The organism is Moorena sp. SIO3I8 (genome assembly GCF_010692325.1).
Lineage (GTDB): Bacteria > Cyanobacteriota > Cyanobacteriia > Cyanobacteriales > Coleofasciculaceae > Moorena.
In genome coordinates, this window is the sequence record NZ_JAAHHW010000040.1 from 1 (window position 1) to 56070 (window position 56070).

The 56070-nt window shown below is 43.3% G+C and carries 42 protein-coding genes and 2 pseudogenes; 23 read left to right on the forward strand and 21 right to left on the reverse strand.

Features of this window, described 5'->3' with window-relative positions; all coding sequences use genetic code 11:
- Positions 1-493 precede the first annotated feature (493 nt).
- On the reverse strand, positions 494-1024 hold the full coding sequence (locus tag F6K51_RS16890) for a hypothetical protein (protein WP_293021991.1): 531 nt from the start codon (positions 1022-1024) through the stop codon (positions 494-496).
- A 416-nt stretch (positions 1025-1440) separates the two neighbouring features.
- On the opposite strand from F6K51_RS16890, the gene rfbF reads away from it, so the two are divergent.
- The 3 genes from rfbF (at position 1441) to F6K51_RS16905 (ending at position 4737) form a co-directional block, all read left to right on the forward strand.
- Positions 1441-2292 (forward strand): glucose-1-phosphate cytidylyltransferase, encoded by an 852-nt coding sequence (gene rfbF, locus F6K51_RS16895; RefSeq protein ID WP_293021992.1) that lies wholly within the window; start codon positions 1441-1443, stop codon positions 2290-2292.
- A complete protein-coding gene (locus F6K51_RS16900) occupies positions 2216-3280 on the forward strand; it encodes an SDR family oxidoreductase (RefSeq protein WP_293021993.1) in 1065 nt (354 codons plus the stop codon). Before rfbF ends, F6K51_RS16900 begins: the two co-directional genes overlap by 77 nt.
- A gap of 227 nt (positions 3281-3507) precedes the next feature.
- Positions 3508-4737 carry a class I SAM-dependent methyltransferase gene (locus F6K51_RS16905; RefSeq protein WP_293021994.1) on the forward strand — a complete coding sequence of 410 codons (1230 nt, stop codon included), beginning with the start codon at positions 3508-3510 and terminating at the stop codon, positions 4735-4737.
- Between the two features lie 123 nt (positions 4738-4860).
- On the opposite strand, the gene F6K51_RS16910 is transcribed toward F6K51_RS16905, so the two are convergent.
- Entirely contained in the window at positions 4861-6360 is a 1500-nt protein-coding gene (locus F6K51_RS16910) for a HEAT repeat domain-containing protein (RefSeq protein WP_293021995.1), read from the reverse strand.
- A gap of 323 nt (positions 6361-6683) precedes the next feature.
- Entirely contained in the window at positions 6684-6989 is a 306-nt protein-coding gene (locus F6K51_RS16915; RefSeq protein WP_365939973.1) for a DUF2358 domain-containing protein, read from the reverse strand.
- Between the two features lie 174 nt (positions 6990-7163).
- On the opposite strand from F6K51_RS16915, the gene F6K51_RS16920 reads away from it, so the two are divergent.
- The 3 genes from F6K51_RS16920 to F6K51_RS16930 all read left to right on the forward strand — a co-directional run bounded on the left by F6K51_RS16920 (position 7164) and on the right by F6K51_RS16930 (position 11587).
- On the forward strand, positions 7164-8393 hold the full coding sequence (locus F6K51_RS16920; RefSeq protein WP_293021996.1) for a class I SAM-dependent methyltransferase: 1230 nt from the start codon (positions 7164-7166) through the stop codon (positions 8391-8393).
- Positions 8394-9087: 694 nt separating this feature from the next.
- A complete protein-coding gene (gene lhgO / locus F6K51_RS16925; protein WP_293021997.1) occupies positions 9088-10296 on the forward strand; it encodes an L-2-hydroxyglutarate oxidase in 1209 nt (402 codons plus the stop codon).
- A 103-nt stretch (positions 10297-10399) separates the two neighbouring features.
- Positions 10400-11587, forward strand: a complete 1188-nt coding sequence (locus tag F6K51_RS16930; RefSeq protein WP_293021998.1) for a class I SAM-dependent methyltransferase — start codon at positions 10400-10402, stop codon at positions 11585-11587.
- A 95-nt stretch (positions 11588-11682) separates the two neighbouring features.
- Here F6K51_RS16930 and thiS read toward each other — a convergent pair whose 3' ends face one another.
- Positions 11683-11904: a sulfur carrier protein ThiS gene (gene thiS, locus F6K51_RS16935; protein WP_044492807.1), complete on the reverse strand. Its 222-nt coding sequence runs from the start codon at positions 11902-11904 to the stop codon at positions 11683-11685.
- A gap of 89 nt (positions 11905-11993) precedes the next feature.
- Positions 11994-13076: a thiamine phosphate synthase gene (locus F6K51_RS16940; protein ID WP_293021999.1), complete on the reverse strand. Its 1083-nt coding sequence runs from the start codon at positions 13074-13076 to the stop codon at positions 11994-11996.
- A gap of 205 nt (positions 13077-13281) precedes the next feature.
- Here F6K51_RS16940 and F6K51_RS16945 point away from each other — a divergent pair, with 205 nt between their 5' ends.
- Positions 13282-15510, forward strand: coding sequence for a DUF1565 domain-containing protein (locus F6K51_RS16945; RefSeq protein ID WP_293022000.1), 2229 nt, complete (start codon positions 13282-13284; stop codon positions 15508-15510).
- Between the two features lie 78 nt (positions 15511-15588).
- Here the strand turns inward: F6K51_RS16945 and F6K51_RS16950 are convergent, their stop codons facing one another.
- Positions 15589-16200, reverse strand: coding sequence for an alpha/beta hydrolase (locus F6K51_RS16950; protein ID WP_293022029.1), 612 nt, complete (start codon positions 16198-16200; stop codon positions 15589-15591).
- A 194-nt stretch (positions 16201-16394) separates the two neighbouring features.
- Positions 16395-17024, reverse strand: coding sequence for a Crp/Fnr family transcriptional regulator (locus tag F6K51_RS16955; RefSeq protein WP_293022001.1), 630 nt, complete (start codon positions 17022-17024; stop codon positions 16395-16397).
- A 338-nt stretch (positions 17025-17362) separates the two neighbouring features.
- Between F6K51_RS16955 and F6K51_RS16960 the strand changes: the two genes are divergently transcribed.
- From F6K51_RS16960 to F6K51_RS16995, 8 genes are all read left to right on the forward strand, one after another.
- The gene (locus F6K51_RS16960; RefSeq protein WP_293022002.1) at positions 17363-18598 is read left to right on the forward strand and encodes a transposase; all 1236 of its coding nucleotides are present in this window, start codon (positions 17363-17365) and stop codon (positions 18596-18598) included.
- 168 nt (positions 18599-18766) lie between these two features.
- Entirely contained in the window at positions 18767-19825 is a 1059-nt protein-coding gene (locus tag F6K51_RS16965) for a sirohydrochlorin chelatase (protein ID WP_293022003.1), read from the forward strand.
- Positions 19826-20083: 258 nt separating this feature from the next.
- The gene (locus F6K51_RS16970) at positions 20084-20251 is read left to right on the forward strand and encodes a hypothetical protein (RefSeq protein WP_293022004.1); all 168 of its coding nucleotides are present in this window, start codon (positions 20084-20086) and stop codon (positions 20249-20251) included.
- Between the two features lie 7 nt (positions 20252-20258).
- Complete coding sequence (gene sipA, locus F6K51_RS16975) at positions 20259-20495, forward strand: regulatory protein SipA (RefSeq protein ID WP_008182949.1); 237 nt, start codon at positions 20259-20261, stop codon at positions 20493-20495.
- Between the two features lie 241 nt (positions 20496-20736).
- Positions 20737-21705: an MraY family glycosyltransferase gene (locus F6K51_RS16980; RefSeq protein WP_293022005.1), complete on the forward strand. Its 969-nt coding sequence runs from the start codon at positions 20737-20739 to the stop codon at positions 21703-21705.
- 496 nt (positions 21706-22201) lie between these two features.
- Entirely contained in the window at positions 22202-23170 is a 969-nt protein-coding gene (locus F6K51_RS16985) for a TetR family transcriptional regulator (protein WP_293022006.1), read from the forward strand.
- A gap of 38 nt (positions 23171-23208) precedes the next feature.
- Positions 23209-25053 carry a pentapeptide repeat-containing protein gene (locus F6K51_RS16990; RefSeq protein WP_293022007.1) on the forward strand — a complete coding sequence of 615 codons (1845 nt, stop codon included), beginning with the start codon at positions 23209-23211 and terminating at the stop codon, positions 25051-25053.
- Positions 25034-25213, forward strand: coding sequence for a hypothetical protein (locus tag F6K51_RS16995; protein ID WP_293022008.1), 180 nt, complete (start codon positions 25034-25036; stop codon positions 25211-25213). The genes F6K51_RS16990 and F6K51_RS16995 overlap by 20 nt, the downstream gene beginning before the upstream one ends.
- A gap of 289 nt (positions 25214-25502) precedes the next feature.
- Here F6K51_RS16995 and F6K51_RS17000 read toward each other — a convergent pair whose 3' ends face one another.
- The 8 genes from F6K51_RS17000 to F6K51_RS17035 all read right to left on the reverse strand — a co-directional run bounded on the left by F6K51_RS17000 (position 25503) and on the right by F6K51_RS17035 (position 34647).
- The gene (locus F6K51_RS17000) at positions 25503-26216 is read right to left on the reverse strand and encodes a DUF2259 domain-containing protein (protein WP_293022009.1); all 714 of its coding nucleotides are present in this window, start codon (positions 26214-26216) and stop codon (positions 25503-25505) included.
- A 151-nt stretch (positions 26217-26367) separates the two neighbouring features.
- A complete protein-coding gene (gene iscB / locus F6K51_RS17005) occupies positions 26368-27657 on the reverse strand; it encodes an RNA-guided endonuclease IscB (RefSeq protein ID WP_293022010.1) in 1290 nt (429 codons plus the stop codon).
- Positions 27658-27745: 88 nt separating this feature from the next.
- Entirely contained in the window at positions 27746-28099 is a 354-nt protein-coding gene (locus F6K51_RS17010) for a helix-turn-helix domain-containing protein (RefSeq protein WP_293022011.1), read from the reverse strand.
- Between the two features lie 876 nt (positions 28100-28975).
- Positions 28976-30427 (reverse strand): MFS transporter, encoded by a 1452-nt coding sequence (locus F6K51_RS17015; protein ID WP_293022012.1) that lies wholly within the window; start codon positions 30425-30427, stop codon positions 28976-28978.
- A 42-nt stretch (positions 30428-30469) separates the two neighbouring features.
- Positions 30470-31291 (reverse strand): FkbM family methyltransferase, encoded by an 822-nt coding sequence (locus tag F6K51_RS17020; protein ID WP_293022013.1) that lies wholly within the window; start codon positions 31289-31291, stop codon positions 30470-30472.
- Between the two features lie 104 nt (positions 31292-31395).
- Positions 31396-32586, reverse strand: coding sequence for a citrate/2-methylcitrate synthase (locus F6K51_RS17025; protein WP_293022014.1), 1191 nt, complete (start codon positions 32584-32586; stop codon positions 31396-31398).
- Positions 32587-32649: 63 nt separating this feature from the next.
- Positions 32650-33525: a TauD/TfdA family dioxygenase gene (locus tag F6K51_RS17030; RefSeq protein ID WP_293022016.1), complete on the reverse strand. Its 876-nt coding sequence runs from the start codon at positions 33523-33525 to the stop codon at positions 32650-32652.
- 717 nt (positions 33526-34242) lie between these two features.
- A complete protein-coding gene (locus tag F6K51_RS17035; protein WP_293022017.1) occupies positions 34243-34647 on the reverse strand; it encodes a Spy/CpxP family protein refolding chaperone in 405 nt (134 codons plus the stop codon).
- A 222-nt stretch (positions 34648-34869) separates the two neighbouring features.
- Between F6K51_RS17035 and F6K51_RS17040 the strand changes: the two genes are divergently transcribed.
- The 7 genes and pseudogenes from F6K51_RS17040 (at position 34870) to F6K51_RS17070 (ending at position 45623) form a co-directional block, all read left to right on the forward strand.
- Positions 34870-36108, forward strand: a complete 1239-nt coding sequence (locus F6K51_RS17040) for a sensor histidine kinase (RefSeq protein ID WP_293022018.1) — start codon at positions 34870-34872, stop codon at positions 36106-36108.
- A gap of 267 nt (positions 36109-36375) precedes the next feature.
- Entirely contained in the window at positions 36376-37023 is a 648-nt protein-coding gene (locus F6K51_RS17045; RefSeq protein WP_293022019.1) for a response regulator transcription factor, read from the forward strand.
- 1144 nt (positions 37024-38167) lie between these two features.
- Positions 38168-39019, forward strand: a complete 852-nt coding sequence (locus F6K51_RS17050; RefSeq protein WP_293022020.1) for a hypothetical protein — start codon at positions 38168-38170, stop codon at positions 39017-39019.
- 108 nt (positions 39020-39127) lie between these two features.
- Complete coding sequence (locus tag F6K51_RS17055; protein ID WP_293022021.1) at positions 39128-41143, forward strand: AAA family ATPase; 2016 nt, start codon at positions 39128-39130, stop codon at positions 41141-41143.
- Positions 41144-41465: 322 nt separating this feature from the next.
- A complete protein-coding gene (locus F6K51_RS17060) occupies positions 41466-43223 on the forward strand; it encodes a PD-(D/E)XK nuclease family protein (RefSeq protein ID WP_293022022.1) in 1758 nt (585 codons plus the stop codon).
- Between the two features lie 121 nt (positions 43224-43344).
- Positions 43345-44585: pseudogene (locus F6K51_RS17065) on the forward strand (RNA-guided endonuclease TnpB family protein).
- Positions 44586-44627: 42 nt separating this feature from the next.
- Positions 44628-45623, forward strand: coding sequence for an FtsK/SpoIIIE domain-containing protein (locus F6K51_RS17070; protein WP_293022030.1), 996 nt, complete (start codon positions 44628-44630; stop codon positions 45621-45623).
- A 274-nt stretch (positions 45624-45897) separates the two neighbouring features.
- Here F6K51_RS17070 and F6K51_RS17075 read toward each other — a convergent pair whose 3' ends face one another.
- From F6K51_RS17075 to priA, 5 genes are all read right to left on the reverse strand, one after another.
- Positions 45898-47397 carry an SUMF1/EgtB/PvdO family nonheme iron enzyme gene (locus tag F6K51_RS17075; RefSeq protein WP_293022023.1) on the reverse strand — a complete coding sequence of 500 codons (1500 nt, stop codon included), beginning with the start codon at positions 47395-47397 and terminating at the stop codon, positions 45898-45900.
- Between the two features lie 241 nt (positions 47398-47638).
- The gene (locus F6K51_RS17080; RefSeq protein WP_293022024.1) at positions 47639-48682 is read right to left on the reverse strand and encodes a nucleotidyl transferase AbiEii/AbiGii toxin family protein; all 1044 of its coding nucleotides are present in this window, start codon (positions 48680-48682) and stop codon (positions 47639-47641) included.
- A complete protein-coding gene (locus F6K51_RS17085) occupies positions 48682-49302 on the reverse strand; it encodes a DUF6088 family protein (RefSeq protein ID WP_293022025.1) in 621 nt (206 codons plus the stop codon). The genes F6K51_RS17080 and F6K51_RS17085 overlap by 1 nt, the downstream gene beginning before the upstream one ends.
- A 237-nt stretch (positions 49303-49539) precedes the next feature.
- Positions 49540-50112, reverse strand: coding sequence for a hypothetical protein (locus F6K51_RS17090; protein ID WP_293022026.1), 573 nt, complete (start codon positions 50110-50112; stop codon positions 49540-49542).
- A 405-nt stretch (positions 50113-50517) separates the two neighbouring features.
- Positions 50518-53103: a primosomal protein N' gene (gene priA / locus F6K51_RS17095; protein ID WP_293022027.1), complete on the reverse strand. Its 2586-nt coding sequence runs from the start codon at positions 53101-53103 to the stop codon at positions 50518-50520.
- 469 nt (positions 53104-53572) lie between these two features.
- Here priA and F6K51_RS17100 point away from each other — a divergent pair, with 469 nt between their 5' ends.
- Complete coding sequence (locus F6K51_RS17100) at positions 53573-54694, forward strand: RNA polymerase sigma factor, RpoD/SigA family (RefSeq protein WP_293022028.1); 1122 nt, start codon at positions 53573-53575, stop codon at positions 54692-54694.
- Between the two features lie 767 nt (positions 54695-55461).
- Here the strand turns inward: F6K51_RS17100 and F6K51_RS17105 are convergent.
- Positions 55462-55674: pseudogene (locus tag F6K51_RS17105) on the reverse strand (RNA-guided endonuclease TnpB family protein); the annotation flags it as partial.
- Between the last annotated feature and the right edge of the window lie 396 nt (positions 55675-56070).

A 56070-nucleotide genomic window follows, 5' to 3' on the forward strand; every position in this document is an offset into this window, starting at 1 on the left:
GGGTCGGCGTATCAAGATTTCGGGGGCTCAGTGGGATGAGAGTAACGTCCCACAAGTCTTGAAGCATCGGTGTGCCTACCTCAACGGGCAATTTTCAACTTGAGTCTTACAAAACTGAGATGCACTCGTTACCCTTAGCCCTAGATAAAAACTATAGCATTGCTGCATCAAGGAATGAATATGAGCGGTTTGGGATACTGCCCGCCTGAAAATATCCGGTGCGCTTGACCCATTAAGAATTCAATTCACGTGGCGGCGAGCTTTCCAATGCTCGGGGAACCCAGTCTTGGATCGCGCCTTGGCCAAAAGGCCACGCTACGCGAACGGGTCGCACCCCTAGGAACAGGCAAGATACCCATTCCAAAAAACTATTAAAATCATTTCATTATTAAGCAACACCGAGTGCCCAACTAATACAGGCTGTGAGGCATAATTTTCCAGTCTTCGACCCTAGACGTTAAATCTTTCGAGGATGACTGGGTCATTCTAATTCTCAACATGAAACAATACTTGTGCTGAGCGAACTTTTGAAGTCTACACCAACAGCACCATAATTACCTTTACCCGTGTCGAAGGTCATGTCGAAGATGTAGTTATGATGGGCGCGATTGCCTTTGCGAGTGTTGCCAGTTTCCAGGGAGCCAGGGCGCGTGATCGGTCTGGGCTGCTCAGGATTACCAAAACCTTTGGCTTTGTCATCGGTAATACCATCACCTTTGGCACCGTAATCCCGCACATTCACCATGTTCGCATCCAAAGGATAGAGGGGATTCGCTGCGACTGAAGAACTGACCAAGCTGGAAAAGCTAGCAGGTAAGCCGATCACCAATAGTAGGCTGCACAGGCTTAGGGAGAAGAGCATGAGCTTGGCTAGGTGCAGAGGAATGCCTACTAGATTTTTAAGTCTTTGGCCTTGATATTTATACTTTAGATGTATAAAAAATAAGGTTTTGTGAATCATTATTGCCAAACCTTTACTGATCATCCAGTGGTAGCAGTTCTTAGTTAATCGTGTTTTGAGCATTGTTCGAATACCACTTTATGTCAAAAAAATCACAATATTTAATATTTAATTAATTAATTTTTGTGAAATTTAATTCAAGCCAATCTGGCAACAGATCTAAGTACAACTTGGGTTTAATTGAAAATACTGAATGATATCAAGTCCGGTTAATTACTTTCCAAATAATCCCTGAATTTTTGGTAATGAGTAATGGGTGATGGGTCATCATCAACTAGCAATTAGTAATTACTAACTACCAACTAATAATTACTAATTACCAATTACCAATTACCCTCAGGAATTATGATCATTATTTAACCGAATTTTATAGGATACATCGATAGGTTTATTGATGACTGAATTCATAAATATATGATTGAGTTTAAGTAAAACCTGTTAGTAATTTTGTTGTTAGTGATTTTGGTCTCAACAGTCATATGAAAGTAGCAATTATTGCCGGGGGGCTCGGTACTCGTCTAGCGGAAGAAACCGACACAAAACCAAAGCCAATGGTAGCAATCGGAGGGCGACCAATCCTCTGGCATATCATGATGCATTATTACCATTATGGCTTCCAAGATTTTGTGATTGCCCTAGGTTATAAGGCAGAAGTTATTAAAAAATACATGGTGGACTATTGTTCACTTAATAGTAACTTAACGGTCAACCTTAACAATGGCAAAGTCATCCAGCACGGTGCTGCAGCACCGGATTGGACAGTTGATTTAATTGATACTGGTATTTACACCAATACAGGGGGTCGGATTAAACGGCTCGCTCCCTACGTAGGCAATCAGACATTTATGCTCACTTGGGGAGATGGAGTTTCTGATGTCAATTTAAATGCGCTCCTGGAATTCCATCGCTCTCATGGCAAATTAGCTACCTTAACTGCAGTACGTCCACCTGCACGTTTTGGTTACTTAGACCTAGATGGAAACCAGATTACGGAATTCTCTGAAAAGCCTCAAACCAGAGAAGGCTGGATCAACGGTGCTTTCTTTGTTTTAGAACCCGGAGTTTTTGATTATATCGATGGCGATGACACCCAGTGGGAAAAAGCACCACTGGAGCGACTCGCCAAAGATGGGCAACTGATGGCCTATCACCACACTTCATTCTGGCAATGCATGGATACCTTGCGCGACAAGCGCAGGTTAGAAAGTCTGTGGAACAGTGGCAATGCACCTTGGAAAATTTGGGAGGAAAATAATGCGAGTATTAGTAACTGGTCACAAGGGCTACATCGGCACAGTCATGGTGCCAATGCTATTAGCTCAAGGGTATGATGTATTTGGTCTTGATAGCGACTTATTTGAAAAGAGTACTTTTGGTGAAGGAATTCGAAAAATTCCAGAGCTAAAAAAGGATATCCGTGACGTTACGGCAACAGAACTAGAAGGATTTGATGCTCTAATCCACTTAGCAGGGCTTTCCAACGATCCTCTGGGGAATCTAAATCCTGACTTAACGTATCAGATTAATCATGCTGCTTCAGTTCATTTGGCTAAGTTAGCCAAAGCGGCAGGCATCGAGCGCTTCGTATTCTCATCGTCCTGTAGTAACTATGGTGCTGGTGGTGATGACTGGTTGACTGAGGAATCATCCTTCAACCCTGTCACTCCTTACGGCATTTCTAAAGTTCGTGTCGAGCAAGATGTTACTCAGTTAGCGGACGATAACTTTAGTCCTACCTTTCTTCGGAATGCTACAGCTTATGGTGTTTCGCCGCGTTTGCGCTTTGATCTAGTACTCAATAACTTGGTCGCTTGGGCATTTACCACGGGTCAAGTGTATATCAAGAGTGATGGTACCCCTTGGCGTCCCATTGTCCATATTGAAGATATTTCCCAAGCCTTTATTGCGGTGTTGGAGGCACCTCGTGAGGTGGTACACAATCAAGCGTTTAATGTGGGACGCAATGAGGACAACTATCGTATTCGAGAGTTAGCCGAAATTGTCAAAGAAACAGTTCCAGGCTGTGAAATTGAATACGCTAAAGATGCTGGACCCGATAAGCGCTGTTATCGCGTTGATTGTAGTAAGATTATTCACACATTACCCGAATTCAAACCCCAATGGAATGCCCGTCGGGGAGCTCAAGAACTCTACCAAGCTTATCAAACCGTAGGCTTAACCTTGGAAGAGTTTGAGGGACCGAGGTATCAGCGTATTGCTCACATCAAACAATTACTTAGCACTGGAAGATTAGATCAAACCCTGCGTTGGCGTACCCAGCTACCTACATCTCCTAAAATACAACCCATTAGTGTTTAGGAGCTGTTGGGTCATTGGTAATCGGTAATCGGTAATCCTACTCTAATTACCAATTACCAATTACCAAAAGGGCGGAAAAATTTGTTGCAGTCACCCTGGAGAATTAGTTGACTTTAATAAAAAGTTTACTTTGCTATTGTTATGAATATTTTTTTGTTGCTGATTAACCGTTAATTGCCAACAGTTTACAGTTAACAATTAACAGTCATATTTTTTTTAAAATAATAATGTCTAATTCAATGCCTATTTGCCGTGCTAACAGCACTGATGACTTAGAGTTAATTATTTCCTTCGGTTACACCCCATTAGCTGATGGATTACTTACTAAAAACCAGTTAGATAAACCTGAATATACTGCTCCATTGGATCTGGCGTTTTCTCCTAGCAGTGGTTTAGTCCAAATCACCGAAAGTGTCCCCCCGGAAATACTATTTTGTCGAGACTACCCCTATTTTTATTCTGTATCAAAATCGTTAATAAAACACTTTGTAGATAGTGCCAAAGCCATCATTGAGTCAAGACAACTCAACAGCAACAGTCTAGTGATTGAAGCAGCTATTAATGATGGCTATATGCTCAAAAACTTTGTTGAAAAAGGAATTCCAGTGCTGGGAATTGACCCAGCCTCTGGACCTGCGGAAGCTGCCCAAAAAGCAGGTATTCCTACTCTTTGTACATTCTTTACCAAAGATTTGGCAATAGAGCTACACTCTGAAGGACGGAAAGCTGATGTTTTTCTTGCTAACAATGTCTTGGCTCATGTGCCAGATCTGAATGGCTTTGTAGCAGGAATTGGGGTTCTGCTGAAAGAGACTGGTGTAGCAGTGATTGAAGTCCCCTATGTGGTTGACTTGGTAGATCACTGTGAATTTGACACTATCTACCATCAGCACTTATGTTATTTTTCAGTAACTGCTTTGGATCGGTTGTTTAGGAAACATGGTTTATTCCTAAATGACATCCAACGTACTCCAATCCATGGAGGTTCGTTACGGCTCTTTGTGGAGCCTAAGGAACAGGTTAAGGAATCCGTAAAATCTCTATTAGCAGAAGAAGTAGCGCGGGGAGTTGACCGCATTGATTACTATCGTGATTTTGCTAACCGTGTTCAGGAAATTAAGCTTTCTTTACTGGATATCCTCTGGGATTTGAAGAAACCGGGTAAAAAGGTTGCAGCCTATGGAGCAGCAGCTAAAGCAACTACTCTGCTCAGTTATTTTGGGATTAATAAAACCCTGGTGGATTATGTAGTGGATTTAAATCCATTCAAACATGGTCGCTACATGGGCATTAATCATTTACCGATTTTCCCACCATCAAAACTGTTAGAGGATAAACCAGATTATGTGTTGCTGCTAGCTTGGAATTTTGCTGATGAGATTTTGCAGCAACAGGAAGAGTATCGACAACAAGGAGGTAAATTTATTATTCCGATTCCACAACCAAAGATTGTTTAGAGTTGACGGTTGACGATCAAGTAAGGGAGTAGGGAGTAGGGAGTAGGGAGTAGGGAGCCATCACTATTCCATAAAATCCCAAATTGGTATACCTCACCTATTTTATAAATGCTATAATTTAAGTCAACTTTGGTAGTTTGGGAGGGTACGGATACTTGCCAATTTTTCTTTAGCGAACTTCTGCACTTTCTGATCTGAGTCATGCTTTGCTCTATCTCGCAATAGTAGTAGAGTTTGGGGATGGTTTGGATAGTCATCAATGATTGCTGTCAGGGCAATTTGCCGAGGGTTTTCTTCCCGGCGCTGCTTGCGATAAAAGGGATCATTGACAGCGCGAACGCACAAAAATTCAAACATCCCAGGTTGATTTTTCCAACCACAGATTAATTCTGTCATAACTGCTGCTCGCACACGCCAATGCGGATCTGATTCAGCTCGTTCTTGGAGAAAATGTAAAGTGTCTGGGTGATATTTCCAACCACGGACTAATTCTTCCAGCACTGCTATTCGCACATCCAAATTCCGATCTGATTTAGCCCGTTGTTTGAGAAAAAGTAGGATATCCGGTTCATCTTTCCAGCCACGGGCTAATACTTGCACTGCTATTTGCCGCACATATCCATTCCGATCCGATTGAGCCAATTGTTTGAGAAAGGGTAACGTATCCGGGTGATTTTTACAACTACGAGGTAATGCTTCGGCTGCTGTTTGTCGCACAGCCAAATCCTGATCCGATTGAGCCAATTGTTTGAGAATAGGTAACGTATCATGATGATCTTGCCAACTAGAAGCTAATGCTTCGGCTACTGCTTGTCGAACAGCGGCATCCTGATCCGATTCAGCCAATTGTTTGAGGATGGGTAAGGTATCTGGATCATCTTTCCAACCACGAGCTAATGCTTCAGCTACTGCTTGTCGAACAGCGGCATCCTGATCCGATTCAGCCAATTGTTTGAGGATGGGTAAGGTATCTGGATCATCTTTCCAACCACGGACTAATTCTGCTACTGCTGCTTGTCGCACACGCCAAGACTGATCTGATTGAGCCAGTTGTTTGAGAATAGCTAAGGTATCGTGGTGATTTTTCCAACCATGGACTAATTTTGCCATTGCTACTCGTCGCACATCGGAATTGTGGTCAGATTGAGCCAGTTGTTTGAGAATGGGTAAGGTATCCGGATGATCTTGCCAACCATCGACTAATCCTGAAACTGCTGCTATTCGCACATCGGCATCCTGATCGGATTGAGCTCGTTGTTTAAGAATAAGTAAGATATCACGTTCACCCTTCCAACCACGAGCTAATTCTTGCACTGCTACCTGTCGCACATACCCATTCTGAACCGATTGAGCCAATTGTTTGAGTAAAGGTAAGGTAACCGGATGATCTTTCCAACCATGGGCTAATGCTTCGGCTGCTGCTTGTCGTACATCCCAATACTGATCCGATTGAGCTAATTGTTTGAGGATGAGTGGGGTATCTGGGTTATCCTGCCCACCACAGACTAATTCTGCCACTGTTACTGCTGGCACATACCCATTCTGATCTAATTGAACCAGTTGTTTGTTGTGAAGGTTAAAATCTGTAATAATATCCTGATTTTTTCTAGGATTTTTATCCATTTTATCGAAATTTTTAAATTAACAAACGGCATTAAAATCTGGAAATTTATGGTGAAATATTAATCTAGCTTTACCCCATTAACCTAGTATAACAAAACCTAGTATTCCCAAGCCTGTTTGCCTAATAACAACCAAATATACTTAAATCTCAAAGTCGCATAAGGTTCCACTATCCGGCAATTACTCAATTCAGTCAGCTCATGCCAATTTTATGTACAAGTACCTTTAATCATTATTTACTAATTAGTAGGTATGGTGATAATGTTGCATCATTCGCAGTAGGGGAATCGTTAACTTCAATGCCAAATAAATCCATCAATAAGCTATGGTAATTCACAGGGTAAAAACTGCTTCAAAATCTCGCTGGGTTTGCGATACCAGGTATCGAGGTGATTGCTGATCAGACCATCTTTGGTCAGGAGGTAGCTAGAAGAGCTATTGAAAAACACATCAGCTTTCCAAGGGACCCGCAATGTGCCACTAACTCTCCAATTTGCCGTGATCACCTTTTCATCGGTTTGAGAGATATCATGCATAACGAAATAAATTGTGCTCAAAAATAGCCGAGCGTTAAATCTCAGTATATAAACTATAATTCGATAGTTTAATTTTACTTTAAATCGACTAATTTGGTCTTGAAATTAACTATTTTTTGTATAAAAATTATAGGCAATATCTTGCTAAGACAGGGTTGGTATATCGTGCTTAATGGTCTGAATTACCCGCTCAATCTGGGATTGATATTGATTGGCACTCAAATCCTATGAAGTCATCACATTTAAATTCTAAAAGAGTCACTCAAAATGATACAACAAGCATTGTCCAAAAATTTTGCTCACACACAACCGATTTCATTATCAGAACATATTTGTCCCAACTGTGGAAACCAAGGATTGTCCCTATTTTATGAAGTACATAACGTACCAGTTCACAGTTGCTTAATGATGTCAACCCAGGAAGCAGCTCTAGACTTCCCTTGCGGTGATGTGGTTTTGGGGTTTTGTCAAGACTGCGGCTTCATCACTAATGTTTCCTTTGATCCCAGGTGGTCAGCTTACGCTCCCAATTATGAAGACCAACAGAGTTTTTCCCCAACCTTCAATCAGTTTGCCCTTGATCTAGCCAATCATCTGATCGACAAATACGACCTTCATAACAAAGACATTATAGAGATTGGTTGTAGCAAAGGAGATTTCCTCTTGCTGCTGTGCGAATTAGGTAACAATCGTGGTGTTGGTATTGACCCGTCTGCTGTAGTAGGACGAGTCCAGAGTGAAGCCGCTGACCGGGTCACCTTTATTCAAGACTATTACTCAGAGCGCTATGCTGAGTATGTAGGTGATTTTATCTGTTGTCGCCACACCCTGGAGCATATTTATCCTACCGCTGAGTTTATTAGTACCGTGCGCCGCTCCATTGGCGATCGCCTCAATACCGTTGTGGTGTTTGAGATACCAGATACCATACGAGTACTCAAAGACTTAGCTTTTGAAGACATTTACTACGAACACTGCTCCTATTTCACCCCTGGATCCCTAGCGCGATTATTCCGTAACTGTGGCTTTGAAGTGACTGACCTGTATCGAGCTTATGGTGAACAATATCTGTTAATTGAAACCCGACCTGTCACCATCCCATCTGACAAAGTACATCCTCTGGAAGAGAGTCTTGAGGAAGTTACTCAGCATGTCAAAAACTTCACCAACGAGATTACCAAGAAGCTGGAGAATTGGAGGCAGCACTTAGAGCAGATCCATGCTCAAGGCAAGCGTGTTGTAGTTTGGGGTTCGGGTTCCAAATGTGTGGCTTTTTTAACCACTCTTGATACCACAGACAAAATTGAATACGTGGTAGATATTAATCCCCATCGTCATGGGAAATTTATCCCTGGTGTTGGTAAAAAAATTATGGCACCAGAGTTTTTGAAGGAATACAAACCTGATCAGGTGATTGTCATGAATTCCATATATTGTGATGAAATTCAGCAAATGTTGAATAAGATGGGAGTAACTACAGAGGTTATATCTCTATAAATATCAGTCATTAGTCATGAGTGATCAGTTATGAGTCATAAGTCAAAAATTAAAGACTTATGACTCATAAAGTGTTTACTGGAGTTGTTTAGGTGTACTTGGGAACTATGTTTTTTCTGCACACACTTGGAAAAAAATTTTCCATCAGAAAGCACCCAGCAAAGTTGAGCAATAACCGAAGGCTTGGATGCTTGCGGGAAAAAGAGTCTTTGTCATTTTTTATTTTTTTGTCGTCATTTTAGGCCAAAATGGCAAATACTCCAATAGGTTTTCTGGTACAAAAAAGTATGGGAAGTGAGTAGGCTTCCCCAAACTTTTTGAGTATTAATTAATTGTTTATAGCGGTTTCTACTCCAATGAGGTAGACCATAAGTCTCAATTAACAAGCTTTTCAGCTTCAAGGTGTACCTCACCATACAAAAAAAACACTATATTCTCCATTATTATACCTTTCTCAGGGATACGGTTAACTTTTGATATTCAACATTCAACATTCAACATTCAACATTCAACATTCAACATTCAACATTCAACATTCAACATTCAACATTCAACATTCAACATTCAACATTCAACATTCAAGACTCAACATTCAACATTCAACATTCAAGACTCAACATTCAACATTCAACTTTGAACATTCAACATTCAACATTTAAAGTTAAAATTAATAGTTTCAGTAATAAAAATAACCATGTACGACTTGGCGATTATTGGAGGAGGAATCATTGGCTTATCCACAGCCATGGCATTGGGTCAACGTTATCCAGATGCCAAAATTATGGTACTGGAAAAAGAGAGCAGTTGGGCGGCTCACCAAACTGGCAATAACAGTGGTGTGATTCATTCTGGAATATACTACAAACCAGGGAGTTTCAAGGCTAGATTTTGTTACGAAGGAAATCGCTCGATGGTGGCATTCTGCCAAAAGCATGGCATTGATTATGACATCTGTGGCAAAGTAATTGTAGCAACTGAACCAGAAGAACTACCATTACTGGATACTCTTTACCAAAGGGGTTTGGAAAATGGTATAGAGATTGCCAAGATTACTGGTGAAGAGGTTAAGGAAATTGAACCCCATGTTCATTGTTTAGCTGGAATTCGAGTTTATTCGACTGGGATTGTAAACTACAAGCAGGTCTGTGAAAAATACGTTGAACTGGTTCGTGTCCAGGGAGGGGATTTACGTCTCAATAGTAAGGTTGAACAAATCCTGGAAACTGGGGATGGTTTAGTGCTGGAAACCAACAATGGTAACTATCCCACTCGCTTTGTGATCAACTGTGCTGGACTACATAGCGATCGCATTGCTAAGTTGGGTGATGCTGAGCCTCCAGCTAAAATCGTTCCTTTCCGGGGTGAGTACTATGAACTCAAGCCAGAGAAACGCTATCTAGTCAAGGACCTAATTTATCCAGTTCCTAATCCAAATTTTCCTTTCCTAGGGGTTCATTTCACCCGCATGATTGATGGCAGTGTCCATGCTGGACCCAATGCTGTACTCAGTTTCAAGCGCGAAGGTTATCGAAAGACTGATTTTGACCTGCGAGATTTTGTGGAGGTCATGAGCTATCCCGGTTTCTGGAAACTAGCTGTCAAACATGGAGACGCAGGGATTCAGGAAATCATCCGCTCCTTCAGTAAAGCTGCGTTTGTTAAGAGTTTGCAACGGCTGATTCCTGAAATCCAAGCAGATGACTTAGTTCCCACCCATGCTGGGGTCAGAGCTCAAGCCTTAAAAAATGATGGCAAGTTGGTGGATGATTTTTTAATTGTCAATAGTCCTAAAGCCATGCATGTTTGTAACGCTCCCTCTCCTGGTGCTACGGCTTCTTTGGAGATTGGTAATGCGATCGCTAGTGAGATCCCGACACTGAAAACTCTCGAAAGGGTGATCTGACCCAAGTTTCCTTAAAAGCTATCAGCCGTCAGCTATCAGCCGTCAGCTGATAGCTGATTATTTGTACTTTCCCTGTATTAGTCTCATGGAGTGAAAACTTGAAATGAACACGTTATCTAACCACAACTGTCCTGTATGTGCCTCTGCCGATTTAGAGGTGTTTTTTGAGATGTTGGCGGTGCCAGTGTACTGTAATCTCCTGTGGCGATCGCGTCAAACTGCTCAAAACTGTTCCAAGGGAGATATCAAACTAGGGTTCTGTCCTAGCTGTGGTTTTATTAGCAACCTAGCTTTTGACCCTACTAAATTAGGTTATTCCCAGGACTATGAAAACTCCTTACATTACTCTCCTCGATTTCAGGAGTATGCCCAATCCCTTGCCGCTGGATTAGTGAAGCGCCACCATCTCTACAATAAAGACATTATTGAAATTGGTTGTGGCAAAGGGGATTTTCTTATAAGTCTGTGTGAACTAGGTAATAACCGAGGAGTAGGTTTTGACCCCAGCTATGTTCCTAGGTCAGAGCATCAACAACTCCAGACTCAAGTCAAGTTTGTTCAAGATTTCTATTCACAGCTTTACCAAGAGTATCAAGCCGATCTAATTTGTTGTCGGCACACCCTAGAGCACATTTCCAATCCCGCAGATTTGCTCAAGCCACTACGACAGGCGATCGGTTCTCGCCTTAATACCATTGTTTTGTTTGAAGTCCCCAACGCCTTAGATACCTTTCGCCATTTAGCAGTGTGGGACATTATCTATGAACACTGCTGCTATTTCGCCCCCACTTCTCTAGGGCAAGCTTTTGTCAATGCTGGGTTTCAAGTTAGTGAAATCAAGGAGGCGTTTGGTGGTCAGTTCCTGTGCCTGGAAGCAAAGCCAGTGCATGGGGAAATCCCGAACAGCTATGGAAAACCGGATGAAATCGAGGTATTGACTCGCGATATTGCCAGCTTTACCGCTAGGTTTCAGGAGAAGTTAGAAAGCTGGCAGCACAAACTGACAACCATCGCTCAAACTGGAAAAAAAGCCGTAGCATGGGGTGCTGGCTCAAAAGGGGTTACTTTTTTGAATCTGCTCAAGTGCCAAGATGTGATTGATTACATCGTAGATCTCAATCCCCGCAAACAGGGGAAGTACGTTGCTGGAACGGGACAGGAAATTGTTCCACCAGAATTTCTCCAGGATTACCAACCTGATCTGGTTATTGTGATGAACCCGATCTATGAAGAAGAGATTCGACAGTTATGCACAAATCTAGGTTTAACTCCTGAGTTAATATGTGTTTGATTGTGTTTTACCGTTAGCTTTGGTGATATCAAGTCCGGTTGAAAACCTATGATCAAGAAGATTGATAGGCGGATGGTCAGATGGATCCGATCAAGTCAACCGCCGCCGACAATAGTGACAATTTCGAGCTGGTCTCCCTCCTGCATTTGAGTCTGGTTCCAAAACTGCCGATGGAGAATTTCACCATTGTATTCTACCGCCACCAGGCGCGGATTTAAGCCTAGCTGTTCTAATAGCTGGGGTAGTTTAGTGTCACAAGAGCAGGTCCGGGATTCACCATTAACTTCAAGGGTAATTTGAGTTGTGTTGTTAGACATCATCAGCTAATATTTACCAGCAAGCTATTAAAAATTAGTAACCATTACTTATTACCTAACACGTCCAACTATTATCTAGTTTTCTGACATTAGGGTTTAGAAACCCCAGCTTCAAGAGATCGAAGAGTGTGTTCTCGTTTTAGCTGGGACAGAAAATATTGAGTAACTAGAGTCGGTTGTTCTGCCTCCATGATCCCCCGGACAACTGCCACTCGTTGAGCTCCTGCATCCAAGACATAGTTTAAATTGTTTGGATCAATTCCCCCAATTGCAAACCATGGAATTGTAGCATGCTCTTTCGCATATTTGACATAATCCAAACCAGCTGCTGTTTTATTGGGTTTAGTAGGGGTTTCATAAACCGGTCCAACACCGATATAATCTGCGCCTTCAGCAATTGCCCGGTGTAGTTCATCAGGGTTAGTAGTCGAGCAACCAATAATACGCTGGGAGCCCAGTAGCTGCCGTGCTAAGGAAATTGGTACATCTTGTTGTCCGATATGAACCCCATCAGCCTCCACTGCCAGAGCTAAATCCACCCGGTCATTCATAATAAACAAAGCACCATAGTGATGGCACAGCTGGCACAATTTCTGAGCATCAGCCAGTTTGTCCCCATCATCTGCTTGTTTTTCCCGGTACTGTACCAAGGTTAGTCCACCTTGGAGGGCAGCCTCTACTTTGGCAAACCACTGGTCTGACAAGGATGTAATCAAGTAGAGATGCGATCGCTCTAGCAACTGATGACGCTGATATCCCAGTAAATTGCTTTCTAGGGTGTAAACCCGATAGCGCATCTGCTTAAAGGCGATCCCCATCTGAGCATCGTATAGCTTACCATATTCTTCCAACACCCGTAGTGCTTCTTGCACCCGACACAAATTAGCCTGTAAAAGCTGCTGAATGCTGGAACGTCGTTCTTCCTGGGGATGAGTTAGTCCAGTCCCTGGATCCCCTGAGGTATCTCGGAAGATCCTGATTTCCGAGCTGTGCCAACGGGCTAATTCCTGGCGCATTTCCTTGCACTCCCCAGCCATCTGGGCGCTGTTGAGACCAAAGCGGCACCACTCCTCAATAATTCGCAAGCCTTCTCTAGCTCGGTCTAAATTTGCATCCAAAATTCGGCAAATCGCCGCTTTTTGAACCATAATGCCGCTGTCTTGCTCTTCCATTACTAACTACTCCATTATTATCTATCCTAACAGTGGATGGAAAGCTTGTTTCTGTGGTCAGTAACCTTTAGCAACGGACACATTTCAAGTGATAAATGATTACAAATAGATTACAACTATCCTAGTTTATGGATACGATCAAGCTTGACATTCAACTCAACTGTTATGTCAAATTCCATGAACATTGGACTAAAGGAGAACAGCCATGAGTTTGATCATAATTAACACTATAGAATTAACTATTTACCTTCGCTTAGCGTGGCCCAAGGCCAATCCCGTAGCGTGGCCCAAGGCCAATCATTCCCACTGCCATCACCAACATCACCAACATCAGCCTAGACCCTTTGATCTTGGGTTACCAGTAACAACGATTTTGCTGGGATTAACCTTTAGCATCTTCAGCCAAGTTATCCCTTCAAAAATGGTGCCACTAGGATTAGGAGGAACCACAGCTTTAGCCCAATCAACTCAGGATGATCGGGGAATCAAAATGGATTATACCATAGAAAGCAAATTTTTGTTTGTAAACCCAGTTACCGGAAACGACAGTAGTGGTGATGGCACCCAGGATTCACCGTTGAAAACTATCACTCAGGCGCTACAAGCTGCCCAGACCAATACTGTGATTGTACTCTCTAGGGGTATCTACAGCAGTGAAATGGGTGAAACCTTCCCCCTACTTCTGAAACCCGGTATCAAGCTACAGGGCAACCCCCGCACTAGAGGTCACGATGTGGTGATTCGCGGCGGTGGTACCTTTGTTAGTGCCACGGCTGCTAGTCACGATGTCCTAATCGTAGGTGCTGACCAAACAATTATTTCTGGCGTAACCCTTAACAATACTAATCCAGAAGGTTATGGTTTGTGGCTGGAAGTCGGTTCGGTTTTAGTGGAAGACAATACCTTAACTGGGAATAGCAAAAGCGGGATTGCTGTGGAGGGAAATAGTACACCAACAATTCGCAGTAACTACTTCTACAAGAATAAAGGAAATGGGCTCAGCATTTACGGAACCTCAAACACTCAAGTGGATGACAATGTATTTGAAAATAATGACTTAGGAATTCTGATTGCCGAAAACGTTGCACCCCATATCGTTAATAATCGCATCACTGGCAATAAAAATGGGGTAGTGGTTGAAACCAATGCTCAACCATTTTTCCAGAATAACGTCATTGAAAATTCCCAACTGGATGGATTAGTCCTCAAGGTCGGAGCTAATCCGGATTGGGGAAATTCACCAGAATCAACAAACAATACATTAAACAATAAATCAAACAATATATTTCGAGGTAATAGGCGGTTTGACATTAACAATCAGGAGTCTGAGCCTACTCTGATTGCTTTTGGTAATCAGCTAGAAGAGGAAACTAACAGTGAGGTTAATTCAGGGGAGACTGAAAAGGATATCATTCAAGAGTCGAAGCTTGAAACACCAGCTGTTAGTAAACCAGCTGTTAGTAAACCAGCTGTTAGTAAACCAGCTACTACTCCTGATGCTTCTGACAACCAAGCCGTTGTCATGGCAGAAAACTCTAATCACTCACAGAAGACTACGCCTAATTCTCAGGAGAATCCCACCACCCCCAGCCAAGTCGTCCCATCCCAACCGCCTGCCGAGAAGGAACCGACAAAGGAATCGACATCTGCTGAGGTCTCAGCAGCTTCATTTCCTGTTCCATCAAGTTTGGAGCCTCAGCCATCTACCTCGACTGATAACATCGGCAAAGACGCAGGACTAAATAATTCTGCAAGTACTGAATCTTCTAGACCAGCAGCAAGGTCTCAAACTGAAAGTCAGGAAACCTCTCAAACTCAACAGCCTTCTGATGCTAGCACTCAACGTTCACATTCTGAACCCCTGACACCCCTGACTCTGAAAGTTATTCAAAATCAGGAGCAGTCCTCTTTTGAGGAACCAACATCACCACCCAAACCAGGAGAGGATTCTAGCAGTTTTACTCCAGCTTCACCGTCACAGGATGTGATTGATGGGTCAAGTGACAGTTCAAAACCGACATTAGAAGCAGCCTCGACTGAGGAGGTTAACGTTATGATGTCAATGTCTAGTCAGATCAGTACACCGGTTAATCAAAATACTAGTAATCAAAATACTAGTGCTAGCTCCAATTCAGGTAGCTCAATTCCAGTGTTTTCTACAAGTACCCAATCAAACTCGGAACAAAGGGGACCTCAAGGGAATAATCCTACTTCAGCTCTACCCAGTCAGGGTTACCGGATTTTGGTAAATGCTGAGAGTGAGCAGCAACAAAATTTAATGCGATCGCTAATTCCCGATTCTTTCCTGACCTCCTTTGAAGGAAGAACTGTGATGCAAGCGGGATTGTTCACAACCCTCGAAAATATTGATCGGGTTCTTAAATTACTCAGTAGTTATGGTTTGAGCACCACTATTGTGCCTCTGAATTACTGATCAGACCAAGGAGGGAATAATTTTATTTCTATTTTAAAGGGATTCCAGAGAAGTTAGGATATTGACCATCTCTTTTGACTATCTATTGAATAAAATAAATTCCCGGAGCAATTCTAAAAGCTCTGATGAAATCTCATGACCCATATCTAATTCTCTGTACTGCACTGCTGCTCCCAAGTTGAGCAAATAATCTCGTAACCGGTGAGCAGCACTTAAAGGAACAACCGTATCTTGTCTACCATGCACAATTAAAATGGACTGCAACGATGAATCAACCTTTTGAGGGGTTCGATGCATATAGCCACTCAAGGAGGCTAAACCTGCCAGGGGTAAGGTTAACCCTACATCTAGAGCCATTGCCCCACCTTGAGAAAAGCCACACAAAATTGTGGAGGACAGGGGAATACCTGTAAAACCTTGGAGAGAATTGAGCCAGTAGCTCAAGCGCTCTTCGCTTTCTTCTAATCCCCGATAGTCGTCTCTTGCCAAGTCGTACCACATTCTGCCACCAGTTACCTGAGGGTGACTAAAAGGAGCATCGGGAATTAAAAATTGGGTGTTGGGCAAGTTTAACGATGGCACTAGAGATGCCACAGCTTGAGCATTAGCACCCCAACCGTGTAACGCTACGACCAATCGTGCTGGTCGTTGACCGTTTGCTGGTGGAATTGAAATCGCTTCGAGAGACAGGCCTCTTACTCCTGAAGAACACAACGGATCAGCATTCCAGATAGATGGGCTGAACTAGCGCACATTGACCCTCTCCCCTAGGGAGTAGGTTTGGGGAATTAATCGGGGCTGCAACTAAAGATAAGCCGAATAGCGAACTTTATGGCGCGCTTTTCTGGTTTCAGCCCAAGATATCTGTTAGTCTGAGAATCCTATCACCAATCCGCTACATTTGTAAAGCTGTCGTGCTTTAGGATAATGTGGCGAACACTATCAACAGTAATGGCTCCCTCATGCTTGAACTTGCTGAGCAGTCGGGTAATTGTAACCCGCGTCGTTCCAATTGCATTGGCTAAATCCTGATGAGTAAGACGCATTCCGATCCGAATACCTTCTGGTACTGGCTCACCAACTTCCCGTTTTAATAGCAATAGTAAATGTTGTAGGCGTACCTCAACCCGGCGCTGACCCGAGATTGCTAACAGGATCTCTGTCTGTCGCATCCGACGCACTAGTTGGGGTAAAATGGTCTGGGCTATATAGGGAGAATTGTTGATTTCAGCTAAAGAATACCATTTGAGACGGACATCAGATAAGGCCATTGCCTGATAACTTGACAGCACAGAAAACCAATTGCCAAAGAATGCAGAAGACTCTGCCCAACCCAACCATATCTCCTCCCCTTCTGGGGAAAGGGTACTCAGCTGGACTCGGCCCTCGTCTACCTCCCAAACACCCTGTGCTACTAGAGGGATCTGCTCACCCCTAGCGTAGAAATGCAATCGGCGTTTAACCTTTGGCTCTTGCTGCTTTCTCTCTAGAATTGCTCTCGAAAATTGGTGCATAGGGGCAACAAGGCGTGAATACTTTCCCTACCTTAAGGCAATAAGGTAAAGGGTCGGTAATCAAGAGATTAAGCCATTACTAGAAAACAAAACACTGAAAGCCCCGCACCTTTAGGTCGGGTCAGAAGTTACCGCAAAAACAAGGCAGCCTTTATGGTTGGTCGGCTATGGGTAAAAGGGTTAAAACTTTATGATTAAGGCTGCCTTGTTTTAAGGTTTCGTCTCCGGGATGAAAGTGTAAGCGCGACTTTAGTCGCCGTGAAAAAGATTGAATTATGGTTTGACAGTTTTCGCTAAGCGTGTTAGCGTAATAATAGAACAGAAGAGGTCGAGTTCTGATGATCATAATTGAGCTGAAAGCCTACGGTAAACCGTATCAATACCAAGCTATTGATGAAGGGATTCGGACGGTCAAGTTTATCCGCAATAGTTGCATCCGTTTATGGATGGATAATAAGGGAACAGGGAAATACGACCTTAGTAAATATTGCAAGATACTAGCCAATAATTTCCCGTTTGCTAATGAACTAAATTCTACCGCCCGACAAGCTGCGGCTGAAAGAGCATGGTCATCAATTTCTCGCTTCTTTGAAAACTGCAAGAAAAAAGTATCTGGGAAGAAAGGCTATCCCCGTTTTCAGAAACACTGTAGGTCGGTTGAGTATAAGCAATCAGGATGGAAACTTTCCCCTGACAAAAAATCAATCACTTTCAGTGATAAAAAAGGAATTGGGAAGCTAAAACTCAAAGGGACCTGGGACTTGTGGCGCTTTGACAAAAAGCAAATCAAACGAGTTCGTATAGTCAAAAGGGCAGATGGTTACTACGTTCAGTTTTGCATCTCTGTCGATGTAAGTGAACAGTTGGAGCCAGCAGATGCCACCGTAGGATTGGACGTAGGGCTAAAAGAATTCTATACCGATTCTAGGGGTAATACTGAACCTAACCCCCGTTTTTACAGGACGGGGGAAAAGCGATTAAAGTTTTATCAACGCCGGGTTTATCGGAAAAAGAAAGGCTCTACTAACCGTAAGAAAGCAATTAATAGACTAGGTAAACAGCACCTCAAAATAAGTAGGCAGCGTGAAGAACATGCCAAGAGACTGGCACGTTGCGTAATCCGGTCTAACGACCTGGTCGCCTATGAAGATTTGAGGGTAAAAAATCTAGTTAAAAACCACTGTTTGGCTAAGTCTATTAACGATGCTGGTTGGTATCAGTTTAGGAAATGGTTAGAGCATTTTGGGAATAAATTTGGTAGGGCTACTGTCGCAGTTAATCCTGCCTACACAAGCCAGAACTGCTCAGAATGCGGCGAAGTAGTCAGGAAGTCACTATCTACTAGGACTCACGTCTGTAAGTGTGGTTGTAAATTAGACCGAGACCACAACGCCGCAGTCAATATCCTGAAAAGAGCCTTGGGTACGGTGGGGCACACCGGAACCTGGATCATCGATCCGAACACTTCGGGAGACCTGACCTCTACTGTTCTTGGTTCCGGCCAGGTTCAGCAAGTCGGGTCGTTGAGCGAAGAATCCCCGCGTATGCGCGACCGGGGAGTGTCAAAGAAATGAGGTATTAATAATAGAAGTATTCAGGAGCAAGATCGATGCTACCCCTGAGTTATTGTCCTTACCTTCCCTACCAGTAAAATGCCCTTGAGGAAATTAAGTATTTAATAAGTTAGTTAACTATGTAAGTATTACCTAGAAGTATGACCTATGAATGATCAAGGATGAAGTATGAAGATCGATGTCACAGATGAGTCATTGTCCCTATCTCCCCTACCGCTAAAACGCCCGTTATTAATGGTTGGTCACGGCACTAGAGACCCCGATGGGCGTCAGACTTTCCTAGATTTTGCCCACAGCTATCAAACCTTGAACCATTCTCGACCAGTAGTACCTTGTTTTTTAGAACTGACTGGTCCAACTATTCAAGAGGGAGTAGAGAGTTGTGTTCAGCAGGGTTATACGGAACTAACTGTATTACCGATTTTACTGTTTGCAGCTCGCCACAATAAATTTGATGTTACTAACGAGTTAGACCGGGCCAGGGCAAAATATCCCCAAGTCAAGTTTCACTACGGGCGTCATTTTGGAATTACTACTGGAATTCTGGATTTATGGCGGCAACGGCTTGCCAAACTTGACCAACCCCAACCAGAGTTAGCCGTTAGCCAGTTGAAGGGGGAAGCGTCCAATCTAGAACCTTCAACAAAACAACCTCTAGCCTTAAGAAAGGACACAGTACTTCTATTTGTTGGTCGTGGGTCTAGTGACCCTGATGCTAATGGTGATGTCTACAAAATGGCTCGCATGCTCTGGGAAGGCAGTGGCTATAAAACTGTGGAAACCTGCTTTATTGGCATTACCCATCCTCGGTTAGAAGAAGGCTTCCGTCGCGCCCGACTATACCAACCTAAGCATATTATAGTACTTCCTTACTTCCTATTTACCGGGGCTTTAGTAAAAAAGATTTTTGAGATCACAGCTCAGCAGCAGAAACTTTATCCAGAGATTCCCTTGACCTGTTTACCAGAAATGGGAATTCAGCCTCAGCTGCTATCTGTGCTCAGGGACCGAGAAATCGAGGCACAGTTGGGGCAAGTGCAGATGAATTGTGAGATGTGTAAGTTCCGGTTAGCAGCCATTGATAATGGTGCTCACAACGGACACTCCCACCACCATCACCACGGGCATAACCACCACCACCACCACTCTCACCAGCCTAATCACAATACCCCAGATCCCTATCAAGATTTGGAAAAATACCACCAGCGTATTTGGCAAGCACCCTAGGGTTGGCCGGTTGAAGGTGAACAGGTTGAAGGTTAAAGGTTTAAGGTTGAAGGTTTAAGGTTAAAGGTTTAAGGTTGAAGGTTTAAGGTTGAAGGTTTAAGGTTAATCCAGACAACTTCCAACCTATACTACAAGGGACCCCTGGGCAAGAACAACATTCAACCCAAGAACCTACCCTACACTGAACGCCAAAGGCGAACAACCCCATAACCTTGGCCTATTGGCCACGCTTCGCGAACAACCTTAAACCCCATAACCTTGGCCTATTGGCCACGCTTCGCGAACAACCTTAAACCCCATAACCTTAAACCCCATAACCTTCAACCTGTTAACCTTGGCCTATTGGCCACGCTTCGCGAACAACCTTCAACCTTGGCCTATTGGCCACGCTTCGCGAACAACCTTCAACCCCATAACCTTTTTTGACTGACCAATGTCTCAAGACTTTAACGTTGGCGATCGCGTAAGAGTAATTACATTACCACGCTACGTCAAAACTGCTGAACCAATGCCAATGCTGCGACCTCCTGATGTGATTAAAGTTGGGGAAGAGGGAGTAATCCTCGACCGACGTCCAGGAGGATACTGGGGCGTTCGCTTTTCTAGAGGAGCATTTCTGATCGATAGTCAGTACATTGAGTTAGTTCAGGAGGAAAATCCAAACCCCTAAAGCCTCCTAACCCCTAAGTGCTAATCGCTTTTTCCTGCTGATGTGCTTCTACCCATGTACCTTATTTACAAGATGAGCTTAATATTATCCATAGCGATTACAATTTTGCAGTGTGGACGTGACTTGGGAGATAGATGTGTACAGCTTCCTACAGTCCCTCGGAATTGCCAACCCTAGGGGAAGTGGCTGGCTGGCAGTCATATTAACTTTCGGATTGGCATGGGCAGTGACTAGATGCTTGATGCCAACTTTACGCTCATTTGCCCTGGAGGTTGGTTGGGCTGACCAACCCAATGCGCGACGGCTTAACCAAGAACCCTTACCCAATGCAGGAGGCTTAGCTATCTATACCGGAGTGGTAGCTGCACTGGTACTAGCTACCCTCCTGAGACCGATTGTCATCGAAGGGGTGTTAGCTCAAGTGCTGACTATTCTCCTGGGGGGCTCGGTTCTGGTACTGGTAGGCTTTATTGATGATCAATTTGGTTTGCCTGCCTATGTACGCTTGTCGGTTCAAATTATTGCTGCCCTGTTGTTAGTGGCTAGTGGTGCCGGGATTAAAGCTACCTTCGGGACTCCGATTGATGTCCAACTCTCCATGTTACTTACGGTTCTATGGGTTGTGGGTATTACTAATGCCATTAACCTTATGGATGGGATGGATGGTTTAGCAGCAGGCGTCAGCTTTATTACTGCTATGAGCCTGTTAGCGGTTTCAGCTCAGTTTCCCAGTCGTGCGGCAGCAACGTTGCTGCTGGCAGCTCTAGGGGGGTCAGCTCTGGGATTTTTGCGCCATAACTTCCATCCTTCCCACATTATTATGGGAGATGCAGGTGCGTACTTTTTCGGCTATGTACTAGCTGCCAGCAGCATTTTAGGGTCTTTAAAAGTGACTACGGTATTTGCCCTAGTCCCCCCAGTAGTATTTTTGCTATTGCCAGTCCTAGATACTACTCAGGTATTTGTGCGGCGGTTGATCAATGGTAAAAACCCTTTAACTACCCCAGGTAAGGACCACCTACATCACCGCTTGCTAGCCTTTGGTTTCTCCCAGCGCTATGTCGCCCTTATCCTTTGGGGCATTACCTTAGTGTCTAACTGGCTAGCCATGAAACTGCAAGAGATGACTCCTCGGGTGATTTATGCCACGACAGGGGGTATCATTTTGCTGTTAGGCATTACTGTTTTGCAAAGAATTAGAGCAAAATAAAGCGTTCCCCAATTGTGGAATGATTAAGGGTAATAGGTAATTGGTCATGGGTCATGGGTAATTGGTAACTGACCCAACTCTACTTGATATCCCAAACGATAGTCAGCAATGCCCTGGTCAGTGCTGGCAAGAGCAGTGTGTGTAGGGCGTAAGCTGAGTACTCTTGCTCTGGACTTAAAATATTAAGATATATTAAATTGTCAATTAAATTGACATATTATAAGAGACCGCTGCTAAAATTAATGGTGGGTCTGACCCCATATACCAGAATTTGTATTAAATGATATAATAACCAACTTATTATTATATCCCGATTTAATCACCTGCTTTGAGGCGATTTGCTAGCAACATAGCCGCCCTCTTCAGTAAGCAGCAAGACTAGCGCAATTTAACAGATCACTTCTTGATGCAGTCGCTCATGGGGTGGCCTCCTTTGACCGCGCTGCATCGCCATCGTAAAACTTGAGTCAAGCTCCATCTCAAGATGCAATAGCGAGTGGGGGTTTCCCCCAATGGCTATGCTGCATCGCTTTACCAAATTTCTTGCTTGCAGCGGTTAAAGATGACCAATTACCCCTTAATCAAAATCTTACTACCAGCTGTAGTTATCTCCAGCACTATATTTTCCAGTTTGACCTTACCGTTTGTTTTCAACAAATCAAAACCAATCGTTGTTGAAGTTAAACCGTTTTTCAATGTCGAACTTAAACCCATCTTCCATGAAGACCATAAGGATTTAGCAATTCCTTATCTTGGCGTTGCCATCCTAGTGAGTGTGTTAGCTGGTCTTGGCACTGTTGAAGTGGGAAGGCAATGGCAAAAATACCAAGCATCAGTCAGAGAAAAAAAGAGACAACTCCTCCAACAGATCGAATCCCTCAACCAAGCCGAATCCGAACCAGAGGAGCAACCAGATGTTCCAGAATACCAACCAGATGTTTCAGCAATAGCTCTTACCCAGAGCGATGATTCGGTCAAGTATCGAGGACTAACTCCTCCTAACACTCAATCCTTTGCTGTTGAACAACCCTATGGTGTTGTTGCAACCAATAAAGTTATTCAGTTTAAACGGAATAGAGTAGCTCAAACTACAGGGATGGCTGTAAATGCCAACCAACTCAAGTTTTACCCTGAATCCCAAAACAATAATTCAGGTCAACTGAGGTCTTCCCCTGTTCCTGCTCTTGCTCTCCTTCAGGATTTGGAATTATCCTCCAGTCATATTATTAAATCCCGTCAGGATTACCAAATCTGCTGGATTAACGTCCCTCATTTAAGCAGACGCTTATTAGCAATTAACGTTGATGGTCAATACTACAGTTTTTTACGATTAGAAAAAACTCAAGAACAACTTATCGCTATTTTGTCTAAGGTAGCTGATCAGCTCGATAAAATAGTAATTACTCATATCGATAAAGGTTATGTAATTTGGAATTGGGAACCGGAGGTATTATCTAATAATTAATACCTGATTATTTTTAAATTCAAACTGTTGGACAACATATGAATACTGAGGAAATTCAGTCACAATATTCCCTTGGGGAAAGAGATTTTAGTGGAGCTGACTTAAGTCAAGTCAACCTCAGCCAGGTAAACCTGGAACGGGTAATTTTATGGCGAGCCGACCTCAGTCAGGCAATTCTTACTGGGACTAATCTCAGTAGCGCTGATCTCTGGGGAGCTAATTTGAGAGAAGCCAACTTAAGTCAAGCTGTTTTATGTGGTGCTAATCTGGGTGAGGCAGACTTGAGCGATGCTATTCTACACTTAACTAACTTCGATACTACACTATACAATTTTTCCACTAAGTTTCCCCCCAATTTCGACCCTGCCAAGGCAGGAGCTTATTTAATTGCGCCCGAGGCTTTACTAACGGAAGCTAACTTGAGTGGGGTAGATCTCAGTGATACCAATTTAAAGGGTGCGAATTTGACCAGAGCTGACCTCTGGAAAACTAACCTCAAAGGTGCTGATCTCAAACAAGCTAATCTTAATCAAGCTTGCTTAATTAGGACTGAGTTGCAGGATGTTGACCTAACAGGAGCTAATTTGAGCCGCTCCAATCTGATGGGGGCAAACCTGAAGGATGCTAAGCTTCTAAATGCAACCCTGAGCGCTATACTCTACGACGAAAGCACTCGGTTTCCTGAAGATTTTGACCCAGTGAAGGCAGGAGGACATTTAATTGCTCCTGGTGTATCTCTAGCAAAGGCTAACCTGAGTCAGTCAAACCTCAGTGGCGTGGATTTAAGTGAAGCAGACTTATCCCAAGTTGACCTAAGTCAGGGTCACTTTTTCGGTATATCTTTGCTCAGAGCTAATTTAAGGAAAGCCAATTTAAGAGGAGTTCAATTCTGGGAAGCGGATCTACGAGAAGCCGATCTACAGGAAGCGGATTTGCGGGGAGCGGACTTATGGTTAAGCTTAGTTAGTGGCGCGGATTTCAGGGGAGCAGATTTAAGCAGAGTTCACTTGTTTGGAGTAGATCTGTCCGCCACTAATCTCGAAGGGGTTAACCTCAAAGGAGCAATTTATAACCAAGAGACTAAATTTCCTGAAGATTTTGACCCCACAGCCCATGGCGCATATCTAATTGCTCCCGATGTGTCTCTGTGTGGGCTAAATCTTCAGGGAGCTGACCTCAGAGGAGCTGACTTGAGTATGGCAGATTTGAGTAAAGTTAGCCTGTTCGGGGCAGATCTTTTCTCGGTTAACCTGGAGGGGGTCAATTTCCTTGGAGCACTCTACGACGAAGCCACTCGATTTCCGGAAGGGTTTGACCCCAGCCAACACGGAGCGTACTTAATTGCCCCCGGTGTATCATTTTCAGATCAAGAGTTCAGTGGGACTGATCTGGGGGGAGCTAACTTTAGTAAGGTCAATTTGCTTGGTGCCGATCTGCGCAGTGCTAATCTCGAAGATGCTAAATTTGAGCGATCGCTTTATAACAACACTACTCAATTTCCGGAAGGGTTTGACCCTAGTAAGTTAGGAGCATATTGCATTGTGCCCGTTGCTTCCCTGTCAGGGCGAGATTTGAGTGGAGCCAATTTAGGAGGAGTTGACCTAAGTCAAGCTGATCTAAGTGGGGCTAATCTCAGTCAAGCTGACCTTTGGGGGGCAAACCTCAGTCAGGCAAACTTGGCAGGGGCTAATTTGACAGGTGCTTATCTGTTAGGGGCAAATTTAACTGGTGCTGACTTAACCAAGGCAACCCTAAGTGGTGCTAATCTCCATGGGGCACAACTTAAGGATGCTAAACTGACTGACGTAGACCTGAGTGATGTTGATTTGAGCAATAGCTTTATCAGTGGGGCAATTATGCCTGATGGCACGCTTCACAACTAATACCGAGTTGCATTCAAAGATAGTAGATTGGTTGGATGGGGAGATGGGGAGATGGGGAGATTGGGAGATGGGGAGATGGGGAAATTGGGAGATTGGGAGATGGGGAAATTGGGAGATTGGGGGAAGAGAAAGTTGTACGTTTGAGCGCAACTTGGTATAAGCTGTTGTCCATTAAAAATGCATCATAGCAAGGCAAGCATTCAGCCGTCAGCCGTGAGCTTTTAGCTCACGCTACTTGAGGTGCCGTCAGCCGACTTAACTCAGCATTATTCTAATGCTTACCTGTTTTATTCAAAATGCTTTCCTCATCAATAAGCATGTGCATAGCCCATAAGCTGAACGCGCACGCGTGCGCGTAGCGCATTAGCTGATAGCTGATAGCTGATAGCTGATAGCTGAATGCTTACACAGCAAGGCAAAAGGCATGCATGGCTATTGGCAAAAGTAGTTTAGATCGGAAAACTCTGAACGAAGGTTGTCTGAAAGTCAGCGTTATAGGTGGCTTGGTGGAGATTGATCAGTACAACTATGTGCTGTCTATTGGGGGATAAGCGAACTTCTCTGATCGAATATTTCCTTATAGCTTCACGGTAATTGTTTAGTTTACCTAGGGTGAGTTGGCGATAATTGTAATTAATGACTAGCTGCATTGAAGCCCGGTCTATATTAGACATTCCTCCAGACAAAACTGAGGGAATATAAATTTGTTCTAAACGAATCTCTAGTGGGTCTTTTTCTTTATCCACCAAAACCTTAACGGTTTCAGTGCCATTGGGTTGAATGGAACGCTCAATAATTGGCAGTTTTAGTCCTACTTTTAGTTGATTGAGTCCTAAGCTCTGTCTTATTCTTTGGGTTTTCCTTAGTAAGCTATCTTCAGCGTCTTTAGGAGTGAGATTGGAATCCGAGTAGTTATAGTTAGTTTCTAGACAACCCTTCTTGACACAAGCGTTAGTGGCTACATCGACAATTTGGATTTTGGCAGTAGGAACCTTTGTGACATGGTTTCTAGCACTTTCGAGATAAATATAGTTGCGGCTATCTACGGAAAAACCTGACAATCGACGATTGGTTTTGACAATAAGTGCTAATCCCTCCTCCCCAAGCAATAGTAGAAAGAAGCTAGCAACCAACAAACTTGAATATAAATAAAAGCGTTTCATACGATCACCTATACTCTTTCGACTTCCCTGGTCTTTCCATTAGTCTTTAGAATAGCAGTGATGATGTTTGTATAGATCAAATTACTTTAAAATCAGAGATAGTCTCAATCCACACCCTTGCTCCTACAAAAAAGCTCATCAAAGTTACTTATCATTTAGCAAAACTATAATAATACCCATCCTGGCGATGGACACATTGAATGTAGTTGCGAGATGCGCTCAAGACCTTGTTGGACGAATCCTGATCAGCCCCGATCAGATCAAAATTTCCTTTGGCTCTGACGGTCTTGATGCGAACCCCTTTTAATCCAGCATTCTTCCCAGCTACCACATTAACGATATCCCCGGTTTTCCATCCCTTGACAGGATGCTTGGGTTTATACCCTTTGCGAGGAAAGCCTATCCCATCCATCTGGATTACCTGACGACAACCGTGACCCATCGCTTTGATTAAAAGAGGTTGTCTGGTGACAATCTCCAATGTGGCCACTTCCCCGACACAGGCGGCATCAATCCAGTGACTCTTGGGTAATCCCAGCTTGATACGGTTGTACTTGGTTCTGCCCCCAGTTCCTACCTCTACGGACAATCCAGTTTTTTTCAAGCTTTGGTAAAGTTTCCAACGGGTGGAGTTGACCGCCGCTGCATCTAATAGTGGTTGCTTTGCTCTAGCTAAAATTCGCTTTAGGACATCGGGTTTCCCCAATAAAAAATCCTGAGCATTAAGATTTCCTTTGGCCTGATTACACCGATGGCAGGCTAGGGTTAAATTACTGACACGATTGGTTCCTCCCTTTGATTTGGGAACTATGTGTTCGATCTCTAGCTTGACCGAGTGTGCCCCACAGTAAACACATTGACGATCCCATTTCTGATACAAGTACTCCCGCACTTCATAGCCCATCAGCTCCCCCTGTTGGTACTCTATGCCAGAGATTTCAGGATTTTGCAGCTTTTGGGTATCAAACCGAACTAGCTCCTGGGATATCGAACCAATGGGGGTGAGTTTAATTAATCTCAGCACCCAGGTCATAGTGGTTGCCACTCTGTGCTGTAGGCTCGGAGCCAACCAACCTTCTGGGCGTTTCCGGTTGTTGAAACGTGGCTTTCGATAGCGGCATTTCCTGTTTCTACGGGAACGACGCACTGCCCGACGAGAGTCAAGAGCTGATTTGATTTTGGAGCCACGATGTTCGATTTCAGCTGACCATACCACCTGATTCCCGTACACAATAGCTAGACCAGTCATCTTGGAGCCAGGATCGATCTTGAGAGACATCGGTTTGGGTTCGGCCTCTACCTGCTTTTTCAAGATGATCGTAAAAGGGTAACGGCGATATACAGCCGCCTTACCAGCCGTTAACAGCTTCCTGGCGGTAACGGGACGGCAGGGGTTGAGGGGTTTATGGTTTGCATCTAAAACAAAGACGTAATTACACATGGTTTTGTGTTTACTCCCGTTGAGGGTAAAGTGTGCCTCGCTCGGCTATCAAAGCTTGTGCATGCTCCTGACACTGGCTTCACTAAAATTAACTCATCACCTGTTTAATCAGAAGCGATAGAGCCTGGAGCTGGCTCGCACCCCAGGGTATCTTGACATTGATAGCGTTTACCATTTGGTGAGCTTGACCAATCTGAAGACTCAGGTAAAACCCGATTTGAGCAGGTTTGCTAAGGTTTAGTAATTGGTCTCTGCGCTTTGACCAGTTCCGCTTGGGACCGCGAGTGCCAGGAGTGACTACTGGCATGCCATCAAACAGAGGAATCACCCAAGTTCTACCGACTTTATAGGCTCCTTTAACTCTGCCTTTGCTGAGAAGGTAACGGACGCGAGTGGGGGAAACACCTAGTAAATCAGCGGCTTGTGCGGTAGAAATCATCATGGCTAGTTAACCATTGCGTTAACGAGACTGTTAATTTAACAGAATTTTGGGGAAGATGCAAGGGATAAGATTTTAGGTATTAATTACTAGGTGTAGTCAGGGAGCAGGGAACAGGGAACAGGGAAAAAATCCTGTATAGTGCGTTCGCGTAGCGTGACCTATGGTCAATCGCATTCAGCGCCTCGGTTCCAAGTTTCCAAAAAACTATTGCATTGGCGCACTTATAAGTCCATCGGGTGGCGAGATCAAAGTTAATTACTAGCTACAGTAAATGCGTACGCATTCGATCCAAAGCGCCTCAGTTGGGGGTTTCTCAAAAACTATTGCATTCGCGCACCGATAAGTCCATCGGGTGGCGAGATCAAAGTTAATTACTAGTTACAGTAAATGCGTACGCATGATCAGCGCCTTAGTTTCAAGCTTCCAAAAAACTATTGCATTCGCGCACCCATAAGTCGAGTGGGTGGCGACATATGTGGCTAATAGTATTGATGAATAGCTACAGTAAATGCGTACGCATTATTTGAACTCACCTCAGTTGCGGGTTTCTAAAAAACTATTGCATTCGCACATCAATAAGTCGAGTGAGTGGCGAGATCATTGTTAATTACTAGCTACATTAAATGCGTACGCATTATCAGCCATTTGCCTCAGTTGCGGGTTTCCAAAAAACTATTGCATTTGCGCACCGATAAATGCCTAGGGGAGATAGTTAGTTATTTTGATAAAAGAATAATATCATGTCCGGATAATTAGTGATAAAAACACCATTCGCAGATTAAACCATACTCCTTTTTTTCTGCCTTCTGCTTTCTGCCTTCTGCCTTCGATTTGCGCCTCGTGTAAGTATTCAAGCGGACATGATATTAAAACTAATTAAGTGCCATTTATTCTTAGCCTTTGATTTTGCCGCTGCCATAGGAATCCAGATATCACTACCGCAATCACAAGAATGGCAGAGACAATGCGAAAACTTACTTGTTCTCCAAACACTAACGCTTCAACTGGCGCTGTTGTAACTGAAAATGGGGTATCTACGGGGAGTTGGCTAGCAGATAAGCGCGAAAACAGAATGCCAATCAGTGTTATACCCATAACCTGACCTAAGGCTCGTGAAAAGAACCAGAGTCCAGAGGCAACACTGAGATATTGTGGAGGTACGCTGCCCATAATCACACTTTGGTTAGGGGGTTGGAACAAACCGATACCAATTCCAAAGGGAATTATCCGCAATAAATAGCCCTTAACCGTCAATTCTTCGCTAAAGGTGCTGATTGTCAAACAGCTGATAAATAATAATACCAATCCGATCGTACTAATGCTTCTTTCGCCAAAGCGATCAGCCAGGGAGCCTGCTACAGGGCCTACACAGATTCCTAATATAGGCAGCACCGCTATCAATAACCCCACTTGTTGTTCGGAATAATGCTTAACGAGTTCCAGAAAAAAGGGCAAAAGGAAAATTACACAACTGTTAAGAATATAGCCAATTGAACTTAGCATTAGACTGAAACTTAATTCCAGAGATCGAAATAAACTAAGGTTAAGCAATGGTTGAGTAGATTGCTTCTGAGAAAACAAAAAACTAACGCAAGCCATCATCGCGATCGCCAATAAAAGCAAGGTTAAATTGCCACCTAAATTCTCTTCTTGTATGCGTGTTATCCCCAGCAAAAAACAAGTCAACGTTATCCCCAAAAGCAACGCTCCGCCAAAATCAAAATACTTTTGATCCGTAGAGTTACTGCCCCTGGGAAGTGTCAGTATCACTAACACTATACTGATCAAACAAATTGGCACATTAACCAAGAAAACTGAACGCCAACCCAAGTGCTCTAGAAGCACTCCTCCTACCGTGGGTCCCAATGACACGCCCGCCCAACCCGTGCTAGTAATGATCCCCAGGGCTAGCCCTCGCTTTGCATCAGGGAACACCTCAGTTACGATCGCGGGCGCGAGTACTGCAATCAACACAGCCCCAAGGCCCTGAAATATCCGTGCTGCAATCAATAAGTAAATTGTGGTGGCGATTCCACACACCAATGAACTTGTGGTAAATGCTGTGAGTCCGATTAAATATAGCGATTTCTTGCTCCACATATCTCCCAATCGAGCCACACAAAGCACCAGGATCGCCAGCACCAGGGAATAACTCAGAGGAACCCATTCAACAGTGGCAAAGTCGCTATGCAAATCTTCTACCAGTGTTGGCAAAGCCAAATTGACAATATGAACATCTAGCGAGAACACGAAGGTTACTAAACTCACAGCAAATAGGATCCACCATTGTTTAGATATTGCTATTTCACTGTCTTGCGTACTCGTCATATACTGTCAGTAAGTTTCACGTATAAAGCTGCTATTTGCCGATTAATTATGATTGACGTACAGATCAAAACTGACTCCATAGTTTTGCGGAAAGTATGCCCATACTTTGGCAAAATTACGATCTACTAGGTACTTGTCAATTTCTTCCGGTTGCGGACAATTTTCATAGCGAGATACCAGACTTTTTTCCAGATATATTGCCTTTAGGTGAGGGAGTGTTTCTTTAGCCCCTTCCAAAGCTTTCAATTCGCTTCCTTGAATGTTCATGTATATAAAATCAAACTCCGATATCTCTCCTGAAGACTCTTCTATTATCCTGTCAACTGTTTTGAGCGGGACGATGATTTTGTTACTTACTTCTACCTCTGAATAAACCGTTTCCTCATTGAACACTTCTGCTTTTGGTTTGAAGAGCGAAGTTAGCTGCGATTTTGATGTCACATACAGCTCGGCTTCGCCATCTATCGCACCAATGGCACTCTGGAAAACCTCGATCGAGGTAAATGGCTCGCCGTCAATCAACTTGTCGTAACTACTGAACAATTGATTGACTACAGTAATCCGCTCTTGGAGCTGCTTAAATAATTCCGGTTGTGGTTCTACTACTATAATTTTCTTGAATCCTAATAAAACTAATGCTAACAGCATTTCCCCCTTATGTCCGCCCAGATATATCGCTCCGCGACGCTGACATCCGTACTTGCGTAACAATCTCTCATAAAGCAGAACGTCATAGCAGATTGCTTCATAAAGCCTTGTCTTTATTCTTGGTTCTGCAAAGTATCCTGGCAATACCTTCTTTTTTAAATCCAGTATTTCACTAATCAGTTCTGCTTGAGATTCGAGATCTTGTAGCATTTCCATATTTCCTTTAGAGTCACAAACCTTGCTAGCTATGGCAAATAAAGTGTTTCTACCTGATTCAAAACACTATGTTCTTGAGTATACTATCTTTTATGGATAGATTGTCACTCAAATCCAACAGCAAACGGACCAAACCATTTCCGAATCTCCTCACTGGTGGCACCAAAAGGAGGTTTATCTTTTTGCTCCAGAAGATGAGCAACCATTGCAGAGCTGCGTGAACAGAGGAATAGCCCTGTTCCATAGGGGGGTCTCATGCCCAGAGACAAAAATACAGCAGCGCTAATGCCATCAATGTTTGGATAAATTCCCAGTTTCTCTTTCAAAAACTTGGCCGTAATATCATAAAGTTGAATAAAATCTGATTGCAGACCGATCTCAGATATAATTGAGTGTAGACGAGGGTTTCTTGAATCTACCTTAAACATTGGGTGCCCAAAACCGGGTATTTTTTCCTTTTTGGCAAGCCGCTCTTCAAGGAGCTTAATAACCACTGCTTCTCGATCTCCTGAACTGTATTGATCGATGATAGTTTGATGAATAGCAGTGAAGAACTCCATTGCTTTTTCGCAGGCTCCCACGTGGGCAGGTCCTGCAGCTGTAAAACCGGCAGCGATCGCTTGGGGGATAGGAACTCTCGTACTGATGGCAACCCGGGGCAACATGACTGAGGGAGCAAGAAAGCCCCAGCCTGCATGCAAGCTCACCATTATATCATTAAAAATTTTTCTTTCAGCTGAGTTACTAAAATTCCTGTTAGTACAGAGGGTAAATAAAGCTTCGATATAGTCTTGCTCTCCCGAAGTCAATTTAGGGCTTTTCCCATCACTATTTTTTCTGTCAAAACTTTTTTCCTGAATACACTGGATACTTTCAATCGCAATAGCCATTAACGCAGGAATTAGGCCGACATAATAGAGTCCAATTTGACTGTCTCGATCTAGCCCTATTGCATCCAGGTCAAACCCAGGGATCATCTGTTCAAAGGACTTGGTTTTGTCAACCATCAACCCGGCAATAATGGCTTGAGAAAACGATGCACCTGAGGCGACTACAGTCCGAATCACTTCTAGGACTGGATCATCCTCTGTTAAAGAAGACAGGGCACTGGCAAGATAGCGATCAATAAGTTTTTCTTGGGATGGAGTCGCCTCTTTGCCGGTAAGTAAATGATAGATAGTCCCTGAAAATGAAAAATTACCAATCAGATCGTTCAGGTTTCTATTCCGAACATACAGTTGCTCTGGATTGAGACTGGGTCCGTCAATATCTGTACCATGATATCGATATCCCATGTTATATTAGTTTCTCCTTGTATATAACTAAGCTGAGGTTTATGTTCCAATACTGACCAGCCCTCAGTATGGCTTGTCGCCAGACAAGGTGACGCGATGCATTATGCGTTTGAACCCGTGATAGTCATTCACCGGGTTGTGCTGGGTGCATCGATTATCCCAGAAGGCGAGGGAGCCGTGCTCCCAGCGAAAGCGACAGGTGAACTCTGGCCTGACTTGGTGCTGGAAGAGATAGTCGAGTAGAGGTTTACTTTCTTGCTCCGTCCAGCCCTCGAAGTACTTTGTGTGGTTAATGTTGAGGTAAAGTGCCTTGCGCCCAGTCTCAGGGTGGGTGCGCACGGCTGGATGGGCTGCAACTATCACCTCCTGACTTGAGCCTGCGTTCCGTAGGCGATCCAGCTCCATTTTGAAGGTATGAGCATTTGTCGAGGTGTTGATGCCAACTAGACCATCTAGGGTCTTTTTAAGACCCTCCGACAGGTTCTCGTAGGCCATGTACTGGTTTGCGAAAAGCGTGTCACCGCCGTAGGGTGGGATATCGACGGCGTAAAGTATGCTTCCCATCGGCGGACATTCCAGATATGTGGTGTCAGAATGCCACACACCACCAAAGTTCTTCCGCTCGTGCTCCAGCTTGACTACCGGTGTAATCAAGGGACATTCGGGCAATCCACGCACTACTGGGTATTCCATTGGTTGGCCGAATAGCTTGGCAAAGGCAAGCTGTTGCTGGGGGGTGAGTTCTTGGTTACTGAAAAAGATCACCAAGTGGTCGAGTAAGGCAAGGCGTATCTCCGAAACGACTTCAGCTTCCAAGGGTCGTGAGAGGTCTACCCCTTGGATCTCAGCACCGAGGGCACCAGCAATCGGATGCACCTTGATGTAGCGATAGTTAGGGCGTACTGCGTTATCGATTGTTTTCCCTTTCGTCATTTCCATTCGTCATTTCCATTTGATGGCGATCTACGGCTATAGAGCCAGGGCTGTTTTATTGTCAATGTTTGATTTTGGAACAATAAGTTCCAAAAGTCAGCTCTACAACTCAGCGTCGAGGGAAAACTTGAAACCCAGATTCAGTTGGCTTGAATACTTCTAGGTGTGGATCAATAATATGATCCACCACAGGAACCAAATTAGTACCACTATATTCACCCAACACCGAAATCAGCTGTGATCAGCTTCATTGGGAAAGCATTTTTCCTCACAGATCTTAAAATACGTTGGTGGCGATCGCCTATTTCCTTTATTTTTATTTTATAAATGATCTGTTTGAGCAAATATATAGTTTTTAACCTCGCTAGCTTGAATCTACATCTGCTTACTCTAGAATGATTGGCTCTGCACAATTTAGGGTATGGTCCGGGGGATACATTACTCTACGCGGAACTTGCTATGTCCGCCAGAATAGGATCAGTAAGGGTTGCCCAACATGGGGATGATTTAAGAAAACGCTAACAGAACCAGAACTTATATCATGTTGGGATAATTTGTGATCAAAAAAAAATTGTTAAGTGTTAATGGTTTGTCAATTAACACTTAACAATTAGGTGCGACCCGTGGCGAATTTCATTATTAATGAGTTAAGCGCACCTTTAACAAGTTAGATCGAGAGAGTTGGTAATTTGTATTCCAAGAGATAATCTAGTCCTAGAAAAATCACCTTCCAAATCCGCGCTTACCTCGACGTGAGCGCATTTCTTGACGAATTTGTTGGCGCTGTTCCTCGGTGAGAATACCCCTCATCTCTTCTCGTGCTGACTTGCGAATCTCGCGCATTTGGTCTCGCTGCTCTTGAGAGAGATTCATACCCTCCCTTGCTTCTCGGAGTTGACGGCGCAGTGTTTTTATAGTTTGGAACCGCCGTTGTTGCTCCGGAGTGAGAATATCCTCAATTTTAGCTTCAGTATTGTTACGGATGTTTTCAAACTGCTCTTTTTGCTGGTCAGTGATGTTAAGTTTGGAGAAAAATGGAGGCATTTCTTCGGCGTTAACTGCCATGGGAAAACTAGTGAGGGTAATTGCTGCGATACCTGCAAGTAGAGAAAAGGGCTTGATGTTCATGATGTTCACTTGTTTTTATTTTTAACTGTTTTGACGTGAGCTGATTTCTGTTTGATGTCTCTATCCTAAAAAGGGCTAGGGTGAAACCACATGAGGCAAAAGACCTGAATTTCTCTAGGACTTTAGTCCTGGGCTAGATATGACCAATGGGTCTTGCTTTACCTTTGACACATGGATTAAGGTTGTTGGTTGTTTGTTATTGGTTGTTTACAACAATTGTGAATGCGCCATCCTATTCAAATTACTAACCACCCAATTCGATTTTTGCTCTACCTGGAGTGGATACTGCTGATCATTACCGCTTTGGTGGAATTACTAAAACTTCCTTTTCCCCCGCTACCTAGGTCGCCACTACTCAATTTAGTTTGCCTGGGAGTATTTGGGTTAATGGGATTGAGATTACCAACAAATCAGCCTATTTATAAGATACTTTACACTGCCGCCGAAATTGGGGTAATTCTCTTAGCGTCCATGGTGGGACACATTCGGCTGTTGCAACTGATGTTAATTATATTAGTTGTTCGCAACTGTTTTATCTTTGAGTTCCAAGGTCGCTTAGTGATGACTGGATTTGCGGTTATATTATTCCTAATGAGGCAAATGGTTCGATTTCAGCATCATGCTATGAGGCATCGTCCTCCCTTTAGACCACCTCCTGTGTTCAGAGAACCACCGACAGGGTTGATTCCGGAGCGATTACTATTTATCTTGTTGAGTTCTGTCTTGATATTTGTCTTGGTCTTAATCGTTTTGCAGCTATTAGTGGATACTGTACTTTCAGAACGAAAAAGTCGGCAAGACCTGGCACAGGCTAATGCTCAACTGCGTGACTATGCCCTTCGGATTGAAGATATTGCTACGCTGCAAGAACGTAACCGTATTGCTCGGGAAATTCATGACTCCTTAGGACATTCTTTAACTGTATTCAATTTACACTTGGAAGCGGCTTTAATACTATTACAATCTGACCCTGCTGAAGCCAAAGAATTTATCTTAGAAGCGAAACAACTCGGGAAAACTGCTCTGAAGGATGTACGTCAATCCGTTGCTTCCTTGCGTTTAAATCCGTTACAAGAGCAATCTCTAGAAAATGCGATCGCATCCCTAATCGACGATTTCCAAAAGTCCACAGCTATCTCACCTACATACCATCTTAACCTAAAGCGTTCAATCCCTGGCGACATCAAAATCGCAGTTTACCGTATTGTCCAAGAAGGGTTGACAAATATCTTTAAATATGCTAAACCTACTGAAGTAGACATCCAAATTAAGACAGCAACAGATTTACAATTAATTATTAAAGACAATGGCATTGGATTTTCCCTAAACCAGAACACAAGCGGTTTTGGTTTACAAGGAATGCGAGAACGCACCCAAGCCTTAGGAGGAACCTTTAAAATTGAAACAGCACCAGGAGCTGGCTGCAAAATTATCGCTCATTTTCCTTTACCAAAGGTTTAAGCTATAGCGTTTTCAGTTGAGATGTAACCATATCGCAAAGGGAACAGGGAACAGGGAACAGGGAACAGGGTAAAGAGTCCTGATTTTTCTTTAAAAATCAAAAAATATCATACAGGTTTACATCTCAAATACAAACGCTATATCTAGCAATTATAGATGAATTTTGCTAATTTTTTTCCTAATCCCTACTCCCTAATCCCTACTCCCTAATCCCTAAAAATAAGTACCTCACAGAATTGACAACTACTATATAATTATTCATCCTTGATGATTCGTATTTTACTAGTAGATGACCAGAGTCTAATTCGGCGTGGATTAAAAGCCTTGCTGAAGTTAGAAGAAGACTTACAGGTAGTCGGTGAAGCCGAGAATGGACAAACGGCAATTAGTTTGGTAAAAACTTTACAGCCAGATGTTATACTAATGGATATTCGGATGCCTGTGATGGATGGCGTGGCTGCAACTCGGGAAATTTGTCAGCAATTCCCAGATACAAAGGTATTAGTACTAACTACTTTTGATGATGACCAGTACGTTACCCAAGCCATACAGTGCGGAGCAGCCGGATATTTGCTGAAGGATACCCCTCCCGAAGAATTAGCCCAGTCAATTCGAGCTGTCCAAAAAGGTTATACTCAGTTAGGCCCTGGTATAGGCAAAAAAGTCGCTACTCAAATGCGAGACCCAACTCCGAGTCCACCTCCGGGTTGGGAGGAACTAACTCCCAGAGAGCAGGAAATTTTACGACTAATTGCTACCGGTGCTAGCAACCGAGAGATTGCTCAGACGTTGTATATTTCTGAAAAGACAGTGAAAAACCACGTTACTCATATTTTGAGTCGGTTGAATGTACGCGATCGCACTCAAGCAGCCATTTTAGCAAACTCTATGTTGGGGTATTTTAGTGATAATTGATTATTGAGCTAGCATTTGTAAGCAGTCAGCCGTCAGCTGTCAGCTGTCAGCTTTATGAATTCCTGACAGCAGACCTAACAGAGATTAAACGAATGCTTACCTGTTTTATTCAAAAGCTCGCACCTAAAGTAGCACTTATAAATATCTCATGAACAATCTTGCTGATTTCTGATAACATCAAAAATAGGAGATATTTATTATTACTGCTCCCCACTCCCTACTCCCTAATCCCTACTCCCTTTGCTATATATGAGTTCCTATTCTCAATCTGAAACTTTGATAATTGCCTACTTTTTTGGCGCTCTTCTCGCTATCACCGTTATGGTTTACTTGCTCAGAGGTTTTGGTATTCTTACCTTTATTCCTGGTGGTATCCTGTGGCTACTGATCTTGTTATCGATTGGTACAGGACTAGTTTACGGGGTTCAGAAAACTCGACGTTATTAGGGGAATAGGGAGTAGGGAGTAGGGAGTAGGGAGTAGGGGTAATAAAATTGACTGTAGCTTAGCTATCAGCATTTCGGGTATCAGCGTTTTGAGAGTTTTCCGTGAATACTCATGTACTAGCGACTTTCAGTTGATATGATCTCACGATAATTACCCTTAATAAAAATTTCCCCATCTCCCCATCTCCCTATCTCCCCACACCTCCCAGCCTCCCTACCCTCCCCGCGCCTCCTTAATTATGGGTATTCAACCAGACTTGAGATAAGTCTAAATATCGGTAAGGATTGACCCTAGTACGGCACGACGGAAATAAAGATACTGTAAGCATTCAGCGGTCAGCCGTCAGCCGTCAGCTTTCTGTGGTCAGCCGTCAGCTTATTTTATTCAAAAACTGTTCCCCTAGCGTGGCCAAGAGCTTACCGTGGCCATAGGCCAAGGCCAAGCGTGTGCGTAGCGCATAACCTGAGAGCTAAGAGCTGATAGCTGAATGCTGATAGCTGAATGCTTACAAGATACTATTGAAAAAAGCGAAAGGCTTATATAATAAGAATTCTGCTCAGGGCTGATAGTTGAGGGTCCAGGGCCCGTCCGCTGAGGGCTGAAAGTAGAATTTATTGCGAAAATCCTTGACTACTAAGTGGTTATAGGGAATAGATTTAGGTTAATCTTGAACAAAAGTGAGGTAAAGACAATCAACATGGAAGCTATTGAACTGGAAGTCAGCCAACTAAAATTTTTACTGAAGCTACTGAGCAAACCGGATTATCGGGCATTGATTACCGAAGCGAAACCCAATTCTAAAACCTCAGCGGGGGAACGAGATCGAATTTGTCGGGAGTTATGCGATCGCAATTTGATTGACTCTAATCAAGAAATCACCAAAATTCAGATCACTGATGCAGGCAAGGAACTCCTCAACCAAGATCAGGCTGAAGTACCAATGAGCACGAAAGAACGCAAAATTATCAAAGCCTGTGAAACAGAACCGACTACTCCCGCCAAAACAAACGTTAAGCCTGCTAAGACCCGCAAGGAAATCATGGAAGGTTTGATAGAACGGGGTTATATCACAGTAGCAGAAACTAAATTCAAAGATGTCTGGATTACTGAAACCGGTATTGAGTACCTATTAAATAATTATAAACCCGTTGGTCGTGGCAATATCAATCTGTCTAAAACCATGTTAGCGGATTACATCGATTTCCTGCGGAAACAGCTGCCAAACTCAACCAGTACAATCTCAGAATCAGATGGAAATTCGACTGCCGCTCTAGTCAATCCCCCTAATCATGAAGAAATATTACAAATTATCAAGAATTTAGACCAGGAACTGGGTACGGAAAACTATTTGCCACTGTTTCATTTGCGCCAAAAGTTACAACCGCCTTTGTCTCGGGAACAATTAGATAAAGCACTGTATAGCTTGCAAGCAGAGGATAAAATTGATATGAGTGCTTTGCAAGAAGCTAACATGTATACAGAGGAACAAATTGAAGCTGGTATTCCTCAAAATACCGGGGCTAGGCTATTTTTCATTATGGTGCAATAAATTCTGATACTAAAGATAGGATAATTGATAGTATCATACAATAACCTGAGGCTGCCTTTTTGTTAATCCTCTATCCTTGTCCACTCTATAGAAGATGGAATTAAAGAGATGGCAACGATCCAGGAAATAATTAAACAAGCCCTAAATCCCTTTGACCCCGTGACCTTTGCTACGGGGAATTTTTGGGAAGATCCAGAAAATTCAGCCCTTAAGGATGTCGAATCGATTCATCAACATGAAATTAATCAGATAACCAGCACCCTCAGTGCGGTGACTCAAGACCATCGACCCCGCACTATCTTACTGGCTGGTGATTCGGGTTCGGGGAAAAGTTATCTATTAAAACGGCTCAAAAAGCAGCTCAATCAACAAGCATTCTTTGCTTATATCGGTCCTTGGGCAAATAGCGATCGCATCTGGCGCTATATCCTTAGGCAAACTGTTGACAGTCTGCTAAAAGTCCCAGAAGGAGAACAAGAGTCTCAGTTGCTGCTGTGGCTAAAGAGTCTCCCAGCCTTTAAAAAAACCGGTTGGCTGCTGAATGAGCGAAAACGGTTTATTGCTGACCTCAGAGCTAGCTATCCAGGGGGAATTCATCGCAGTAAAGAGTTTTTTGGAGTCCTCTATGACCTTACTAATCCAGAACTGTATCACCTGGCTTATCAATGGTTAAGGGGAGAAGATTTAGATGAAGAAGACCTGAAAACCCTTGGGGTCAGAGGGTCTATAGATAACGAAGACGATGCTCAGAATATCTTAATCAACTTCGGGAGAATTTCGTCATCCACCAAGCCGATTGTGCTGTGTTTTGACCAATTGGATAATATTCCTCGTTTGCCCGATGGTTCTCTGGATCTACAAGCGCTGTTTAATGTCAACTCTACCCTTAATACTCGCTTTCCCAATAACTTGTTGATAATTATCAGTATAGTCACTAATACCTGGAGAAGGAATTTAAAAAAACTTCAAGGGGCTGATCTCGCTAGACTTAGTCCTAAAATTCTGCTCAAAAACATTACCCTAGAGCAAGCGGAATCCCTCTGGGCAAGCATACTCTATCCGTTACATCAGCAAGCTGAACCAAAATCCACCTCACCGATTTACCCTTTAACTCGGCAAGACTTAGAACAAGAATTTCCTGGTGGCAAAACCACTCCCCGCCAGACCTTGAAACTAGGAAATCAGCTAATTCAAAGGTATAAAACTCAGGGAGTTAACTCAGAGTTATCAACCACTGACTCAACTCCCGAAAATGATACCGCTGGCGAATCAATACCAATAGAAGAAAAAATCCTAGCCTCATTGAAATTGAAATGGCAGAAGGAATTTAAAAAAACTGACCAGACGACAATTATCCGCATCCAAGATATTGATGAATCGGAATTGATTGGGATGTTACGAGAGGCATTAGAAGCTCTGGAGGTTAGGGGGATTAAACCAAAATTTTTGTCCAGTAGCAAAACCTTTGCCAGTTATTCCCTAAGTTACCAGCTGCCATCACCTCAAGGACGGATCGGAGTAGTCTGGGGAGAAACTAGTAATGGTCGCAGTTTCTATCATCTGATGAATGCCTGTGATAACGCTATAAAAAGCAATCGCTGCCAAACCTTATACCTAATTCGCCATACAAAAATTAGCATAAAACGTGATACTAAAGGGTACAAGCTCTACAGCCAACTATTTAATGGTTATGACCATCATCACCTCAAATTAGACGATATCTCCTCTGTCCATTACTTAGCCACTTATCATACCTTAGTTAATGGGGCTTGTTCCCAAGACTTAGTTCTTGCTGATAAAACAATAACACTGGAAGAGTTAAAGGATCTAATCCGAAAATCGGGAATTTTGCAGGATTGTCCTTTACTAAAGGATTTGAATATTTTTTCGATAGAAGAGACTAAAGTACCCCTCAATCCGGTTAAAGAATTTGTGTTAAATGTGCTCAAACAAGACCAATTAATTGGTCTTAAGGTTTTAATTGAAACTACTCACCGTCAATTTAATCGGCTCAAAGAAATAGAAATTAAACAACAGATTAAGGAACTTTGTCAGGAAAATGAACTAAAACTTATCCCTGTGGATGGTTCCCCAGAAACACAATCAGTATATTTGGTACCTTGAGTTTAAGCATAAGCGCTACGCGCACGCTACGCGAACAGCAATCAGCATAAGCGCTACGCGCACGCTACGCGAACAGCTCTCAGCTATCAGTTATCAGTTATAAGCTATCAGCTATCAGTTATAAGCTATCAGTTATAAGCTATCAGTTATAAGCTATCAGCTATCAGCTCTCAGCTATCAGTTATAAGCTATCAGCTATCACAGGCTAGAAGCCTGTTCCACACTACTTGAGGTGCCAAAGGCTGACGGCTGACCGCTGATGGCTGACCGCTGACTGCTAAGGATTATTATGCCATAAAAAAAATTAAGATAACAAGCGCCAATGTACCTGAATCAACCAGCCCAGATCCGAGAGTTAATCCTTAATTTATCAGCCGCCAAAATTCTGTGGTTAGATACAGAAGTGGCTGACTGGAATACCCCTAATCCCAGATTATCTCTGATTCAGGTATTGGCTGATTCGACAGATATAAATGGTGACAAAGCTTACATCTTAGATGTATTAGACAAACCGGAAGTAGTGCAATACTTTGTCAACCATATTATAGTCAATCCTAACATTGAAAAAGTCTTTCACAACGCTAGCTTTGATTTACGCTATCTAGGGGGGAAAGAGCAAGCTAAGAATATCACCTGTACCTATCAAATAGCTAGAAAGCTGACCAACAAGAAACTACCCAATCCATTACAGGTATCAAACCATAAACTAAAAACCCTAGCGATAGAACTATGCAATTTCGCTAATGTCGATACAGAAGAGCAAAGCAGTGATTGGGGCAAACGTCCGCTCAGCCAAAAACAGCTAAAGTATGCAAAAATGGACACAGTCTATCTAGCCCATGTCCATCGCCGTTTACTAGAAATTAGTGATAAAAATAGCTGGAATCCAGAGCAGATGGTCAAAAGACAATCACGGACGCAAAAATCGGAATCCCCTTGCTTCAGTGTTACCCAAGTTAGGGTAGCCATTGAATGTCCTCGTTTATTTTATTTGAGTCATCACTTTGGTGGAAAAACCCTATTTATACCACCATCCAACTCACCAGGTATTGGGAAAGTATTCCATAAGCTATGTCAACAGTGTACTGACAAACTCCAGCAAGATTACCGATTTCAAGCCTTATTTTACCCCACAGCAAGTCAGCTAGACCAAAGCCAAATTAGCTCTAAGATGCAAGCGCTACTGTATGAGCTAGTGGTTTTCCCCAACATCAATACCAATCCAGAGATAGCCTCGATCCTACTTCAACTCTGGCAAGCATTAAAATCACTAATTCCCCATTGGACTCAACTTCTAGTTACTAATCGAGGCTATTGTCAGCCAGAGGAAGTAATTAGTAAAACTTTTATTGCTCAAGAAATAGACCTGAGTTACAACTTCACCTTTCCTGATGGTACCAAGCAACGAGTTAATGGAAAATTCGATAGCTTAATCTTCGACTGTGAGCGCGATCGCTATTGTGTTGTAGACTATAAAACCTATCAACCCGTAGATCCATCCGCTAACCTAGCTCAAGTAGCCCTCTATAGTTACATGCTCCACCAAAAAAAAGGAGTAGCAATAGATGCAGCAGTTTATTGTGTTTTACCGGAATTCCAAAAATACTACTATTCCCGGGAAGAGCTAGAGGATACAGTGCATCAGCTCATTCCCCATAAATTACAACAGATGCGCCAATGGCTGAGTTGGAAACCTGCCCAGGTCGAAGAGGAGGGAGATGGGGAAACTATAAAAAACTATTGCACTCCAGCAATGGGTAAGGGCAACCTGGAGCCACCACCACCGACACAACAGCCTGAGCTATGCAACATTTGTCCCCAACAACAGACCTGTCAAACCTTTTTTGAGGAGGTGAAAACTGGGCAAAAGCCGGTCAAGGCACCATCCCGCCAAACTCCTGATATTGAGCAAAAGCCGGTCAAGGCAGCATCCCCCAAAATTCCTGATATTGAGCAAAAGCCGGTCAAGGCACCATCCCGCCAAACTCTTGATGCTGATCAGACCGGGGAAAAATTGGTGAGTACTCTAGAAGACTTTAACAAAAACTCGCGGAATTCCCCAACCTCTACGTTCGCGTAGCGTGGCCTACGGCCAAGGAGGTTGGGGATGGATAGCGAGCCAGGAATTTGAGGCAACACCTTGACATCTTACTGTGAACTATACATACTAGTAAGTAAGGTCGATAACAGGGTTGAGTGCAATGAAACAGAAAGCCGTCAAAGTCAGAATCTATCCCACAAAAGAACAAGTAATGATACTAGCTCAGCACTTTGGATGTGCTCGCTGGTGGTGGAATTATGCATTGAATCAGTGTATAGAAACCTACAAAGAAACGGGAAAAGGACTGAAGCAATCTGCACTCAACTCTATGTTGCCGAAACTCAAAAAAGAAAAAGAGACTGAATGGCTAAAAGAATGCTACTCTCAGGTTTTACAATCTGTGAGCTTGAATCTTAGTCGTGCCTATCAGAACTTTTTTGTTCGCGAAGCGTGGCCATAGGCCAAGGAAGAGCAAAATACCCTAGATTCAAGTCATATCATCATCGCCAGTCAATCCAGTATCCCCAAAATGTAAAACAGGTGGGCAATAGCCTAAAGTTCCCAGGAAAATTAGGAGTTGTTAAAGCTGTAATTCATCGACCATTAGAGGGGGAAATTAAGACTGTAACAGTAAGCTTTGACCCTTCTGGCAAGTATTACGCTTCTATTCTAGTGGAATACGAATCAACAGAGGTTAAAGTATCTAAAGAAGGGAACGTGATTGGCATTGACTTGGGCATCAAGGATTTTGCGATTACCTACGATGGCGAAAAGACTTCTAAATTTGGCAATCCCAAACACTTAGCTAAATACGAAAAGAAACTAGCTAAGAAACAACGTATCGCAGCCCGGAAAAAGAAGGGCAGCAATGGTCGCAAAAAAGCGCGCAAAATTGTAGCTAAGGTATACGAACGTATTGGAAATGTCCGCCAAGACTATCTGCACAAGCTATCTAGAAAGATAGTAGATCAAAATCAAGTGGTAGTAGTCGAAAACTTAAATGTCAAGGGCATGGTTCGTAACCACAAATTAGCTAAAGCAATATCTGACCTGGGTTGGGGAACTTTTGTAAATTTCCTTTCTTATAAATGCGAAAAAGAAGGTAAAATATTGGTCGAAATAAACCGGTGGTTTCCCAGCTCTAAAACTTGCTCTAATTGTCATTACCGAATCAAAGAGTTACCACTAGATGTAAGGTCTTGGACTTGCCCAAACTGTGGCACCCATCATGATAGGGACGGTAATGCAGCTAAGAACATTAGAGCAGAAGGTATCAGAATGCTATCCTCCTCTGGGACGGGGGAGGTCAACGCCAGTGGAGAAGAAGTAAGGCCAAAACGAGGACGTCCATCCAAGTTGAGGCATTCTTCCGTGAAGCTGGAAGCCCCGACCTGGCCGTAGGCCACCCTTCGCGAACAACGAAGTAGGTCGGGGTAGTTCACAATTAGTGTCGATTATGTCAACGCAACAGTTGCTCCAGCATTTGTCCGCATCAAGCTCAAACCCAATCGTGGGGTAAAAGTCATATCAATACAGAATCGATCCAAGGATTTACAAGTACATTTAGGTCTGGATAATCCTCCCCTGATTACTCCCGAAGCTGGGTATGTGAGTGTGGATTTACCTCGGAAGGATCAGGATAGAGAAGTAGCTAGATTTGATGACTATATTAGCCTTACGCAAAACTCAAGTAATCCTCCAATGATTGGGATTGGAGTAAATTTAGATGGGAAATTGGTAGAGGCGGATTTATCTGATCCCAATACCTGTCACTTTTTGGTAGGGGGCACAACCGGAAGTGGCAAGAGCGAATTTTTGCGATCGCTTCTGCTATCCCTACTCTATCAGCATTCTCCTCAACAGCTCAAAATTGCTCTGGTTGATCCCAAGCGCGTCACTTTCCCAGAGTTTGAGGACATGCCATGGTTGCTGTCACCAATCGTTAAAGATAGCGATCGCGCTATCGAACTGATGGAGCAATTAGTTGATGAAATGGAGGAGCGTTACCGGAAATTTGAACAAGCCAAGTGTGCTCACCTGGATGCTTATAATCAGCAATTGATTAATAAACAAATTTTACCATTACCTCGGATAGTCTGTATCTTTGATGAATATGCTGACTTCATGGCAGAAAAAGAAATCCGCAACGAGTTAGAATCAAGTATTAAGCGTTTAGGAGCCAAAGCTAGAGCAGCTGGAATTCATTTGATTATTGCTACTCAACGACCAGAAGCGAAAGTTGTTACTCCGATTATTCGGTCTAATTTACCTGGGCGAATTGCTTTACGCACAGCGTCTGAAGCCGACTCAAGGATTATTTTTGGTGGTAGCAACAGTGAAGCAGCTTATTTGTTGGGTAAGGGGGATTTATTATATCAAAAGGGTGGTAAGTTAGAGCGATTGCAGAGTTTGTTTGCTGAGAGGATTGTATTGCCTTGATCAAAGTTTATTCCAATAAAGTTTGACCCTGTGGTGCGTTACGGGGCAGACTATCCCAAAGCTGGCTACGAGGCGAAAAATCAAGGCAAGCCCGCCCCTAACGCACCCTACGCCACTAACACTGCCATACTTTCAGGCCACAATCAGATTATATTACCATTTTACTTTCATTTGACCGCGATCCCTTATAAAAAAAATCGATCCGCCTAACGGCGGAAATACAGTATAAAAGCATAAAAGCATAAAAGTGCAAAAGGTCAAAAAGGAAAAAGAGCTAAGTCCTCCCAACACCCCTCGCCACACGAAAACCGACAAGGTTGTTGACGGCCTCGCGCGGGTTATAGAAGAGGCGGGAGGCAGAACGGCAATCCCTAGGAATGCTGACCCAGGAGCCGCCCCGCAGTATACAATAATCACTATGATTATCATTAATAGACCAGATACTCCCATCTGTAGGGGCTCCAAAGTAATTACGATGGCTTGGATCTCCACACCACTCCCAAACATTGCCGTGCATATCGTATAAGCCAAAGCCGTTGGGGTAACGAAAATGTCCTACTGGGGTAGTTTCTTCCCGATATTCCCCTTTTGCTTCCTCTGCATAAGTATCGGAAGCAGCATAATTAGCAAATCTACTGGTTATGGTCTCTCCATAATGGAATGGTGTAGTAGTTCCTGCTCTACAGGCGTATTCCCATTCCGCTTCACTCGGTAATCTGTATTCAGTTCCTGTATACTCAGAAAGGCGATCGCAAAATTCCACCGCATCGTACCAAATTACTCGCTCTACTGGTCGATTCTTTCCGTTAAATCTTGAAGGGTCTGGATCTAAGTCCCGGTTAACTTTTGGAAGCTTGGCCACAGCTCGCCATTGCGCCTGGGTTACCTGATATTTGCCCAGGAAGAAGGGTTGAATGCTTACTTGGTGTTGAGGTCTTTCGCTGTCATCACTCCCCCTCTCACTTTTCGGGGAACCCATTAAGAAGCTTCCTTTTGGGATATACACCATCTCTAGGTCTACTCCATTCCCCAGATCTTGAGTTAAATAACTTGCTTGTTTATTTTCTCGCTTGATTGTTTCTCCTCTACGGTTAACTGTTACTACTTCAAAGGGAAACTGCTTTAAACCTTCGGGTTTGACTCGCTTTAAACTTTCTTCCCTCGAATTTGGCTTGACAATCAGATCAGGTTGTGAATTGAAGTTTTGTTGGTGAGATAATAAATTAGAAACGTTATTGGCATTGTTTTCTAACCATTGCTTTAGTTGCTGAGCCTCTGAGGTGGGAATCTTTCCATTTACTAATAAACGATCGACAAATTTTACAATCCTTTTTTCATCATCAGTTGGTTGATGTATATCATCCAACTTTTTGATAATATCATAAAAAGTGCCAGGAATTTTATCTCTCAAATTGGGACAACAATCTCTGTAAGCCTGTTGCATTTGTTTGATAACGGTTTTTTCTAAAGGCCCCAATATATTGACTAAACTAGTCGTAATTTTAAACTTTTCCTGGATTGCGTTTAAATGAACATTATTTGGATTGTTTTCAAGTGCTCCATGAATTAATTCTTCTAACTGATTGTAACCCTGACAATGCTCTATTAATTTGTGAACGGTTTCCTTTAAATTCCCACCGCTAGCAATCTCGTTCAGATTTATATTTAATTCATAAAGCACCATCATTTCTAATTTAGTTTTATTAGGGAAAGCATTACACAGTGCTTCGTTTATTTTTTTGAGGAGATAACCAGGGGTATGTCCAGCATTCATTGACGGTTAGTTCAAGACCTGTGAAAAATAGAATTTGATACTTTGACTCTAATTGAGTATATACACTGTGATTATACCGAATTCCGTAAATTTTCCTTTATTTACTGGTATTTCCCAGCTGGTGGTGGCTTAGGGGTTAGGGAGCATGGAGCAGGGAACAGGAGAGGGCACCATATAAAAATAGAATTCTTGGTGGGTGGTCAAAACTTGTGATTATAAAAGACAAAAGTTCAAAGTGTTCTCACGATACCTGATTAACTTCTATTTCTAAGGCTGAAATCGCTTCTATGATTTCATCAAAGGGTGGAGCAGTACCTAACATCATGCCCTGCATTGCCTGATAATCAGTACTGAGAGCTTTTAGTAATTCTCCTTTCGGTAAGAGTTTTAGAGAGCCGGGAATCGCTTCGTCTAATTTCATCCAGCTTCGATTAAACAGTTTTTTGGTGTACTGGCGTACATCTTCTCTTAATTGATGATTGGCAATGGCTGTCTTACCTGCTTCCTGACGGGAAATTATTGCTACATCATAATAATGACGTGACAGTCTCTGGCGATCACTGGGCAGGCGTTGTTCGTCTCGATAACCACAAGACCAACCATGTAAGATCATGATTTTATCCCAAAAAGTTCTTTGAGGGTCGATGGTCGTTACATTTGCTACGGAAAAATTCCATTCTTCAAGTATCTCGGATAGATAGGGGGTAATAGTATGATTTTGATGGGGATCGAGCGCTGACCGTGCGCCTGCTTCTAGTTTGACACGGGGTTGAACGTAAGCAATGCTATCGGATGGAAATAAGCTCGGATACTGAAACAGCAGGGTTGAATTATCTGGATCGTCTTCATCGAGTACAATGCGACTCTCAGGCGAAATTACCCCAGCAACTTGTGATAAGTCATCTTTAAGCTTGCCACAGATATACGTTGAAGCAGCTTGTTTTAGTTCGGACGCTAGTTTTTTTCGCCGCTTGCTAGAGATTCCAAGAGCAGAGGGATCGTTATCCCCGGCAAAACCCAGATCGCTCCTGAATACCACCAGATCTACATCCTCGGAAAATCTACTAATGAGTTGATAAACCTTGGAAAGGGAAGTGCCGCCTTTAAACAATAGTCTGGGGTGTTCCTGGGGTAAGCCATTATAAAGGATATCCAGCACCAGGCACACCCAAAAATCCTTTTCTATATAGGTAGACAAGGTATTGAGGGAATCGGCTGTTGACTCAAAAACATCGTTACGGTCTTGTGCTGGTAAATTGAGAAATTCTTCAAATGCTGGATTCACTAGGAGACACCTTCACCCTCACTAACTTGACGTACAACGGGTGTCATCCAAGTTGGTAACAGCTTAATACCTTCTGCAAGATCTTCTTTGATGTCTGAAGACAACCGATTGTGTAGGGTATTAACCACATCTTTATCAGCAGCGATATTTTCGCCCAGCCAATATAAGGCCCTAACCACAGGCCCACCAGGACGGTTAGCCCATGCCATTAACCGTTGAGAGACATGACGTAGTTTGATGGTACGCCCACCAACTTGTAAAGTTCGGCTCGAACCATTCGTTATGTAGCTGTTCTGGGCGGGAACGGCATTGGTCAGACCTAGCTGGTGGGCTGCAACAATGCCATCTGGCATGATTGATATACCATCCCGACGTGCCAGAGCTTCCACAACGGCATCAATGTTGGGTGGGGCAGGACGCTTCAAGATATTGCTGGTGCGTGGATAGTCATATAAACCGCGACCAACGCGGCGCAAAAATCCTTGTTTCACCAGACGAGATAGCGCTTTATCTACAGCATCACGACTGCCGAGATCTACAAAATCTTTGGGTGTGCAGACCCAACCACCGCGACCATGACCACGAACTCTGTTCAGGATTTTTTTTGCTATACCCTGCATCTTACGAAAGCTATGAATATAAAGTTCACGAAATATATTATGTCAGAATTATAGCCAATATTTCTGACTTTTTCAAGGCAGCTAACCCTGTATTAATTGCCCAAAGTCAGGATGTTGAGGTAACGAAGGTGAGTAGAACTGTCAGGATAGGTTCTATGACCCTTCGATAAAACTGTCAGATTAATCGAAAACCAACCCTTGATTCAGCAACGCCGCTGATAACTGATAGCTTAACTACTAACCCCATACTAACACAGCATACACTCCATAGATAAAATAAACAGTAAGTACAATCGCAATAATAATCCGAGCGCTTATCGAAGTGTGGCGTCTCCACAATACAAAGCATCCCACTATCACAGCCAACACTTCTAGGGGAGTAAAAATATGACCATAATGACGAGAATCCCAATAAGACACAGGGCTTTCAAAGCGCCAATTTGACAATGGAAAAAAGTGACGGTGGGCATCGTCAGCATGGACAGGGAAATCTCCTAACCCATGAAGAGCCATGCTAGCAAACATAGCAATCAGAAACGTTTCACCAAAATAGTAAGCTAACAATCCACCTAATAGTATCAGTGGAAAAGAATTGAAAATATCGAAAAATACTTGCCAGCTTGGGTTATAATAAGATTCAGACCAGATTACGTTTTCAGGAATTCCTCTGATTAATTTTTCATATCCGTAAAAAATTACCATTGGCAAATCCGGTAATATCGCACCGAACACAATTGGTAAATTATTTTCCGGCTTTCTTTTTTTTCCTAAAATCAGGAGATTGACGATGGCGTGAGCGGGAGTATTCACAAATTAGGGAGTAGGGAGTAGGGAGTAGGGAGTAGGGAGTAGGGAATTAAGAATTGAGAATTAAGAATTAAGAATTAAGAATTAAGAATTGGGAATTGGGAATTGGGAATCGGGAATCGGGAATCGGGAATTGGGAATCGGGAATCGGGAATTAAGAATTAAGAATTAAGAATTAAGAATTGGGAATTGGGAATCGGGAATCGGGAATCGGGAATCGGGAATCGGGAATCGAAATTATCACAATTTATTTAGGTTCCCTATAACTTTCAACTTTCAACTTTCAACTCCTAACTTTCAACCTTCAACCAGTTTTAAACCTTCAACCAACCTTAAGCCTTCAACCAACCTTCAACCTTCAACCTTCAACCTTCAACCTTCAACCAACTTTAAACCTTCAACCTATTTTCAGCTTATATTCAACGGATTAACATCAATAGTCAAGCTAATATCTGGAGGACACATATCCTGCAATTCCCGCCAATTCAGTAACCTGGCGGGCACAGTAGGAGAAAACTTAAGCAAAATCTGCCATCGATAGCGACGAGCAACCCGAATCACACTGGCTGGTGCTGGTCCTAGGATATCGTATTCGGCTTCAGGAGTATCTAACCTGTCCGCTAAATCCTCTGCTACCTTCTCCACCGCCACAGGATCCAATCCACTTATGCGCAACAGAATCAAATCACCATAAGGGGGATAGTTCAGTGCTGCCCGTTGTTCCAATTCGTCCGAGATAAACGACTGATAATTATGAGTTTTGACAGCCTGAATCACAGGATGCTCTGGGGAATAAGTTTGAATAATCACCTGACCAGGGTCATCCCCACGACCGGCACGACCTGCTACCTGAGTTAAGGTTTGGAATGCCCGCTCGGATGCTCGATAGTCTGACAAATACAGTAGTCCATCTGCTGCTACCACTCCCACCAGTGTCACCTGAGCCAAATCTAATCCTTTGGTCAGCATTTGGGTTCCCACCAACAAGTCAGCTTCCCGATTAGCAAATTGAGTTAACAGAGTGCGATGAGCATTCTTGGTACGAGTGGTATCACTGTCAAATCGGATAATTCGCAACTCTGGAAACAGCTTCGCCAAATCTTGAACAACCCGCTGAGTACCACTGCCGAAAAATTTCAGGTAGGGAGAACTACATTCTGGACAACTACGGGGATGGAGTTGTCCGAAATTGCAATAGTGGCACCGCAATACTTGAGTAGCCCCTTCATGAGTATAGTGATAGGACAAGGAAACATCACAGTTAGGGCATTCCACCACATGACCACAACTACGACAAGACACAAAGGTACTGTGTCCCCTGCGGGGGATAAATAAAATCCCTTGTTTCTCTTGTTCCTTTAGTCGTCTCAAGCTGTCTTGGAGAGAACGGCTAAAAATCGACCGATTACCAGCTTGTAACTCCTGCCTCATATCCACAATTTCCACCGGTGGCAGGGGTCTGGATTGAATCCGTTCCGGTAGGGATAAGTAATGAGTGCTAAGTTCTGGATGCTGAGGAGGTGAACAGGTGAAGGGTTGAACCTCAGGAGCTGAAGAGGTCAGGGGATTAATTTCACTACCGATCTGACCATCTCTCGCTCCCCCCATCACCTTAATACTGACCCAGCTTTCTACCGAAGGAGTAGCTGAACCTAAAATCAGAGGACAATTTTCTAATTCTGCTCGCCATTGGGCAACGGTGCGAGCGTGGTAGGTAGGAATGGGTTGGTCTTGCTTGAAGCTGGAGTCGTGTTCTTCATCTAAAACAATTAATCCCAACTGGGGCAAAGGGGCAAAAACAGCAGAACGAGTGCCAATCACCACTTGTGGCTCACCTGGAATCATCTGTCGCCAGGTATCATAGCGCTCCCCTTTATTCAAGGCACTGTGGTAAACCCGAACTTTATCACCAAAGCGAGCCCGGAAACGGTCAGTAATTTGAGGAGTTAAGCCAATTTCCGGCACCAACACCAAAGCGGATTTCCCTTGCGCTAGGATTGGTGCGATCGCTTGTAGATAGACCTCCGTTTTCCCAGACCCAGTCACCCCATGCAACAGCACTTGGGCAAAGCCATCGAGATTATTAATCAGGTCTAATGCATGGGATTGGGCATTTGTCAAGTTTTTGGGGGCATCTGTAGCCATGGTTGGTGAAGTCGCACTGCGCAATACTTCCCTAGGCTCAATCACCACATATCCCTTATCTTCCAAAGAATTTATAGTTGACGAACTAACATTACAAATTTGTGATAGTTCACTCAACCACAAATCTCCTCCACGACGGCGTAGCACCTCCAATACTTCCCGTTGCCGTCGAGTCAGATCAGGCCGATTGAGATTACCCACCAGAGTCACAGCTTTCTTGAGCTTAGGACGAGTTGGCTTAGGAGCTTCCAGATAACTTTCTACCCAACCTCGCTTGAGCAGGTGACGTAATCCTGCTTTAGCCCCCTTTACCTGACGTTGGAGGTATTGCCAGCTGTAATCCCCATTGGGTTTAGCCTGGAGAATCTCCAAAATCTTACTTGCGGCTGAATTATTGACAAAGACATGAGCCTCTTTAGGCAAGACCGAGGAATTGAGGCGAATTCGACGCTGCGATCGCCCTAACAGTCCTGGAGGTAAGGCAGACCGAATCACTTGGATTAGAGGGGTGCAGTAGTACTGAGCCACCCGCTCTAACAGTTGGCAGTAGGAACTTGGAAAGAAACCGGGACTGATCACCTCCTCTACGTCCTTAATTTTCTCCAGTGGTAAGTTTGGGGGTGGAGAGTCTACAATCCGAATAGCGATCGCTCCTAGCTGTTGAGTCCCGAATGACACACTCAGAACATCTCCAGGATTGATTGAAACATCCAATGCATTACGATAAGTATATATACCTTGGACTCCTGGACAATCTACTAGGACTTCAACCCACTTTTCTTGGCCACCACCAGAAAAGTAAAGTGCTCTAGGCTCAGCTAACAGTAGACCTAAAGGAGGATTAGACATAGGGCAGCTTTAGTTTGGGAAGGCTCCTATTCTATCACTATTGATAGATAGGAAAATTCTAAAATATGTGAGATTCTGTTTCCAGAGTCAAAATCAATAATAAAAGCAATGGGAAGAGAATTATCTCTCCTGCCGTCACCCTAGAGTTTAACTAAAATATATGTAATTAAACATTTCGTAATTACAGATACAATTAGCCAAACTGCTTCTGGTAAGCTTAAAACCATTAATTTATAATCACGTCAATCACACATCAACTACTTGAAGCAGGTTGGGTCACTGAGCTTTGAGGGTATGGAGCGTGTTTTGGCTGCTCTGTCTAGAGTATTAACTTCTTTGTGAAACCAGCAACACCAATTTTTGATAATAGACTTTTCATTAACGGCCAATTTTCAGCAACAGACAGCCTCAATCCCTCAAGGCAAGGGTTTTAACAAACTTAAAATACACTTGCAACTCACACATCCCTATGAATATTACAGAATTAAACCACACTCATACAATGCCGTCTACGGAAGAGAAGGATTTTTATGTTACTGACCACATTGAGCCAGAGGAAACAGATTTACAGCGTGTAGCCGTCGAATTCACCGAAGACGATGAACTAGTGGTCTCTACTTCCCATAATTTCCGGAAAAGCGGCTCTGATGACACAGTGGGTGCATTCTTTAAGGAGATGGCTCGTTACCCATTGCTCAAGCCAGACGAAGAGGTAGATTTAGCCCGTCGGGTTAAGTTCCTAGTAGAAATCGACCAACTCCGCAACAGCTTACAGGAAAAGTTAGACCGTAAACCAACCAAGGCTGAGGTAGCTGCAGCGGTCGAGATGACAGAACGTCAGTTGGAGGGGAATTTATATCGCGGTCGTGTGGCAAAACGCAAGATGATTCGCTCGAACTTGCGCTTAGTGGTTTCAATTGCTAAACGATATATTAATCGCGGTGTACCATTTCTAGATTTGATTCAAGAAGGTGCGTTGGGCTTAAACCGAGCAGCAGAAAAGTTTGACCCAGATAAGGGTTACAAGTTTTCTACCTATGCTTATTGGTGGATTCGTCAAGCGATTACTCGTACTATTGCCAATGATGCCCGAACTATTCGTCTACCAATCCACATTGTAGAAAAGCTCAATAAACTTAAAAAAGCTCAGCGGGAACTTAAACAGCAACTCCAGCGCAATCCTAATGAAATAGAACTTGCTCAAGCCCTAGAAATTTCCCTCTCCCATTTGCGTCAGTTACTAGAATTGCGTAGGCGCTCCCTTTCTTTGAATCACAGAGTTGGTAAAGGGGAAGACACAGAACTGATGGATTTGCTCGAAGACAATGATCTACGATTGCCCGAAGATAAGATGAATGAATCCATGATGCGCCAGGAGATTTGGGAAGTTCTCAGTGATGTCCTGACTGAGCGGGAAAAAGATGTGATTTCTCTACGCTATGGTTTAGCCAGCAGTGAACCCTACACCCTAGAAGAAGTAGGAGGCATGTTCAATCTCTCTCGGGAACGGGTGCGTCAGATTCAAAGCAAGGCCATGCGTAAGCTACGCCGTCCGCAAGTGGCTCGACGGCTTAGAGACTGGTTGACCTAGTGCAGCAGGTCTTAGGTCAGCTCGTGACTGCTGGATAAATTTGGTGATGTCGAAATCAGGTAATTCCGGTTAATTAGTTACCAAATAATCTCTGGCTAAATAATCTCTTGTCAATTAGACACTCCCCGGTCATTAGACGCGGGGAGTGTCAATTCAACCAGGTTGCATTAAACTATAGCAAGGGAAGCATGGTTTAGGACATAGTCTTTTGCTTGAAAGGGAGCAGGGACTGAGGCCGTTGGCCAAAGTGTTGATTTAGCATAACAAGTACGGAAGAGCCTTAATTGTCTGTAGGAGACTAAGCAGAATTAGAAGGCTAGCCACTGTTGACGATTTTATCCAAATATCTTGCAGTATCTCCAAAAATATGTTAGACTTTGATTATGAATCTAGTGTCAAAGAAAACATTCTGGTTCCTTGAATTGAAGCCGAAAACCAAAGCAAACCATGATAGTGGTTGCGTTTTCTATTAAACACAGATTTATGCGCCTTGAGCGGAACAAAACCTATCTTGGCCTTGGGAGATACCCCCTGGCTGCGAGAGCAGCTTGCATTAGTGGGCTAAAATCTGCAAAGTAGATTTTGGTAGCTAAAAAGTATCGGAACAGGTATTCGGCTCTATTAAGTTGACTTTTTAAGTGGTTTTGGATGTAGGCAATATTGTCAATAGGTAGGTCTTGTTGAAAAAAATAGACCTATCTTTTTTTTACCACAAAATGGTGAAAACTTTACATTTAAAGCTGTTCAGGCTATTTCGTCACCCCTTCAGCTTGTCGAGCCATAGAGTTTAATTCATTAGCAAACGGAAAATCCTTAGCTAAAATTGCACAAAGTGCGCTTAAATTAGCCTTATTGACTCCCTTATTGTCCATCCAATAGCGAAGACATTTGTTACGAATAAATTGAGCCGTGCAAATGGCTTCATCTATCGCAAAATATTGTTTTTGTTTGCCGTATGCTTTGAACTCTAAAACAATCATTGACCGTAGGTCACGCGGAGCGCTTTAGACCTTTTCATATCCTGATCTTATTCTACATCAAATAAGATCAGATTTTCGGACTTTGGTATAATATTTTTATTAACGGCGACTAAAGTCGCTATTTCGCCTTCATCCCCGCTTTAAAAAGAGGGGGCTTTCGGCTTTTGTTAATTTCTCGTAAAAAGCATCCATCAGCACCTGGGTTGGGAGCATGTCAACTTTGTAATTAGGTACATAGATCCCCCCTAACCCCCCTTAAAAAAGTAGGGCTGTTTCATTCTGGCCAAAAATAGATGGGGAGATGGGGAGATGGGGAGATGGGGAGATGGGGAGATGGGGAGATGGGGAGATGGGGAGATGGGGAGATGGGGAGATGGGGAGATGGGGAGAGGGGGA

Excerpts from the sequence above, each read along its gene's own strand:
- F6K51_RS17025 (WP_293022014.1), bottom strand. The coding sequence starts at position 32,586 with ATGGGATATCGATATCATGGTACAGATATTGACGGACCCAGTCTCAAT.
- F6K51_RS17020 (WP_293022013.1), bottom strand. The coding sequence starts at position 31,291 with ATGGAAATGCTACAAGATCTCGAATCTCAAGCAGAACTGATTAGTGAA.
- F6K51_RS17000 (WP_293022009.1), bottom strand. The coding sequence starts at position 26,216 with ATGAAACGCTTTTATTTATATTCAAGTTTGTTGGTTGCTAGCTTCTTT.
- F6K51_RS16910 (WP_293021995.1), bottom strand. The coding sequence starts at position 6,360 with ATGGATAAAAATCCTAGAAAAAATCAGGATATTATTACAGATTTTAAC.
- F6K51_RS16890 (WP_293021991.1), bottom strand. The coding sequence starts at position 1,024 with ATGCTCAAAACACGATTAACTAAGAACTGCTACCACTGGATGATCAGT.
- F6K51_RS16940 (WP_293021999.1), bottom strand. The coding sequence starts at position 13,076 with ATGGAAGAGCAAGACAGCGGCATTATGGTTCAAAAAGCGGCGATTTGC.
- lhgO (WP_293021997.1), top strand. The coding sequence starts at position 9,088 with ATGTACGACTTGGCGATTATTGGAGGAGGAATCATTGGCTTATCCACA.
- F6K51_RS17030 (WP_293022016.1), bottom strand. The coding sequence starts at position 33,525 with ATGGAAATGACGAAAGGGAAAACAATCGATAACGCAGTACGCCCTAAC.
- F6K51_RS17010 (WP_293022011.1), bottom strand. The coding sequence starts at position 28,099 with ATGATGATTTCTACCGCACAAGCCGCTGATTTACTAGGTGTTTCCCCC.
- F6K51_RS16965 (WP_293022003.1), top strand. The coding sequence starts at position 18,767 with ATGAAGATCGATGTCACAGATGAGTCATTGTCCCTATCTCCCCTACCG.
- F6K51_RS16955 (WP_293022001.1), bottom strand. The coding sequence starts at position 17,024 with ATGCACCAATTTTCGAGAGCAATTCTAGAGAGAAAGCAGCAAGAGCCA.
- F6K51_RS17100 (WP_293022028.1), top strand. The coding sequence starts at position 53,573 with ATGAATATTACAGAATTAAACCACACTCATACAATGCCGTCTACGGAA.
- F6K51_RS17015 (WP_293022012.1), bottom strand. The coding sequence starts at position 30,427 with ATGACGAGTACGCAAGACAGTGAAATAGCAATATCTAAACAATGGTGG.
- F6K51_RS16920 (WP_293021996.1), top strand. The coding sequence starts at position 7,164 with ATGATACAACAAGCATTGTCCAAAAATTTTGCTCACACACAACCGATT.
- F6K51_RS16900 (WP_293021993.1), top strand. The coding sequence starts at position 2,216 with ATGCGAGTATTAGTAACTGGTCACAAGGGCTACATCGGCACAGTCATG.
- rfbF (WP_293021992.1), top strand. The coding sequence starts at position 1,441 with ATGAAAGTAGCAATTATTGCCGGGGGGCTCGGTACTCGTCTAGCGGAA.
- F6K51_RS16930 (WP_293021998.1), top strand. The coding sequence starts at position 10,400 with ATGAACACGTTATCTAACCACAACTGTCCTGTATGTGCCTCTGCCGAT.
- F6K51_RS17045 (WP_293022019.1), top strand. The coding sequence starts at position 36,376 with ATGATTCGTATTTTACTAGTAGATGACCAGAGTCTAATTCGGCGTGGA.
- F6K51_RS16995 (WP_293022008.1), top strand. The coding sequence starts at position 25,034 with ATGGCACGCTTCACAACTAATACCGAGTTGCATTCAAAGATAGTAGAT.
- F6K51_RS17040 (WP_293022018.1), top strand. The coding sequence starts at position 34,870 with ATGCGCCATCCTATTCAAATTACTAACCACCCAATTCGATTTTTGCTC.
- F6K51_RS17035 (WP_293022017.1), bottom strand. The coding sequence starts at position 34,647 with ATGAACATCAAGCCCTTTTCTCTACTTGCAGGTATCGCAGCAATTACC.
- F6K51_RS16990 (WP_293022007.1), top strand. The coding sequence starts at position 23,209 with ATGAATACTGAGGAAATTCAGTCACAATATTCCCTTGGGGAAAGAGAT.
- sipA (WP_008182949.1), top strand. The coding sequence starts at position 20,259 with ATGTCTCAAGACTTTAACGTTGGCGATCGCGTAAGAGTAATTACATTA.
- F6K51_RS16980 (WP_293022005.1), top strand. The coding sequence starts at position 20,737 with ATGCCAACTTTACGCTCATTTGCCCTGGAGGTTGGTTGGGCTGACCAA.
- F6K51_RS17075 (WP_293022023.1), bottom strand. The coding sequence starts at position 47,397 with ATGAATGCTGGACATACCCCTGGTTATCTCCTCAAAAAAATAAACGAA.
- F6K51_RS17050 (WP_293022020.1), top strand. The coding sequence starts at position 38,168 with ATGGAAGCTATTGAACTGGAAGTCAGCCAACTAAAATTTTTACTGAAG.
- F6K51_RS17055 (WP_293022021.1), top strand. The coding sequence starts at position 39,128 with ATGGCAACGATCCAGGAAATAATTAAACAAGCCCTAAATCCCTTTGAC.
- iscB (WP_293022010.1), bottom strand. The coding sequence starts at position 27,657 with ATGTGTAATTACGTCTTTGTTTTAGATGCAAACCATAAACCCCTCAAC.
- F6K51_RS17085 (WP_293022025.1), bottom strand. The coding sequence starts at position 49,302 with ATGCAGGGTATAGCAAAAAAAATCCTGAACAGAGTTCGTGGTCATGGT.
- thiS (WP_044492807.1), bottom strand. The coding sequence starts at position 11,904 with ATGTCTAACAACACAACTCAAATTACCCTTGAAGTTAATGGTGAATCC.
- F6K51_RS17060 (WP_293022022.1), top strand. The coding sequence starts at position 41,466 with ATGTACCTGAATCAACCAGCCCAGATCCGAGAGTTAATCCTTAATTTA.
- F6K51_RS16960 (WP_293022002.1), top strand. The coding sequence starts at position 17,363 with ATGATCATAATTGAGCTGAAAGCCTACGGTAAACCGTATCAATACCAA.
- priA (WP_293022027.1), bottom strand. The coding sequence starts at position 53,103 with ATGTCTAATCCTCCTTTAGGTCTACTGTTAGCTGAGCCTAGAGCACTT.
- F6K51_RS16905 (WP_293021994.1), top strand. The coding sequence starts at position 3,508 with ATGTCTAATTCAATGCCTATTTGCCGTGCTAACAGCACTGATGACTTA.
- F6K51_RS16945 (WP_293022000.1), top strand. The coding sequence starts at position 13,282 with ATGAGTTTGATCATAATTAACACTATAGAATTAACTATTTACCTTCGC.